General features: G+C 62.2%; 57 protein-coding genes (1 of these 57 cut by a window edge). 34 read left to right on the top strand and 23 right to left on the bottom strand.

Annotated features, from left to right (window positions below):
- The 3 genes from JFN91_RS18885 to radA form a co-directional block, all read right to left on the bottom strand.
- On the bottom strand, positions 1-1,238 hold the 5' portion of the coding sequence (locus tag JFN91_RS18885; RefSeq protein WP_328747588.1) for a two-component system sensor histidine kinase NtrB. Its footprint begins 880 nt before the window's first position; only the first 1,238 of its 2,118 coding nucleotides appear in the window; the start codon lies at positions 1,236-1,238; the stop codon falls past the left edge of the window.
- Positions 1,239-1,463: 225 nt separating this feature from the next.
- On the bottom strand, positions 1,464-1,820 hold the full coding sequence (gene dksA, locus JFN91_RS18880) for an RNA polymerase-binding protein DksA (protein ID WP_199390699.1): 357 nt from the start codon (positions 1,818-1,820) through the stop codon (positions 1,464-1,466).
- A 127-nt stretch (positions 1,821-1,947) separates the two neighbouring features.
- Positions 1,948-3,309, bottom strand: a complete 1,362-nt coding sequence (gene radA / locus JFN91_RS18875) for a DNA repair protein RadA (protein ID WP_199390698.1) — start codon at positions 3,307-3,309, stop codon at positions 1,948-1,950.
- A gap of 177 nt (positions 3,310-3,486) precedes the next feature.
- On the opposite strand from radA, the gene JFN91_RS18870 reads away from it, so the two are divergent.
- Positions 3,487-4,227: an HD-GYP domain-containing protein gene (locus tag JFN91_RS18870; protein WP_328747585.1), complete on the top strand. Its 741-nt coding sequence runs from the start codon at positions 3,487-3,489 to the stop codon at positions 4,225-4,227.
- Between the two features lie 4 nt (positions 4,228-4,231).
- On the opposite strand, the gene JFN91_RS18865 is transcribed toward JFN91_RS18870, so the two are convergent.
- Positions 4,232-4,825 carry a HEAT repeat domain-containing protein gene (locus JFN91_RS18865; RefSeq protein ID WP_236015245.1) on the bottom strand — a complete coding sequence of 198 codons (594 nt, stop codon included), beginning with the start codon at positions 4,823-4,825 and terminating at the stop codon, positions 4,232-4,234.
- 69 nt (positions 4,826-4,894) lie between these two features.
- On the opposite strand from JFN91_RS18865, the gene JFN91_RS18860 reads away from it, so the two are divergent.
- Complete coding sequence (locus JFN91_RS18860) at positions 4,895-5,206, top strand: hypothetical protein (RefSeq protein WP_199390697.1); 312 nt, start codon at positions 4,895-4,897, stop codon at positions 5,204-5,206.
- Positions 5,207-5,282: 76 nt separating this feature from the next.
- Positions 5,283-6,263: a beta-ketoacyl-ACP synthase III gene (locus JFN91_RS18855; RefSeq protein ID WP_199390696.1), complete on the top strand. Its 981-nt coding sequence runs from the start codon at positions 5,283-5,285 to the stop codon at positions 6,261-6,263.
- Between the two features lie 276 nt (positions 6,264-6,539).
- Here the strand turns inward: JFN91_RS18855 and JFN91_RS18850 are convergent, their stop codons facing one another.
- From JFN91_RS18850 to JFN91_RS18840, 4 genes are all read right to left on the bottom strand, one after another.
- A complete protein-coding gene (locus tag JFN91_RS18850; protein ID WP_199390695.1) occupies positions 6,540-7,589 on the bottom strand; it encodes a class I SAM-dependent methyltransferase in 1,050 nt (349 codons plus the stop codon).
- Between the two features lie 2 nt (positions 7,590-7,591).
- Positions 7,592-8,935 (bottom strand): MATE family efflux transporter, encoded by a 1,344-nt coding sequence (locus tag JFN91_RS18845; RefSeq protein ID WP_199390694.1) that lies wholly within the window; start codon positions 8,933-8,935, stop codon positions 7,592-7,594.
- 102 nt (positions 8,936-9,037) lie between these two features.
- Positions 9,038-9,292 carry a GSU3128 family (seleno)protein gene (locus JFN91_RS22320; protein ID WP_268898719.1) on the bottom strand — a complete coding sequence of 85 codons (255 nt, stop codon included), beginning with the start codon at positions 9,290-9,292 and terminating at the stop codon, positions 9,038-9,040.
- Positions 9,293-9,420: 128 nt separating this feature from the next.
- Positions 9,421-9,774, bottom strand: a complete 354-nt coding sequence (locus JFN91_RS18840) for a hypothetical protein (RefSeq protein WP_199390693.1) — start codon at positions 9,772-9,774, stop codon at positions 9,421-9,423.
- Positions 9,775-10,018: 244 nt separating this feature from the next.
- On the opposite strand from JFN91_RS18840, the gene JFN91_RS18835 reads away from it, so the two are divergent.
- On the top strand, positions 10,019-11,350 hold the full coding sequence (locus tag JFN91_RS18835) for an ATP-binding protein (RefSeq protein WP_199390692.1): 1,332 nt from the start codon (positions 10,019-10,021) through the stop codon (positions 11,348-11,350).
- Between the two features lie 83 nt (positions 11,351-11,433).
- Here the strand turns inward: JFN91_RS18835 and JFN91_RS18830 are convergent, their stop codons facing one another.
- Positions 11,434-11,877 (bottom strand): single-stranded DNA-binding protein, encoded by a 444-nt coding sequence (locus JFN91_RS18830; protein WP_199390691.1) that lies wholly within the window; start codon positions 11,875-11,877, stop codon positions 11,434-11,436.
- A gap of 117 nt (positions 11,878-11,994) precedes the next feature.
- Between JFN91_RS18830 and JFN91_RS18825 the strand changes: the two genes are divergently transcribed.
- From JFN91_RS18825 to JFN91_RS18780, 10 genes are all read left to right on the top strand, one after another.
- Entirely contained in the window at positions 11,995-12,690 is a 696-nt protein-coding gene (locus JFN91_RS18825; protein WP_199390690.1) for a lysophospholipid acyltransferase family protein, read from the top strand.
- A complete protein-coding gene (locus tag JFN91_RS18820; protein WP_199390689.1) occupies positions 12,691-12,873 on the top strand; it encodes a hypothetical protein in 183 nt (60 codons plus the stop codon).
- 28 nt (positions 12,874-12,901) lie between these two features.
- Positions 12,902-13,297 carry a hypothetical protein gene (locus JFN91_RS18815; protein ID WP_199390688.1) on the top strand — a complete coding sequence of 132 codons (396 nt, stop codon included), beginning with the start codon at positions 12,902-12,904 and terminating at the stop codon, positions 13,295-13,297.
- A 66-nt stretch (positions 13,298-13,363) separates the two neighbouring features.
- Positions 13,364-15,040 (top strand): ribonuclease J, encoded by a 1,677-nt coding sequence (locus JFN91_RS18810; RefSeq protein WP_199390687.1) that lies wholly within the window; start codon positions 13,364-13,366, stop codon positions 15,038-15,040.
- A 243-nt stretch (positions 15,041-15,283) separates the two neighbouring features.
- Entirely contained in the window at positions 15,284-17,611 is a 2,328-nt protein-coding gene (locus JFN91_RS18805) for a DNA translocase FtsK (protein WP_199390686.1), read from the top strand.
- Between the two features lie 75 nt (positions 17,612-17,686).
- Entirely contained in the window at positions 17,687-18,253 is a 567-nt protein-coding gene (locus JFN91_RS18800; RefSeq protein ID WP_199390685.1) for a glycine cleavage system protein R, read from the top strand.
- A 7-nt stretch (positions 18,254-18,260) separates the two neighbouring features.
- Positions 18,261-18,767 (top strand): peptide deformylase, encoded by a 507-nt coding sequence (def, locus tag JFN91_RS18795; protein WP_199390684.1) that lies wholly within the window; start codon positions 18,261-18,263, stop codon positions 18,765-18,767.
- 140 nt (positions 18,768-18,907) lie between these two features.
- Entirely contained in the window at positions 18,908-19,624 is a 717-nt protein-coding gene (locus tag JFN91_RS18790; RefSeq protein WP_199390683.1) for a cytochrome c biogenesis protein, read from the top strand.
- Positions 19,625-19,738: 114 nt separating this feature from the next.
- Positions 19,739-20,131, top strand: coding sequence for a GxxExxY protein (locus tag JFN91_RS18785; protein WP_199390682.1), 393 nt, complete (start codon positions 19,739-19,741; stop codon positions 20,129-20,131).
- Between the two features lie 96 nt (positions 20,132-20,227).
- A complete protein-coding gene (locus tag JFN91_RS18780; protein ID WP_199390681.1) occupies positions 20,228-20,905 on the top strand; it encodes a cytochrome c biogenesis protein ResB in 678 nt (225 codons plus the stop codon).
- A 35-nt stretch (positions 20,906-20,940) separates the two neighbouring features.
- On the opposite strand, the gene JFN91_RS18775 is transcribed toward JFN91_RS18780, so the two are convergent.
- Positions 20,941-21,522 carry a peptidylprolyl isomerase gene (locus tag JFN91_RS18775; protein WP_199390680.1) on the bottom strand — a complete coding sequence of 194 codons (582 nt, stop codon included), beginning with the start codon at positions 21,520-21,522 and terminating at the stop codon, positions 20,941-20,943.
- A 158-nt stretch (positions 21,523-21,680) separates the two neighbouring features.
- On the opposite strand from JFN91_RS18775, the gene JFN91_RS18770 reads away from it, so the two are divergent.
- The 3 genes from JFN91_RS18770 to JFN91_RS18760 all read left to right on the top strand — a co-directional run bounded on the left by JFN91_RS18770 (position 21,681) and on the right by JFN91_RS18760 (position 24,447).
- A complete protein-coding gene (locus JFN91_RS18770; protein WP_199390679.1) occupies positions 21,681-23,090 on the top strand; it encodes a phosphoglucomutase/phosphomannomutase family protein in 1,410 nt (469 codons plus the stop codon).
- Positions 23,091-23,188: 98 nt separating this feature from the next.
- Positions 23,189-23,680, top strand: a complete 492-nt coding sequence (locus tag JFN91_RS18765; RefSeq protein WP_183343930.1) for a roadblock/LC7 domain-containing protein — start codon at positions 23,189-23,191, stop codon at positions 23,678-23,680.
- 179 nt (positions 23,681-23,859) lie between these two features.
- The gene (locus JFN91_RS18760) at positions 23,860-24,447 is read left to right on the top strand and encodes a GTP-binding protein (RefSeq protein WP_199390678.1); all 588 of its coding nucleotides are present in this window, start codon (positions 23,860-23,862) and stop codon (positions 24,445-24,447) included.
- A gap of 216 nt (positions 24,448-24,663) precedes the next feature.
- Here the strand turns inward: JFN91_RS18760 and uvrC are convergent, their stop codons facing one another.
- The 4 genes from uvrC to JFN91_RS18740 all read right to left on the bottom strand — a co-directional run bounded on the left by uvrC (position 24,664) and on the right by JFN91_RS18740 (position 29,181).
- The gene (uvrC, locus tag JFN91_RS18755; RefSeq protein WP_199390677.1) at positions 24,664-26,499 is read right to left on the bottom strand and encodes an excinuclease ABC subunit UvrC; all 1,836 of its coding nucleotides are present in this window, start codon (positions 26,497-26,499) and stop codon (positions 24,664-24,666) included.
- 174 nt (positions 26,500-26,673) lie between these two features.
- Complete coding sequence (locus JFN91_RS22415; RefSeq protein ID WP_199390676.1) at positions 26,674-27,261, bottom strand: RNA recognition motif domain-containing protein; 588 nt, start codon at positions 27,259-27,261, stop codon at positions 26,674-26,676.
- A gap of 83 nt (positions 27,262-27,344) precedes the next feature.
- Positions 27,345-28,547, bottom strand: coding sequence for a c-type heme family protein (locus tag JFN91_RS18745; RefSeq protein WP_199390675.1), 1,203 nt, complete (start codon positions 28,545-28,547; stop codon positions 27,345-27,347).
- 385 nt (positions 28,548-28,932) lie between these two features.
- Positions 28,933-29,181: a cytochrome c3 family protein gene (locus JFN91_RS18740; protein WP_199390674.1), complete on the bottom strand. Its 249-nt coding sequence runs from the start codon at positions 29,179-29,181 to the stop codon at positions 28,933-28,935.
- 207 nt (positions 29,182-29,388) lie between these two features.
- Between JFN91_RS18740 and JFN91_RS18735 the strand changes: the two genes are divergently transcribed.
- The 13 genes from JFN91_RS18735 to JFN91_RS18675 all read left to right on the top strand — a co-directional run bounded on the left by JFN91_RS18735 (position 29,389) and on the right by JFN91_RS18675 (position 41,707).
- Positions 29,389-30,162 (top strand): ParA family protein, encoded by a 774-nt coding sequence (locus tag JFN91_RS18735; protein WP_199390673.1) that lies wholly within the window; start codon positions 29,389-29,391, stop codon positions 30,160-30,162.
- Positions 30,155-30,994: a ParB/RepB/Spo0J family partition protein gene (locus tag JFN91_RS18730; protein ID WP_183343917.1), complete on the top strand. Its 840-nt coding sequence runs from the start codon at positions 30,155-30,157 to the stop codon at positions 30,992-30,994. Before JFN91_RS18735 ends, JFN91_RS18730 begins: the two co-directional genes overlap by 8 nt.
- A 612-nt stretch (positions 30,995-31,606) precedes the next feature.
- Entirely contained in the window at positions 31,607-32,032 is a 426-nt protein-coding gene (locus JFN91_RS18725; RefSeq protein WP_199390672.1) for a F0F1 ATP synthase subunit B family protein, read from the top strand.
- Positions 32,033-32,039: 7 nt separating this feature from the next.
- Positions 32,040-32,645 (top strand): F0F1 ATP synthase subunit B family protein, encoded by a 606-nt coding sequence (locus JFN91_RS18720; protein WP_199390729.1) that lies wholly within the window; start codon positions 32,040-32,042, stop codon positions 32,643-32,645.
- Entirely contained in the window at positions 32,642-33,184 is a 543-nt protein-coding gene (gene atpH / locus JFN91_RS18715) for an ATP synthase F1 subunit delta (RefSeq protein WP_183343913.1), read from the top strand. Before JFN91_RS18720 ends, atpH begins: the two co-directional genes overlap by 4 nt.
- A 9-nt stretch (positions 33,185-33,193) precedes the next feature.
- Positions 33,194-34,702: a F0F1 ATP synthase subunit alpha gene (gene atpA, locus JFN91_RS18710; protein ID WP_183343911.1), complete on the top strand. Its 1,509-nt coding sequence runs from the start codon at positions 33,194-33,196 to the stop codon at positions 34,700-34,702.
- Positions 34,703-34,722: 20 nt separating this feature from the next.
- A complete protein-coding gene (gene atpG / locus JFN91_RS18705) occupies positions 34,723-35,586 on the top strand; it encodes an ATP synthase F1 subunit gamma (protein ID WP_183343908.1) in 864 nt (287 codons plus the stop codon).
- Positions 35,587-35,637: 51 nt separating this feature from the next.
- Entirely contained in the window at positions 35,638-37,050 is a 1,413-nt protein-coding gene (atpD, locus tag JFN91_RS18700; protein WP_199390671.1) for a F0F1 ATP synthase subunit beta, read from the top strand.
- A gap of 92 nt (positions 37,051-37,142) precedes the next feature.
- Positions 37,143-37,559 (top strand): F0F1 ATP synthase subunit epsilon, encoded by a 417-nt coding sequence (locus JFN91_RS18695; RefSeq protein WP_183343904.1) that lies wholly within the window; start codon positions 37,143-37,145, stop codon positions 37,557-37,559.
- A gap of 229 nt (positions 37,560-37,788) precedes the next feature.
- Positions 37,789-39,174: an MATE family efflux transporter gene (locus JFN91_RS18690; RefSeq protein ID WP_199390670.1), complete on the top strand. Its 1,386-nt coding sequence runs from the start codon at positions 37,789-37,791 to the stop codon at positions 39,172-39,174.
- A 135-nt stretch (positions 39,175-39,309) separates the two neighbouring features.
- Positions 39,310-40,332: a retropepsin-like aspartic protease family protein gene (locus JFN91_RS18685; protein ID WP_199390669.1), complete on the top strand. Its 1,023-nt coding sequence runs from the start codon at positions 39,310-39,312 to the stop codon at positions 40,330-40,332.
- Positions 40,333-40,424: 92 nt separating this feature from the next.
- Positions 40,425-41,423: a DMT family transporter gene (locus tag JFN91_RS18680; RefSeq protein ID WP_199390668.1), complete on the top strand. Its 999-nt coding sequence runs from the start codon at positions 40,425-40,427 to the stop codon at positions 41,421-41,423.
- The gene (locus JFN91_RS18675; RefSeq protein ID WP_199390667.1) at positions 41,420-41,707 is read left to right on the top strand and encodes a hypothetical protein; all 288 of its coding nucleotides are present in this window, start codon (positions 41,420-41,422) and stop codon (positions 41,705-41,707) included. Before JFN91_RS18680 ends, JFN91_RS18675 begins: the two co-directional genes overlap by 4 nt.
- Positions 41,708-41,725: 18 nt before the next feature.
- Here JFN91_RS18675 and JFN91_RS18670 read toward each other — a convergent pair whose 3' ends face one another.
- From JFN91_RS18670 to JFN91_RS18650, 5 genes are read right to left on the bottom strand one after another with little or no spacing between them, the layout of a single operon-like run.
- Positions 41,726-42,796, bottom strand: coding sequence for a protein-glutamate methylesterase/protein-glutamine glutaminase (locus JFN91_RS18670; RefSeq protein WP_199390666.1), 1,071 nt, complete (start codon positions 42,794-42,796; stop codon positions 41,726-41,728).
- Positions 42,793-43,704: an HDOD domain-containing protein gene (locus JFN91_RS18665; RefSeq protein WP_199390665.1), complete on the bottom strand. Its 912-nt coding sequence runs from the start codon at positions 43,702-43,704 to the stop codon at positions 42,793-42,795. The genes JFN91_RS18670 and JFN91_RS18665 overlap by 4 nt, the downstream gene beginning before the upstream one ends.
- Before the next feature lie 10 nt (positions 43,705-43,714).
- Positions 43,715-44,587 (bottom strand): CheR family methyltransferase, encoded by an 873-nt coding sequence (locus JFN91_RS18660; RefSeq protein WP_199390664.1) that lies wholly within the window; start codon positions 44,585-44,587, stop codon positions 43,715-43,717.
- 10 nt (positions 44,588-44,597) lie between these two features.
- Positions 44,598-46,433 carry a chemotaxis protein CheA gene (locus tag JFN91_RS18655; RefSeq protein ID WP_199390663.1) on the bottom strand — a complete coding sequence of 612 codons (1,836 nt, stop codon included), beginning with the start codon at positions 46,431-46,433 and terminating at the stop codon, positions 44,598-44,600.
- A 42-nt stretch (positions 46,434-46,475) separates the two neighbouring features.
- Entirely contained in the window at positions 46,476-46,973 is a 498-nt protein-coding gene (locus tag JFN91_RS18650; protein ID WP_199390662.1) for a chemotaxis protein CheW, read from the bottom strand.
- Positions 46,974-47,291: 318 nt separating this feature from the next.
- Here JFN91_RS18650 and JFN91_RS18645 point away from each other — a divergent pair, with 318 nt between their 5' ends.
- Positions 47,292-48,698, top strand: a complete 1,407-nt coding sequence (locus tag JFN91_RS18645; protein WP_199390661.1) for a sigma-54-dependent transcriptional regulator — start codon at positions 47,292-47,294, stop codon at positions 48,696-48,698.
- A gap of 11 nt (positions 48,699-48,709) precedes the next feature.
- A complete protein-coding gene (locus JFN91_RS18640; protein WP_199390660.1) occupies positions 48,710-49,501 on the top strand; it encodes a lytic transglycosylase domain-containing protein in 792 nt (263 codons plus the stop codon).
- Positions 49,502-49,736: 235 nt separating this feature from the next.
- On the opposite strand, the gene JFN91_RS18635 is transcribed toward JFN91_RS18640, so the two are convergent.
- The 3 genes from JFN91_RS18635 to JFN91_RS18625 form a co-directional block, all read right to left on the bottom strand.
- Entirely contained in the window at positions 49,737-50,234 is a 498-nt protein-coding gene (locus JFN91_RS18635; RefSeq protein ID WP_199390659.1) for a ferritin-like domain-containing protein, read from the bottom strand.
- A gap of 98 nt (positions 50,235-50,332) precedes the next feature.
- A complete protein-coding gene (locus JFN91_RS18630) occupies positions 50,333-51,118 on the bottom strand; it encodes a TatD family hydrolase (protein WP_199390658.1) in 786 nt (261 codons plus the stop codon).
- Between the two features lie 3 nt (positions 51,119-51,121).
- Positions 51,122-51,832: a PilZ domain-containing protein gene (locus tag JFN91_RS18625; protein ID WP_199390657.1), complete on the bottom strand. Its 711-nt coding sequence runs from the start codon at positions 51,830-51,832 to the stop codon at positions 51,122-51,124.
- A 131-nt stretch (positions 51,833-51,963) separates the two neighbouring features.
- Here JFN91_RS18625 and JFN91_RS18620 point away from each other — a divergent pair, with 131 nt between their 5' ends.
- A complete protein-coding gene (locus tag JFN91_RS18620) occupies positions 51,964-53,544 on the top strand; it encodes a peptide chain release factor 3 (RefSeq protein WP_407932187.1) in 1,581 nt (526 codons plus the stop codon).
- Positions 53,545-53,642: 98 nt separating this feature from the next.
- Positions 53,643-54,557 carry an EamA family transporter gene (locus JFN91_RS18615; RefSeq protein WP_199390655.1) on the top strand — a complete coding sequence of 305 codons (915 nt, stop codon included), beginning with the start codon at positions 53,643-53,645 and terminating at the stop codon, positions 54,555-54,557.
- Positions 54,558-54,672: 115 nt separating this feature from the next.
- On the opposite strand, the gene JFN91_RS18610 is transcribed toward JFN91_RS18615, so the two are convergent.
- Positions 54,673-55,389 (bottom strand): phosphatase, encoded by a 717-nt coding sequence (locus JFN91_RS18610; RefSeq protein ID WP_199390654.1) that lies wholly within the window; start codon positions 55,387-55,389, stop codon positions 54,673-54,675.
- Between the last annotated feature and the right edge of the window lie 334 nt (positions 55,390-55,723).

The raw sequence follows: 55,723 nt of genomic DNA, 5'->3' as shown, positions 1-55,723 counted from the left end.
GCGGCCAGTGCGGTGCGGGCTACTGCCGAGGCGTCGGAACCGATGCCCGTCTCTTCGGGGATGTAGATCAACCGCCTCTCGAGCACCGCCTGCGACGCAATGTTCAAGGTCGGGTCCAGTTCGAGCCTCTTTCCCTGCACCTGCCGGGAGAACTCGGACTCCCGCTGGGCCGCCATCTCGTCCTCGGTGATGTCCCAACGGCTGGAGAGGAGGTCGTCGCCTCCCCCCCCCGGCATGGACAGGACCGGGGCGTTCTCGGACGTGACCCCCAGCATCCCCACCAGTGACCCGGAGCGCTCGTTGGCCAGAAACAGCATGGCCCGATCGAAGAAGGGGGTGGGGCCTGAGGTCAGGGCGGTAAGGGTCAGGTGGATCAGCTTGTTCAGCTTGATGGTGGAGAGCATGGTGTTGCTCAGCCGGTACAGCAGGGAGAGTTCCTTCAGCTTCTTCTCGTTCTCGGTATCGAAGCTGGCGACCCGCTCCTCGCAGATGGCCTCGGTCAACGCACCGGCCACCAGGCGCGCCACGGTCCCGGCCAATTCCGCCTGGGCTGTGCTTACCAGGTCGGCGCCACCGAAAAGGGTGAGTGCCCCGAGTTCCTGCCCGTTGCAGGTGAGCGGGGTGCACAGGGCGTAGCGGCATGATCCCGGCAGGGCAAGCTTGTCGGTCCGGGTGGCGCCGGCGGCAAGGGTGCGCACCGAGAGTCTCTGCTCGAACTCGAGCAGCGCGGTGAGCTCTCTCCTCACGCTACTGTGGCACCCTTTGTACACCCGGCCCCGCGCGCGCCCCTTGGCTGCCAGCCGGATCACGGCACAGCCGGCGACCCCTGAACCGGTGCAGAGCTTGACGACCTGCGGCAGCAGCATCGCTGCCGGGGCGGGTGCCTCGATCAGCCGGCCCAGCGACGAGATCAGTGCCAGGTCGCGGCGGGCCTTGTGGGCTTCCTGCTCGGCCGCCAGGCCGGAGAGGGTGAGCGAGAAGATGGGGACCAACTGCCGGCAAAGCGCGACGCTTTCGGAGGGGAGTACGGGGTCGGGACAGGCCAGGGCCAGGACTGCGGTCAACCCGGTGCCGTCGAGAATGGGGATGGCGACAAACTGACCGGACTCGCCGCCGCCGCGCTCTTCCGGGTGCAGATCGACCGAGGTGCCGTAGACCTCGCGCAAGTCGGCGGCGGCGCGGCCGGCGCACCCTTGCCCATAAGGGATCAGGCAGCTGCGGCTCGCTCCTGAGAGCACCGAGCTGAAACATTCCGTGAGAGCGGGTTCTGTAGAATCGGGAAGAAACAGTGAGGCTGAGGCAATACCGGGGGCGCGGGTAGCCGCGCGGAGCAGGCCGCGGAGCCGGCCCTGGTGGGAGCGGCCGGATGACTGGGCAACACGTAACGCTTGCTCCAGGAGGTTATTTCCCTTCCGGGCAGCCATGCGCACTCCGAAGGACGACAACTCGTGGGATGGGGAGAACTAGCGGAACCGTTCTTTCTTTTCCTGCTCCATCTTGCAGTCGATGCAGAGGGTGGTCACCGGGCGGGCCTTGAGGCGCGCTTCGCTGATGTCCTCTTCGCACACCTCGCAGATGCCGAAGGTGCCTTGATCGATGCGGTTCAGCGCTTCCTGGATCTTGACGATCAGCTTGCGCTCGCGGTCCCGGATGCGCAATTCGAAGGTGCGGTCCGATTCCTGGGTGGCACGGTCGGTCGGGTCAGGAAAGTTGGTCGTGTCGGAGTTCATTTCCATGACGGTCCGGCCGGCCTCTTCCAAGAGCGATCGTTTCTCTTCCTGCAGGATACCTCTGAAGTACTCGAGCTTTTCGGTATTCATGACACCTACCCTTTCTAATCAATACGACATTAAAGAGGATTTTTCTAAATTAGTAAAGTGAAATTTTCCTCTTAACGAAAAGACGGCGAAAAACGTATTCTCCGCTGCCTGGGCTCCCAAAGCGGCTCTAGATGGCGTCGAGGGCCTCCGCGAGCGAGGTGACCCCGACCACTTTCATCCCGGCGATCTCCTTCTTGGGTGCGTTCCCCTTGGGGACGATGGCGCGGGTGAAACCGTGCTTCACCCCCTCCTTCAGCCTGGACTCGCCGTTGGAAACCGGGCGTATCTCGCCGGAGAGCCCCACCTCCCCGAATACCAGCAGGTCCTGGGGGAGCAGCGAATTTCTGAAGCTGGAGACGATGGCGAGCGCAACGGCCAAGTCGGCGCTGGTTTCCAGCACCCGGATCCCGCCCACCACGTTGACGAAGACGTCCTGGTCGGAGAGCACCAGCCCGCCGTGCTTGGTGATGACGGCGAGGATCATGGCGATGCGGTTCTGGTCCAGGCCGATGCCGAGCCGGCGCGGCGAGCCGTACTGGGCCGACACCACCAGCGACTGTATCTCCACGAGCAGCGGCCGGGTCCCTTCCCAGAGCACGCTGATGAGACTTCCCGGCGCCGCCGTCTCGGTGCGCGTCAGGAAGATCGCCGAGGGATTTTTTACCTCGCGCAGCCCCCGCTCGGTCATGGCGAAGACCCCGAGTTCGTTCACCGGTCCGAAGCGGTTCTTGGTGGTGCGCATCAGGCGGTAGCGGGCATCCTCGGTGGAGGAGAGCATCACCTGGGTGTCCACCATGTGCGACAGGGTCATGGGGCCGGCCAGGGACTGGTCCTTGGTGACGTGACCGACCATGATCAGCACCACCCCGGAGGTCTTGGCGTAGCAGGTGAAGGCCGCTGCCGACTCGCGCACCTGGGATACCCCGCCCGGCGCGGCGTCGATGCCTGCCGACTGCATCACCTGGATCGAGTCGATGACCACCACCTCGGGGCGTACGCTGTCGGCCGCCTCCAGGACCCGCTCCACGGAACTCTCCGCCAGCATCTTGACCCGGTCCAGCGGCAGTTGCAGCCTGCGGGCGCGCCCTGCTATCTGCTGCAGGGATTCCTCCCCCGAGACGTAGAGCACCTCCTTGCTGGCCGCGGCGTGACACATGGTCTGCAGCAGTATGGTGCTCTTTCCGGCGCCGGGGTCGCCGCCGATCAGGATTACGGAGCCGGGGACGAAACCTCCCCCCAGCACCCGGTCGAACTCTTCGCTGCCGCTGGAGAAGCGGGCTTCCTCGGTGCAACTCACCTCGCCCAGCAAGGTCACTGCCGAGGTGGCTCCGGCAAAACCGTCGCGCCGGCCGGCACGCGGCTCGGCGCCCAGGCGCACCTCCTTGATGGTGCTCCAGGCGTCGCAGGCGCTGCAGTGCCCCTGCCATTTGGGATAGGTCGCGCCACAGTCGGAGCAGACGTACCCGGTCTTCACCTTTACCTTTGCCATACCCCCCCAAGCCTCGCCGAGGGCGAGTGAAAAACTACGTAATCCTAAGCTTTTTGGTAAACAGTGTCAACACTGGCGCGCTTGCGGGCCCTGCCTTCCATTCAGTTTGACAACGATTCCCCGGCTAAGATAAAATCACTGCTTCCTTTTGACGGTTTGCCCGAACCAGGAGGCCCGGTGGCCACTGCTGACAACAAAAGAGCAAAGTCACTCTCTTCCAGTGAAATGAGCCGGTTGTCCACGCTCTGCAGCGACGCCGTCGGCGTGCTGCGGGAGATTTTTCAGGAGATCGGCAACGGCATGATCCCGGCTGCCGAGCCTCTCATGGACCGGGTGCGCGCCCTGGCGCGGGCCGCGCTCAAGGATCCGGCTTCCTTGCTGCAGTTGGATCCGACCCGCGACGATGACGGCTACACCTTCCGGCACAGCGTCAGTGTCGGCCTGCTGGCCCTGGCACTGGCGGCGTCGCTTGGGCATGAAGCCGAACAGGTGGCGCAGTGCGGCCTGGCTGGTTTTCTCCACGACATCGGCAAGACCAGGGTCGCTCTCTGTATCTTGGATAAGCCGGGGAAGCTGTCCGGTGATGAGGTGCTGGAGATGCAGAAGCACCCGGAGTACGGTGCCGAGATCGTGCGCGGGATGGCAGGAGTGCCGGCCAGCGTGGTCGAGGCGGTGCTCGCGCACCACGTGCGCTTCGACCGGACCGGTTACCCGGAATCGGCGCGCACCCTCTGCCTGGGGGTGCCGTGCGCCGTGGTCGCGGTGGCGGACTTTTACAATGCAACGACCACGCTGCGGACTTACCAGCGCCCGATGCTGCGGGACGAGGCGGTCGAGGCGCTCAGACGGGCGCGCGGCACCGTGCTGGACGGCCACATAGTGGAAGGGTTTCTTGAGCTTACCGACGGGGGAGCTTGAAGGATCAGGGGAGCTGCGCCAGGGCCGTGGCGGCGGCAGCGCGGGTCTTGTCGAAGGGCGAGGTAAGGAGTTTGATCACGGCATCGGAGGGGGAGCTTCCCCCGATGCGGCCCAGGGCGAGGGCGGCTTCGGCATCGAGGATGCCGTCGTTGGCTTGGAGGAACGGGGCGAGTTTGGGGGCCAGTGAGGGGTTGCGGTAGCGTGACACGGCCTCGATGGCCAGGGCCCGCACGGTGACGGCAGGATCCTGCAGCTTTTCCAGCAGCGTGGGGAGCGCGTCGGGGCGGGCCAGTTCTCCCAGGACCTTGACCGCCGCGCAGCGGATGTCCTCTTCGGGTCTCCCCGCGCAGTAGTAGAGGATCGGCAGCACCCTGTCGTCGCCGATCCGCCCCAGCGCGTAGATGGCGGCCACCTTGGTGGCGCGGTCGCCCCGCTTCAGGCGATCGAAGACCTCTTCGAGGCTCTCCGCAGCCTCCAGGGCCTCCAGGGCGGTCGAGGCCGCCAGACGCACCTCAGCGTCCGGATCCTTCAAAAGCGGAATGATGGCGTCGCGCCTTTTGATGCGTTCGGCTTGGTCCATAGCGATGATAACTAACAAAATTCGGCCCGTCGCACAACACAATTTAATCAATCGCCGCCCAGCAGTGGGCGTGACAAGGAGATATGGATGTCGAACAGGATCAAATGCATCGCACTTTCCGCCCTGGTGCTCCCCGGGCTGGGGCAACTGTACCGGGGGAGCCGTGTCAAGGGAGGCGTAATGCTCCTGCTCGACAACGTTTTCCTGCTGGGCGGGCTCTTTATCGGGCTTAGGAGCGCCGGGAAACTGATGGTGGCCGGCAAGCAGGGACTCACCCCGGAACAGGTGCTGGCAGCGATCCAGATGGATTCCCCTTACGTAAAATGGCTTTTGGGCGGATTCATGATCGTGTGGGCCTACGGCGTCGTTGATGCCGCGTTTTTCAAAGGAGATAATTGACAAACGCTATTTTATTGTGAGATAAGGGTAGCGTTTCCCGGCCGTCCAAGCGGGAAGCAAGGGAGGCGCTCTCTACATGATACGTGCGGAAATCCTGGGGACCGGCGGCTACGTGCCGGCGCGGGTCGTCCCCAATGCTCACTTCGACTACCTGGTGGATGACGCGGACCAGTGGATCCACTCCCGGACCGGCATCCGGGAACGGCGCTTTGCCGCAGCGGAGGAAGCGACCTCCGATCTCGCCACCAGCGCCGCCCTACTCGCCCTTGAAAATGCCGACGTCGACCCCCTCGAACTCGACTGCATCATCGTCGCCACTTCCACCCCCGACATGATCCTTCCCGCCACCGCCTGCATGGTGCAGAAGAACATCGGCGCCGCCAAGGCGTTCGCCTTCGACATGAACGCGGTCTGCAGCAGCTTCATCTATGGCATGGAAGTCGCGGACAACCTGATCCGCTCCGGAAAGTACCGCAAGGTGCTCCTGATCGGTGCCGATACCTATTCCAAGATCCTCGATATGGACGACAAGACCACCGCGCCGCTGTTCGGTGACGGTGCCGGGGCAGTGATCCTGGGGGCGGGGCTGTCGGGAAAGGGGATCCAGCATTCGGTGATGCAAAGCGACGGCAACGGCTGGGAGCTGATCCAAGTCCCTTCTTCCGGATCGAGGAAGCCGGTCAGCGCCGAGAGCATCGCGGCCAAGGAAAACACCTTCAGGATGGCGGGCAAAAGCGTGTTCTCCTTCGCCACCGACGTCATTCCGCGCATCATCACCGACCTTTCCGAGCGAGGTGGTGTCAAGCCTGAGGAGATCGACCACATCATCCCGCACCAGGCCAACGTGCGCATCATCGACTTCATCTCCAAGAAGACCGGGATACCGAAGGAGAAGTTTTTGCTCAACCTGGACCGTTACGGCAACACCGCCGCCGGATCCGTGGGGCTCGCCCTGGACGAGAACCGGAGAAACGGCGTGATCAAGCCGGGGGAACTGGTGCTGATGATGGGGTTCGGCGGCGGGCTTTCCTGGGGAGGCGTGCTGTTCAGGGCTTAGCAAAAGGTTAAGGCTGAGGTTAAGGTTGAGAAAAAGCTGAATTTGCAAAAGGGGACGGGCCTGTCGGCACCGTCCCCTTTTTTTGTCCTCCACACCACCTGTCCATCCCCTCTCACTCTGGGAGAGGGGGACGCTGCGGCGAAACCTCAATGCTGATCCTATTTGATCTCGTTCCCAAGGTCCACCTTGGGAACGCAAAGCTGGAGCTTTGCACACTATGGGGTTCCCAAGCTGGAGCTTGGGAACCAGGAAAATGTCGGGCTCCCTTTCCCTTTCTTAAGGCTTTATCGCAGCGATCCCCTCCGGAACCTCAATCGGTGTGAGACCCTCGGCGCGCAGGCTGGCGATGAGCGCCTCCCGCGGGACGCGCAGGCGCCAGCCGGCATGGAAGCGGTCGGCGGCCAGCAACAGCCCGCCGGGGGCGAGCCGAGCGGACAGCCCGGAAAAGGCGGCCGCCAGTTGCGCCGGCTCGTGTAGCATTGGCCCGCCCAGCAGTCCGTTGCAAAGCACCAAGTGGTACGGCTCCCGCTCCGGTACGTCGTCGACCCGGTCCAGGTAGAACTCCAGGGAGGGCGCGCCTTTCGCGCCTAAGAGCTGTTGGATCCGGTCACGGTACTCGCGCTCACGCTCGGGATCGTGCGGGAAGTGGAGATGGGCGGCGGCGAAAAGCTCGATCGGCTCCAGCGTCGAACCGTGCACCACGCTTTTAGCGCCAAGCCCCGCGTCCACTACGAGCTGCGCTACCTGGTAGGTTCCCTCGCCGCTACCGCAGGCGGCATCGAGGATCCGGATTGCGGTCGCGCATTGCTTCGCCTGCCCGCCAAGCCACACGGCCAGCCACCGGTACTGCTCGCGATAGCGGTCGAAACCGCCGCCGAAGTGTTGGGGCAGCATCAGGGCGAACAGGAACGCCGCGCGCGCGTCATCGTCCTCGGCAATCAGGCGCAGCACCGGAGCAGGATCGGCAGTCGTCAGCCGCGGCGAGAGTTTGTGGAGCAGGTCGAGCCAGCTTGCCGAACTGTATAGGTAGCTCCCGGGGAGAAGAGGATCGAAGCGGCAACCCCGGCGCAGGATCAGCTCGAACAGGGCGCGGGGGCGGGCCAGGGGGAAGAGGGCCTCGGTCAGCCCCCGCATTTCGTTGCTGAGAGCGAGGCCGGGCGCCCACAAGGGGAGGGGATAGCTGGCGGCGTAGCTGGCGAACTCCGCTGCGAGCCGCTCGATGCGTCGTTCCAGCGCGGCGTCAAGCAGCGCACCGGTGACCAGGAGCAGTGACAGCCGTTCACGGATCTCGCGCGCGTCGATGGTCGGGACGAAGGAAAGCTGCATGGTCAGATGATGACCTGGTGCAGGTCGCGACGCTGGTAGCGCCACCAGAAGGCGCCGGCCCGGAAGAACCAGTCGAGGAGGAAGACACTCCAGACGGCGTAAAGGGAGAGCTGCAGCGGCACCGCGGCGATGTAGGAGAGGAGCACCCGGATGCCCCACATGGACACCAGGGTAACCAGGAAGACGTAGTGGGTGTCACCGGTGCCGCGCAGGCTCCCGGCATAGACGAAGGAGAGGGCGAGCGGCACCTGGGCGAAGGCGACCAGCCGGAGGAAGACGCTCCCCTTTTCGATGACGTCCGGGTCGTGGGTGAACAGGGCGATCAGGTGGTGCGGCAGGAAGAAGAAGAGCAGGGCCATGCAGCCCATGACCAGCACCGCCAGCCGGAGCGCCTCGGTGTGGCTCATGTGGGCGCGTCGGAGTTTCCTGGCGCCTATGGACTGCCCCATCAGGGTCGCTGCCGCGATCCCCATCCCCGCGCCCGGCATGAAGGAGAGCGATTCGATGGAAAGGCCGATCTGGTGCGCGGCGTACGCGGCGGTGCCGAAACCGATGATGAACTTCGAGTAGAAGAGCTGGCCCGACTGCTGGGCGACGCGCTCCAGCGCCACCGGGTAGCCGATGTCGATCACCTTCTTCAACAGGGCCAGGTCGGGGCGGCCGATCTTCAGGTATCCCTTCCTGAGCGCCTGGATCAGCAGATAGCTGAAGCCGGCGGCTTCGGAGATGTTGATGGCGTAGGCGGCGCCGAGTACGCCGTAGCGCGGGAAGCCCAGGTAGCCGTAGATCAGGGGGTAGGCAATGGCGACGTGCAGGACGTTCACCAGCAGGATCCCCTCCATCGGGGTGCGGGTGTTGCCGGTCCCCTGCATGATGGCGGAGAGGATGTTGAGGCCGGCGGTGAAGCCGAAGTAGAGGAATACGAGGCGGATGTAGTCCGAGGCGTAGGCGAGCACATCGGGCTGCGCCCCCAGAAAAACGGCGATATTCCTCCCGAAGCCGATGCCGAGCAGGGTGGCCGCCACCGCGAGGACGGCGCAGAAAAGGAGCGAGGCGAAGGCGGTCCTGCGGGCTTCCAGTCGGCGTCCTGCGCCCCAGAGGTGGGCGATAACCACGTTGGCGCCGGTGGAGAAGCCCCAGAATACTGTCATGGTGACGAAGATGAGGAGCTGCCCCAGGCCGGTGGCGGCGATGGCCGCGGCGCCCAGCCCCCCCACCATGAAGATGTCCACGATGGAGACCAGGCGCTGGAACAGCGAGGAAAGGAGCACCGGCATGGACAATGCCGCCACGTTGCGCCGGATCGAGACCCGTTTGGTCGATTTGTTGAGAGTGAGACGTTTCAAGATGGGGAAAACCTTACGGCGAACAGGGATGAAGGGGATAAGAGGGATAGTGCGAGGCAACAACCCGCCGTATCCCCTGCATCCCCTTCATCCCTGTTGGCACTACAGCTCTTTTAAAATGTCTTCCTGGCTGCGTACGAAGTTCTTGGCCCGTCCCGACGGCGCGATGATGCCGTAGGCCAGGGCCTCGTTCAGTTCCGCTTCGGTGGCGCCTGCTTCCTTCGCGACCGCGAAGTGCTTCTTGAGTCAGTCGGGACAACCGACGGCCACGGCGCAGGCGACACGGATCAGTTCCCGGTACTTGACCTCGAGGACTTCCTCATACTCGAAATCCAGGATCTTCTTACGGATTTTCATGGTCCACCTCCTTGCAGGTGAGCTGTCTGACGAGCGTCTACATAACTAGCACAAACGCGCGCCTCTGGAAACCTTAACCTGCGGTGGGTGGCGGGGGAGGGGGTGGCGCCCCGAAGGGGCGCCGGTTGCTATTCGGTGATGGGATCGGGGTGCGGGGAGCCGGTCAGCTTCCTGACGGCGAGGGTCATGCCGCGCACCTTGGTCTCGAACTCGCCGTAGGCACGGGCAATCTCGCCTTCGGCGCTGGCCACGAGGGCATTAAGTTTCCGCTCGGCTGCCTCGAGTTCCCTGCGGTACAGGTCCAGCTGCTCATCGACGTCCATCAGCATGTTCTCCAGCTTCCAGCGCCGGTTGGCTGGGGTCAGCGAGTAGTCGTTGAGGATGGCGGTGATGTCATCCTCGGTGTCGCGCAAAAGCGCCTCCGCTTCCCTTCTCTTTTTGATCGCCTGCCGCGTCTTCTCCAATGAAATGATCTTGGCCATGCCTGTTCCTGCTCATGAATGTTGCGGTTTGTTCAGCAAACCATCACATCATATTTGATTTGCGCGGATCGTGTAAATACCTAAAAGAGAGAGGAAATTTTCATCTGTGCCGGCGCGCAGCCTGGCAGGAGGCGACAGAAGAGTCGAGCAGAATTCTCCTGGCGCAGGAGCGGTGTCGCTTGAAACCTGAGAAAATCCTGATACTTTTCCAGCTGTGCTGTGGGCCATTATCCCGGATGAGCAAATGACAGATTACAACTTCAGTGACATCTCGACCCACGTGGCCGATCCCACCCGACTTGCGGCGCTGCGCGCCGTGGCCCTGCTCGATACACCCGCCGAAGAAGCCTTCGATCGCCTGACCCGGCTGGCGACCCAGTTCGTCGATGCCCCGGTCTCGCTGGTCACCCTGGTGGACGCGGACCGGCAGTTCTTCAAGAGCTGCCTCGGCCTACCCGAGCCGTGGCAATCCCGGCGCGAAACGCCGCTCAGCCACTCCTTCTGCCAGTACAACCGGATCGCGAAGCAGCCGCTGCTCATCGAGGACGCCCGGCTACACCCGTTCTTCAAGGACAACCCCGCCATCAAGGACCTGCACGTGATCGCGTACCTGGGCATCCCGCTCGCCACCGTCGACGGCTACATACTCGGCTCGTTCTGTGTCATCGATTGCAAGCCCAGGAAGTGGACCCAGGCGCAGGTAGCGATGATCGAGGATCTGGCGGCTTCGGTCATGACCGAGATCCAGCTTCGCTCCGAGATCCGCACCAGGACAGTGGCCGAGAAGAGGATGCAGGAAAAACATGAGGAGTTGTGCCGGGCCCATCGGGATTTGAAGCGGGAAACCGAGGAGCGTCTGAGCACCGCAGAGCAGTTGCGGCAGATGGACCAGATGCTGATCCAGCAGGGGCGCTTGGCGGCCATGGGGGAAATGATCAGCAACATCGCCCACCAGTGGCGCCAGCCGCTCAACGTGCTTGCCCTGCTGGCCCAGGACCTCCCCATGACCTATCGCCTGGGTGAACTCGACGAGGGGTATCTCGACGACAAGGTGCGCAGGATGATGGAAGCCATCACCCAGATGTCGCGCACCATCGACAATTTCAGGAACTTCTTCAGCCCGGGGCAGGAGAAGATTCGCTTCCGGGTGCTGGATACGGTGCAAAAGACGGTCTCCCTGGTCGACACCAGCCTGCGCGAACTCAACATCGACATAGCCGTTTCCGCCCTTGCCGACCCAATGATCGACGGTTATCCCAGCGATTATTCCCAGGTTCTGCTGAACATACTGATCAACGCGAGGGACGTGTTCGTCGCCAGGAAGATAGAAGGCCCGACCATCCGGATTGAGGTTCGTGAAGAGGACGGACGCTCCGTGGTGACCCTTTTGGATAACGCGGGCGGAATACCGACGGAAATTGCCGACAAGATCTTCGATCCCTACTTCACCACCAAGGGGCCCCAGGCGACGGGGATCGGGCTCTACATGGCCAAGATGATCATAGAGAGGAACATGGGAGGCTCCCTGACCGCGGCGAACGTCGACGGCGGCGCGAGGTTTCGGGTGCAGGTCTGAGTCACAGCCGCCGCGACCACACGATAAAAAAAGCCGCAACCATCTCTGGTTGCGGCTTTTTTGTTTGTTCCTGTTTCGTTTGGTTAGAACGGGATCTCGTCGTCCGGGTTGAAGACCGGCTCCTCGTAACCGCCGCCCTGGTTGTAATCCTGCTGGGGACGACCGCCGCCACCCTGGCGCTGGCCGCCGCCTTCACCCTTGGCGGAGAGCATCTGCATCTTCTCGCCTACGATCTCGGTGGTGTAGCGGTCCTTGCCGTCCTTATCGGTCCACTTGCGGGTCTGCAGACGTCCTTCGATATATACGGTCTTCCCCTTGGAAAGGTACTCGCCGGCGATCTCGGCCAGACGCGCCCAGAGGGTGATGTTGTGCCATTCGGTCTTGTCTTCCCAGTTGCCGTCCTTGCCCTTGATGCGGTCGGTGGTGGCCAGGGAGAAGGAAGCTACGGCGGTACCGCCGGCGGTGTAGCGCACCTCGGGGTCCTTGCCCAGGTTGCCTATGAGCATCACCTTGTTGAGACTTGCCATGGGGGTTCTCCTTTGTTCGTGTCACGTTTTGAATTCCGGGAAGTGTATAGAAATCGGGGTCTCATGGCAAGCGATATTGTTTGACTCTCATCGGAAAAAAAAGTAACGTAACCGGTCATGCTGAGAGCTCGTATCTACCTTCTTTTCTTCGTTCCGTACACGTTGTTATGCAGCCTCGCCGCCGTCTTCGGTGGTCTTTTCGACGCCTCCGGCAGGGCGGGTCACGCCGTCGCCAGGGTCTGGGGCATCGGCTCGCTCTGGGCCGCCCAGATCAGACTGCAGGTGGAGGGGCTGGAACAGGTCCCGACCGAGGGGCCGGTCATCTACATGGGGAACCACCAGGGCAACTTCGACATCCTGGCCCTGAGCCGTGCCATCCCGCGCCTGTTCTCCTGGGTCGCCAAGGAGGAGCTGTTCCGGGTGCCGGTCTTCGGCGCGGCCATGCGTCGCGCGGGCTACATCCCGCTTGATCGCAGCGACGGCAGGAAGGCGCTCAGGAGCATGAACCAGGCCGCCCAGCGCATCGCCGCAGGCGCCAGCGTGGTGATCTTCCCGGAAGGAACCCGCACCAAGGACGGCGCGCTGCTCCCCTTCAAACGTGGGGCCTTCATGCTGGCGGCCCGTGCCGGCGTTCCCATCGTCCCGTTCACCATTAACGGCAGCCGCGCGATCAACCCGCGCAACCGCATCGAGTTGCGTCCGGGGACCATCAGGATCACCTTTGGCGCGCCCATCGACGTCGCGGGGGTCCCGGAGGCGGAACTCCTGGAGCGGGTCCGTGCAGCGATAGCAGCAAACCTGGAGGTTAGTTAGATGGTCATGGTTTACCTGGCGCTGGCCCTTGGCGGGGTCGGTCTGATCGCGTGGGGGCTTCCCGCCGCGCACCGGCTGCGCTCGCCGCTCAACGTGGTTGCGGCCGCGACAGTCCTCCTGGGTGTGGTGCTCGCCCTGCTGGGCACGCTGCTCGTCGTCGCTCCCAATTTCTTCCAGGGGTAACTCTGAAGGCACAGGAAACAGAAAAAGCATGGAAAAGGTCAAAACCATAGCGGTAAATGTCGCAGCGATCGCACTGATTTCCGTCGCCCTGTTTTGGGGCAATGCGCTGTACCGGCAGTACGTGCAGTTCGAAAAAGGTGAAAAGGCGACCGCCTCCGGCGACTACCCTGCGGCGGTGGCCGGTTACGAGGCCGCCATCCACATGTACACCCCGGGCAGCTCCATCGTCCCCCGCAGCGCACAGAAACTGTGGGACCTCGGGCAGATGGCGGAAGCGAACCACGATACGGCGCGTGCGTTGATCGCCTACCGCGCCCTGAGAAGCTCGTTCTACGCCGTGGCCGGCATCTACTCCCCCGGACAGGAGTGGATCCAGCGCTGCGACGCCCGTATTGCAGCACTGGTGGCGCAGCAGGGACGGTAGCGCCACCGAAAATCAAAGGGGGACAGGCACCTGCGGAGCCAGTCCCCGCAACCGCAAAGGATTATCTTGGAAGAAAGCAGCATCGAAAATACCGGGCTGAAGTTCGTGGCCCTGGGCGGATTGGGCGAGATCGGCCTCAACATGGCCGCCTTCGAGTACGGCGACGACATCGTCATCGTCGACTGCGGCCTGATGTTCCCGGAGCCGTACATGCTGGGCATCGACGTGGTCATCCCCGACATCGGCTACCTCGTGGAACGCGCCGACCGGATCCGCGCCATCCTGCTCACCCACGGACACGAGGATCACATCGGCGCGCTCCCCTACGTGCTGCGCGACATCAATCCCCCCATCTACGGCACCGCCCTCACCCTGGGCTTCGTCAAGGAAAAGCTGAAGGAGTTCGAACTCGACCAGAAGGTCGACCTGCGCGTGGTGAAACCGAGGGACGTGGTGGAACTGGGCGACTTCATCGTCGAGTTCATCCGCGTCGCCCACTCCACGGTGGACGGCTGCGCCCTGGCCCTCACCTGCCCCGAGGGTGTGGTGATCCACACCGGCGACTTCAAGCTCGACCAGACCCCGGTGGACGGCGAGCTCACCGACCTCCCCACCTTCGCCCGCTATGGCCAGGCGGGGGTGCTGGCGCTCTTCGCCGACTCCACCAACATTGAGCGCGAAGGGTACACCCTTTCTGAACGGGTGGTAGGCGAGGCGTTCGACGAGATCTTCCCCAACTGTCCCGGCAGGGTCATCGTCGCCGCCTTCTCCAGCAACATACATCGCGTCCAGCAGGTGGTGCATGCGGCGCAGAAGAGCGGCAGGAAGGTGCTCCTGAACGGCCGCTCCATGATCGCCAACGTGCAGATCGCCCGCGAGCTCGGCTACCTCACCATACCCGATGATCTCCTCATGGATCTGAAGGAGCTCCCCAGGCTCCCCAAGGAGCAGGTCTGCATGATCACCACCGGGAGCCAGGGTGAGCCGAGAAGCTCGCTGATCCGCATCGCCATGGACGACCACAAGCAGATCAAGCTCGAGCGCGGCGATACCGTCATCCTCTCGTCCCGGTTCATCCCGGGCAACGAGAAGACCATCTCCGACCTGATGAACCACCTGTACCGGCGCGGCGCCGAGGTGATTCACGAAAAGGTCTCCGAGGTGCACGTCTCCGGTCACGCCAGCCAGGAAGAGCTGAAGCTTTTGCACAACCTGGTCCAGCCCCGCTTCTTCGTCCCGGTGCACGGCGAGTACCGCCACCTGGTGAAGCACGCCCAGCTGGCCCAAAGGGTCGGCACCCCGGAGGAGCGCTGCATCCTCGCCGTCAACGGCGACGTGGTGCTCTTCTCCGGCGACGAGGCGGTCATCGTGGACCATGTCAACACCGGCCGGGTCTTCGTGGACGGCAAAGGGGTCGGCGACGTCGGCAACGTGGTTCTGAAGGATCGGAAGCACCTGTCCGAGGACGGCATGGTGGTGGTCATCGTCGGCATCAACCAGGTGAGCGGCGAGATCATCTATGGCCCCGACATCGTGACGCGCGGGTTCATCTTCGAGGACGAGAGCCAGCAGTACCTGGACGAAGCGAAGAAGGTGGTGCTTGACACGCTGGCTCTGGTGAGCACCGAGGCGATGACCGACTGGAACGAGGTGAAGCTGGAGGTGCGCCGGGTGCTGCGCCGCTTCTTCAACAAGACCATCGAGCGCCGGCCGGTGATACTGCCGCTGGTTTTGGAGATGTAACCCGAGATTTCACCTCGACTGTAGGGGCGAATAATTATTAGCCCGTTTCTTCTCGTTCCCAAGCTCCTGCTTGGGAATGCAAAGCAACGGGAAGCTTCGCTTCCCAAACCAAAGCTGGAGCTTTCGGCCGCAGCCCGTTCCCAAGCAGGAGCTTGGGAACGAGGGAAAATCTCTAAGGCTTCCGGGAGCCCCCCTCCCCAACCCTCCCCCTCCGGGGGCGGGAGCACAGAACACGGACAAGGCATGACGACTGAAGAGAAGATCGAAAAAAAGGAAAAGGTGACCAAGGAAGTGAAGGGGATGGCCTTCGGCGTGGCCGGGATCTTCCTGTTCATCGCACTCGCCTCCTTCCACGGCGAGGACCTCTCCTTCAACAGCGTCTCCACCTTCGCCCAGACCAAGAACCTGGGCGGGCGCTTCGGCGCGCAGCTGGCCGACCTGTTCCTGCAGCTCTTCGGCCTGGCCGCCTACATCTTTCCCTGCACCCTGTTCTACCTGACCTACCGCGCCTTCAGCTCTGACGAGATCCGGTGGCGCCGCTACAAGCTGGTCGGCTTCGGCCTGCTGGTGCTCTCCATCTCGGGGATATTCGCCTTCAACCTGCAGTTCACCGAGTTCCTCGGGCAGCGCGTCCCGACTGGCGGCTTCGTAGGCTACCAGAGCGCGGAACTCCTGAAGCGCGCTTTCGGCAAGATCGGCGCGCTCCTGATCCTGCTCCCGATGCTGGCCGCGAGCGCCATGCTCCTGTCCCGCTTCTCCTTCGTCCTGTTCGCCAACTGGTGGCTGACCGCGCTCAAGGAAAGCTGGGAGAAGAGCAAGCAGCGCCGCGCCCTGCAGCGCGAACTCGCCTCGGAGAAGGGGGAGAAGGAAGAGAAACCCCGGCAGCACGCGGCCCCGGTGATCAAGCCGGCCGTGGTGCCGCCGCCGGTCCCCGCGCCGGTGGCCAAGAAGGAAAAGAAAAAGGACGACAAGAAGACCGCCCCGGTCCAGGAGGCCTTCGACTTCATCAAGGCCGAAGGGGACTTCAAGACCCCGCCGCTGTCCCTGCTCGACCCGATTCCCGAGGGCGCCAAGCGCCAGGACAAAGAAACGCTGACCATGAACGCGCGGCTCATGGAGAAAAAGCTCAAGGACTTCGGCGTGGAAGGGGAGGTGGTGGAAATCTGCCCCGGCCCGGTCATCACCATGTACGAGTTCTCCCCGGGGCCCGGCATCAAGGTAAGCCGCATCGCCGGTCTGCAGGACGACCTGACCATGGCGCTGCAGGCGCACTCGATCCGCATCGTGGCGCCGATTCCGGGCAAAGGTGTGGTGGGCATCGAACTCCCCAACCGCGACCGCGAGATGGTCTCCTTGCGTGAGATCTTCGCCACGGAGCAGTTCCACCGCGGCAAGATGAAACTCCCGATGGCGCTGGGCAAGGACATCGCCGGCAACCCGCTGGTGACCGACCTGGCCAAGATGCCGCACCTGCTGGTCGCCGGCGCCACCGGTTCCGGTAAGTCGGTCGCCATCAACACCATGATCCTGTCGCTCCTGTACACCTCGACGCCCACCGACGTCAGGGTGATCATGGTCGACCCGAAGATGCTGGAACTCTCGGTCTACGAGGGGATCCCGCACCTCTTGCTCCCGGTCGTCACCAACCCCAAGAAGGCGGCGCTCGCGCTCAAGTGGGCGGTCGAGGAGATGGGGCGGCGCTACCGGCTCATGTCGGACAAGGGGGTTAGGAACATCGACTCCTACAACCGTGAGCTGGAGCGGGAAGAAAAGGAAAAGGCCGAGAACCTGGCCCGCGAGACCGTGGTGGTCGACGAGATCATCGAGGATGTTGAGGAGATCGAGGATCCGGATGACATGGAGGCGCGCGAGGCGGCCATCCAGGCCTTCCTCGCCAAGGAAGAGCAACTGGAGCACGGCCACCTTCCCTACATCGTAGTCATCGTCGACGAGCTTGCCGACCTGATGATGGTGGCCGGTCGCGAGATCGAGGAATCGATTGCCCGCCTGGCCCAGATGGCGCGTGCAGCGGGCATCCACCTGATCCTCGCCACCCAGCGCCCGTCGGTCGACGTCATCACCGGTCTGATCAAGGCGAACTTCCCGGCCAGGATCTCTTTCCAGGTCTCCTCGAAGATCGACTCCCGCACCATCCTGGACGGCAACGGCGCGGAATCGCTGCTGGGCATGGGCGACATGCTCTTCCTGCCGCCGGGAACCTCGAAGATGCTGCGCGCCCACGGCGCCTTCGTCTCCGACTCCGAGGTGCAGCGCGTGGTCGAGTTCCTGAAGAAGCAGGGGAAACCGGTCTACGAGAAGTCCATCCTGGAGATGAAGGCTTCCGATGAGAAGGGAGGCGGCGACGAGGAGGAAGAGGTGGACGAGCGCTACGACGACGCCCTGGCCCTGGTCGCCGAGGCGAAGATGGCCTCCATCTCCATGATCCAGCGTCGCCTGAGGATCGGCTACAACCGTGCCGCCCGCATCATCGAGAAGATGGAGCAGGAAGGGGTCATCGGCCCCTCCGACGGCACCAGCAAGCCAAGAGAAGTTTTTATCAACAAGATTTAGTCGTTAAGGGGACTGGCTCCGCAGGTGCCTGTCCCCCTTACTTCCCATTACCACGGACCTTTAGAAGGAGGCCCAATGAACCTTTGTCGCAAGCCTAACCTGGCTCATTTCGCCGTCACCATCATCGGCAAGGACCGCACCGGCATCGTTGCGGACACCTCCGAGGTGCTCTACAAGCTCGGCTGCAACGTCGAGGACTCGAGCTGCACCATGCTCGGTGGCGAGTTCGCCATGATCCTGATCGTCTCCCACGAGAAGCCCTTCTCCAAGAAGAAGCTGGAAGACGAGTTTACCGCCAAGACTGCCGGCACCGGGCTTTCCGCCTTCGTCCGGACCCTGAAGGACGACGAGGTCTGCTACCAGGGGCCGGAAGGGGAACTGTGCCTGATCTCGGTGTACGGTTCCGACAAGCCGGGCATCGTCTACCGCGTCACCCGCGAACTCGCCGACCGTGGCGTCAGCATCGCCGACCTCAACACCAAGCTGATCGGCAAGCCGAGCGAGCCGGTGTACGTGCTGGTGCTAGAGGCCGCGCTGCCCCAGGGACTTTCGGTGGAGGATGTCACCGCCCTGCTGGAAAAACTGAAAAAGGAGCTGAGTGTGGAGATTTCGGTGCGACTCATTACGCCGGTCTCCCTCTGATTTCTATATGGCAGTCAAACCGATAGTCGTCTATCCCGACCCGATATTGAAGCAGGTTTGCGCCCCGGTGCAGGCCATCGACGATGAGATAAAAGAGCTGATCGAAGACCTGGTGGACACCATGCACGCCGGCCCCGGTTCCGTCGGTGTTGCCGCGCCCCAGATCGGCGTCTCCCGGCGCGTCTGCGTCATCGACGTCTCGAAGAACCGTCACGGCAAGGAGAACAACCATGGCCTCTTGCTGATGATCAACCCGGAGATCCTTGCCAAGAGTGGCGGCGCCGTGATGCGCGAGGGTTGCATGAGCGTGCCGGACTACACCGGCGACGTCGAGCGTGCCACCGAGCTCACCCTGCGTTTCACCGAGCCTGACGGCAACGTGCGCGAGTTCGATGCATCCGGCTTCGAGGCCGTGGCCATCCAGCACGAGATGGACCACCTGGACGGTTTCCTGTTCCTGGACCGCATCGCCTCGCTCAAGACCGGCCTGTTCAGGCGCAAGAGTTACAAATAGTTTCCACCACGGATCACACTCCTCCCCCCGGAGGGGGGAGGTTGTGAGGGGGGGAAGCTTAAAAGAGACGCTGCGCGCCCCCTCCCTGACCCTCCCCCTCCGGGGGAGGGAACGTTAACAGCCAAAGCTCCTGGATCGTCATGAAACCTCTTCTCATCACTTCCGCGCTGCTTTACGTCGCCTCCATCCGCCGGCCGATTTTCGTGGCGGCACTCGGCTGCAGCCTGGCCTATCTCGCCTCGCGCGGCATGGGGCTGGGACGGCTCCCCCTGATCGGCCCCCAGGACACCCTGGCCTTCTTCTCGGGCTCGCTCGGTCTCATGGGGCTCCCCTTCATCTACAGCCGCCAGACCCGGGGCATCCGCTGGTTCTGCTGGGGGTGCGGCGCGCTCGCCGGCCTCTTCGCCGCCCTGGCGCTTCCCTTCCCGACCATCAACATGCCGCTGCCGCCCATCCTCGACACCTACTGGTTCGAGCTGCACGTGGCGCTGGCCTTCTTCGCCTACGGCCTCTTCGGCATCGCGGCGCTCTTGGGTGTGGCCTTCCTGCAGGGCGGGGGGAAGCCGGCGCTCGATCTGCAGTACCGCGCGGCGCTGGTCGGCTACAGCTTCTTCTCGCTCTCCATGGTCTCCGGGGGCATCTGGGGCTACTACGCCTGGGGCACCTACTGGCTCTGGACGGCGAAGGAACTCTGGACCTCCATCCTGTGGATCTTCTACTCGCTCTACCTGCACCTGCGCCTCAAGGGCCAGGCCTGGGAGCGCGGCTTCGCCTGGCTCGGCATCGTCGGCTTCCTGGTGACGCTCTTCACCTACCTGGGCGTCAGCATGCTCATGCGGAGCTCGCACAGCTTCTAGAGGCAAAGTCAACGGCGTCGCACACGGATTATACGGAGTGGACTGATTAGAGCGGATTAAAATCGGATCCCGTACGGTAGAATCTTTTCAATTTCTCGGGCATGGGAGGTTGAAATGATTCATGAAGAGACAACGGACAGGATACTGAAGGGGTTTTTCAAGGTTTATAACACTTTGGGTTTTGGATTTCTGGAGAAGGTGTACGAAAACGCTCTGGTAATCGAGCTGGCTAAGTTGGGGCTTGAGGTTAACCAGCAACCGAAAATTCCAGTCTATTACGACGGCTTGCTCGTAGGAGAGTATTTCGCCGATGTCGTTGTCCAAGACGTTGTCATCCTCGAGTTAAAAGCTGCAGAAGCATTACGTGACGAGCATTACGCTCAACTGACGAATTATCTTAAAGCGTCGGATAAGGAACTGGGGTTGCTCCTGAACTTCGGTAAAAAACCGCAGTTCAAGAGAATAATTTTCTCGAATGATGTAAAGCAGGCTTTGCGCAAAGGCTAATTCTAATGCGGTGTTCATCTATAAGATTTATCCGCAGTTATTGCCTTGGTTTCCGCGAAATCCGTGTGCGATGCATTTGATTTATGGAGCGTAAAAGTGCTGAAAGCCATCTACTCTCGACTAACCTCCCTCAACCTTGGCCTCTGGCTCATGACCGGGGTCATGGTCACCCTTGCCCTGGGCTCCTTCTCCAGCGCCAGCTCGGAGCAGGGCGGGCTCAACGACATGCCGCTCCTCTTCTGGCTGCAGCGCGCGCCTCTGGGTTACTCCTGGTGGCTCTGGCTCTGCGTCGCCTGTATCGTGGTCCTCTTCGTCAATGCGCTCGTCTGCTCCATCGACGCCCTGCGCCGCAAAGGGCGCAGCGTGGCGCCGCACCTGATGCACGCGGGCTTCCTGCTCATCGTCCTGGCGCACCTGCTTTCCGCCTACGGCGGCTTCAAACAGCAGATGCAGTTGCCGCAGGGCGACTCCTTCGGCTTCCCGGACGGCGAGCGGGTCGTGGTGGAGAAAATCACGGGGCAGGTGGGTCCCATGGGGATGATGAGCGGCTACCGCGCTGAACTCAGGCTTTCGGACGGCCTGCACGCGGTACAGCCCAACCAGCCGCTCTTCCACAAGGGATACGGCATCTACGTCAAGGACGTGGCGCTCAGCCCGGTGCCGGTGGCGCTCTTCGAGGTGCACAAGGAGCCCGGTGCGTTGACCGCGTTCATAGGGGCGTTGATTTTTACGGTAGGGAACCTGATGCTGCTGGCGCAGCGCAAGGGGAGATAAAAGGAAAGGGGCACCTCGCGGCGCCCCTTTTTGCATTACTTGAGGACTTTGACGCTCTTGATGATCATCGGCGTCTGCGGTACGTCCGGCATGCCGTTGGCACCTTTGCCGGTCTTGGTGGCCGCGATCTTGTCGACCACGTCCATCCCCTCCAGCACCTTGCCGAAGACGGCGTAGCCGTAGCCCATCTGGCCACCGCCCGGCCTGTGGTTCAGGAAGTCGTTGTTCACGGTGTTGATGAAGAACTGCGCGGTGGCGGAGTCGACCACCATGGTGCGGGCCATGGCGATGGTGCCGCGCTCGTTTTTCAGCCCGTTGGCAGCTTCGTTCTTGATCGGGGCCTTGGTCGCCTTCGGATTGAGGTCCTGGCCGAAGCCGCCACCCTGGATCATGAAGTTGGGGATGACGCGGTGGAAGATGGTCCCGTTGTAGAAACCGCTGTTGGCATAGTCGAGGAAGTTTTTGACCGAGATGGGCGCTTTCTCCTGGTTCAGCTCGACCTTGATGTTGCCCTGGTTGGTCTCGATCAGCACCACCGGGTTCTTCGTCTCGGCAGCGATGGCGCCGCCCGCCAGGAAGAGCCCCAGGATCAGAGCGCAGATGAATCTTTTCAACATGTTTTCGTACCTCCTCTGGGATTGGTAATCGTTGCCTTCTTATAAGCCAATCCCCGGCTGCGGTCAACCACTTCGGCGCTTTTCCGGCAAGTAAGGGTTGACAGATCAAGCGCCGCCGTGGAAAATGCCCCATCATTAACGTTTATGGAGGATTGCTCTTGCAGATACAATTCGGCACCGATGGGTGGCGCGGCGTCATCGCCGACACCTTCACCTTTGAAAACCTTTCCCTGGTGGCGCAGGCCACCATGGATTATCTGCACAAGCAGGGTCTTGCGGGAAAAGGACTGGTGATCGGCTACGACCGCCGCTTCCTTTCCAAGGAGTTCGCCGAGCGCGTCGCCGCCATTGCGGCGGGCAACGGCATCAAGACCTGGCTCTCCCACGACTACGCAGCCACCCCAGCAGTCTCCTGGGCCGTCCACGAAAAAAAGGCCGGTGCCGGGGTCATGATCACGGCCAGCCACAACCCCCCGCGTTACAACGGCTTCAAGGTCAAAGAATCCTTCGGCGGTTCCGCACGTCCTTCCACCACCAAGGTGCTGGAGCAGATGGTGGCCGAGAACCAGGCCGCGTCGCGCCCGGTGCAGGCGCTGGCGCTCTCCGAGGCGCAGGCGAGCGGGCAGGTCGAACTGTTCGATGCCACCGCACCGTACCTGGCCCAGCTGGGGCGCTACGTCGACCTGGAACTGATCCGCTCCGCCTCCATCAAGGCAGTGGTCGACCCGATGTTCGGCGCCGGCTCCGGCCTGTTGCCGCTGCTGGTCCCGGGCATCGAGGAGATCCACGGTGCCGAGAATCCATCCTTCGGCGGGCATCCTCCCGAGCCCATCGCCGAGCACCTGGGCGAGTTGTCCGCGCTGGTTCAGGCCGGCAACTTCCAGGTAGGCCTGGCCCTGGATGGCGATGCCGACCGCATCGGCGCAGTCGACGAGACCGGCGAATTCTTCTCCTCGCACCGCATCTTCACCGTGCTGCTGCGCCACCTCTACGAGAGGAAAGGGGTGCGCGGCGCCGTGGTCAAGACGGTCTCCACCACCCAGATGATCGACCTGCTCGCCGCGAAGTACGGCCTGGAACTGTTCGAGACCCAGATCGGTTTCAAGCACATCTGCGAGATGATGCTGGAAAAGGACGTCCTGATGGGCGGGGAGGAATCCGGCGGTCTCGGCGTCAAGGGGCACATCCCGGAGCGCGACGGCATCCTGATGGCGCTCCTGCTCCTGGAGGCGATGGCCATGAGCGGCAAGGGACTGCGGGCGCTCCTGGAGGAGACCATGGACGAGATCGGCCACTTCCACTACTCCCGCATCGACCTTCCCATCGATCCGCAGGCGAAGCGGCAGCTCCTGGAGCGGATGCAGGAGGGGGGCATCACCAGCATCGCCGGCTTCACGGTCGCGCGACACAATTTCAGCGATGGTTTCAAGTTCATCTTCGAGGACGGAGCCTGGCTTTTGATACGTCCGTCGGGGACCGAACCGGTGCTCAGACTGTACAGCGAGGCGGGGGATCCGGAGAAGGTTGCCCTGCTTCTGAAGGCGGCGCGTGGCATAGCAAGCGTGTAAGGAGCGGTTATCGCTCAGGCAATTACCTTGAAATGGCGTAACGCTTCTGTTATAGAATAAGCTTCGCTGCAAAAGTACCCCCCACCAAGGAGACATTCATGTCGAATCCTCAGTTGATTATGTACGATGAGGAATTCAAACAGATAAACGTCGCGCTCGAGAAGCTGCTGCGCGAGGCCAATGCGAAGGTGATCTTCCTGGTGGACAAGAACGGCCAGCTGATCACCGGTTGCGGAGAGACCGAGCGCTTCGACACCACTTCGCTCGCCTCGCTCACCGCCGGCAACATCGCTGCCACTGGCGGCCTGGCCAAGCTGATCGGGGAAAAGGAGTTCTCCATCCTGTTCCACGAGGGTGAGAAGGACAACCTGCATATCTCCATCGTCGCCGGCCGAGTCATCCTGGTAGTACTCTTCGATACCCGCTCTTCGCTGGGGCTGGTTCGTCTGCGGGTCAAGAAAGCATCCGAGGAACTCACCGCCATCTTCAACCGTCTGCTCCAGAAGAACGAGGAGAAGGAGAAGAGCGGCGACAGCGAGTTCCCCTTCGCGGAAATCACCGACGACGATATCGACAACCTGTTCAGCTAATTGGCTCTCCCCCCCTCCCTAGACGGGAGGGGGACGGGGGGTGGGTGAAGCTGCCCTCGGCATCTAATGTGGCACCTTCCCCCCCACCCTAGCCCTCCCCCGCAAGGGGGAAGGGGACGAAGCAACTGGTCAGATGCGGATAGACAATGCAATGCATCAATAACAAGAGGTAATGTAGGATGTCCTTCATCAACTACGCTTCCCGTGAAATAAACTGCAAGATCGTCTACTACGGCCCGGGTCTGTGCGGCAAGACAACCAATCTCCAGTACGTCTACCAAAAAACCGCCGCCGACGCGAAAGGGAAGATGATCAGCCTCGCGACCGAGACCGAGCGCACCCTGTTCTTCGACTTCCTGCCGCTGGCCCTGGGCGAGATCCGCGGTTTCAAGACGCGCTTCCACCTGTACACCGTCCCCGGACAGGTCTTCTACGACGCTTCCCGTAAGCTGATCCTGAAGGGCGTGGACGGCGTCGTCTTCGTGGCCGACTCCCAGGAAGAGCGCATGGACGCCAACATCGAGAGCGTTGAGAACCTGCGCATCAACCTGATCGAGCAGGGGTACGACCTGGACAAGATTCCCTACGTGGTCCAGTACAACAAGCGCGATCTCCCCAACGTGGTCAGCGTCGAGGAACTGCGTCGCGAGCTGAACCCGACCAACGTTCCCGATTTCGAAGCCTGCGCCACCACCGGCGAAGGGGTCTTCGAGACCCTCAAGGCGATCGCCAAGCTGATCCTGTTCGACCTGAAGAAAGGGAAATAGCAGAAGCCGCCAGGGCGGCGGTGACAAGATAAAGAGAAGGGGGCGCCGGATAAACCGGCGCCCCCTTTGTTTTTGGTGGTCTCCCCTCGCCCTTTGGGAGAGGGGCGGGGATGAGGGCGGTCGCACAGGCAGGACCTTATCTTCGTGGCATCTCCCTCACCCGGCCTTCGGCCACCCTCTCCCGGAGGGAGAGGGGACTCTGCTCTCTAAACGGGCTCAAGTGCCTTTCTCCTCCTGGTGCAAATGTTCCCACAACGCCTTCGCCGCGGCCTCGGTCATCCCCGGTGCGCCCTTCAGTTCCTCCAGCGTCGCACCCTGCACCCCCCTCAAACTCCCGAAGTGCTTCAACAGCGCCTTCTTCCTCTTCAAGCCGATCCCCGGCACCTGGTCCAGTGAAGATCCGGTCAGGACCTTGCTGCGCACGGCTTTGTGGTAGGTGACGGCGAAGCGGTGCGCCTCGTCCCTGATGCGCGCCAGGAGCAATAGCGGCGCCGAACTCTGCCGGAGCGTGATCGGGTTCTTGCGCCCGGGGCGGAACACCCGCTCGTCACTCTTCGAGATCTCCTCGCTTTCCATGTCCCTGAAGGTGCGACTCTTGGCCAGGCCCGCAGCCTCGACCCCGGTCACACCCAGCTCGTCCAGTACCGCGTTCAGCACTCCCAGCTGCCCGAGGCCGCCATCGACCACGATCAGGTCAGGCTGCTCCTCGGTGGTCTCCGCCTTGAAGCGGCGCGACAGCACCTCGCGCATCATGGCGAAGTCGTCGGACTGAAGCACCCCCTTGATCCGGTAGCGCCGGTACAGGTTCTTGTCGGCCTTGCCGTCGATGAAGACGACCCGGCTCCCCACTGCCATCTCCCCCTGGATGTTGGAGATGTCGTAACACTCGATCCTTCTCGGCGTGCGGGAGAGGTGCAGCTTCTCGGCAAGCTCCGTCAACAGTGTCGCCGACGAGCTTTCCTTGGCCAGCCGCTCCTGCGCCGCCGTCTCCGCGTTTTTCTGGGCCAGCTTCACCATCTCCAGCTTGGGGCCGCGCTGCGGGGCGGCGATGATCACCTTCTTGCCCGCCTTCTCCGACAGGAGCTCTTCGAGCGGCCCCGGTTCCGGGATGGGAAACGGGATCAGCACCTGGGGGGGGAGCGGTGCGTCCAGGTCGTAGTACTCGTTCAGGAACGAGGCCAGCCCCTCCTCGGTCTCCAGCTCCCAATCGAAGAGGAAGGTCCGGCCGCCGGTCACCGTGCCGCCACGGATGTGCAAAAGGGCGATCTGCATCTGGTCCCCTTCGCGATGCAGGCCGAAGACGTCGCTGTCGCCACCTTGGGCCACCATCTTCTGGCGTTCCACCGTCACCTCGATGGCGCGCACCAGGTCGCGGTAGCGCGCCGCGTCCTCGTAGCGCATCTCCTGGCTGGCCTGGTTCATCTTCGCTTTGTACAGGCGGGCGATCTCGGTGTTCTTTCCTTCCAGGAACAGGGCCGCACCCTCGGCAAGAACGGCGTAATCCTCCTTGCTGATCAGGCCGCAGCAGGGGGCGGAGCATTGCTTGATCTGGTGGTAGAGGCAGGGGCGTTTGCGCGCCATGCAGGTCGCCAGCGGGTAGTGACGCAGCGGGAACATCTTGTAGAGCTGCTTCAGCACCTCCTTGGCCGCTGTGGCCGAGGAGTAGGGGCCGAAGTAGCGCGCGCCGTCAGAGGGAATCTTTCTTACCAGCGACAGGCGCGGGAACTCTTCTTTCATGTCCATGCGCAGAGAAAAGTAGGTCTTGTCGTCGCGCAGGTTGATGTTGTACTTCGGGCGGTGCTGCTTGATCAGCGTGTTTTCGAGGATCAGCGCTTCCTTTTCGGTGTCGGTGACCAGGTAGTCGACCGACTCGACCAGTTGCACCATGAAGCGGATATGGACGCGGGAATCGCGGGTGTCGCCGACGTAGGCGCGCACGCGGTTTCTCAGGTTGCGCGCCTTGCCGACGTAAATGACGGTGCCGTCCGAGGTCTTCATGAGGTAGACGCCGGGGGAGGTGGGGAAGTTCTTGATCATCTCCTGGGTTATCATGAGGCGTAGTATAGACGGTTGCTGGTTAGAAGGGAAGGTGGGACGTGCTAACGGTGGGCTTTCAGCTTCTCCCCCCGGAGGGGGGAGGTTGGGAGGGGGGGAGGGGCGGCTTAGGCTTTCCCCCTCCCCAGCCCTCCCCCTCCGGGGGAGGGAGAGGTTGATGGGTGAGATGGGTTAGCGCTTTCCGGTTCTGCTGCCGGACTTCGCGCCGGGCTTCGCGCCGTCGGGACGCGAGGCAGGCTTGGCTCCAGCGGGTTTCGCTGCCCCTGCCGGTCGGGCCGCTCCGGATTTGGCTGTTCCGGACTTGGCTGCTGTCGGTCTGGCCCCGGCAGGCTTGGCCGCGGGTTTGGCCCCGGCGGATTTAGTTGCAGGTTTAGCCGCCGGTTTTGCTGCAGGCTGTGCTGCCGCTGCCGCCGCGGCTGCCTTCTTCGCCGCGGCCTTTTTCTCCGCGGCCTCAATCTGCCACCTGGGGACACCCTTGGCGCCGCCACCGCCCGCCTTCATCTTCTGCGGGTTGGCGTAGGATACGGTGATGTGCTTGTCGATCAACCAGGCGCCGTCCAGGGAGTCGATGGCATCCCGCGCCTCAGCCTCGGTGGACATCCTGACGTAGCCGCACCCCTTGAACTGGCCGGTCTCCGGGTCCCGGATCAGGTGCATCGAGGTGACCGTGCCGGAAACGGCGAACAGCTTCTGCAACTCGTATTCGGTGACATCGTAGGACAGACTGCCTACGTAAAGTTCTTTACCTGCTTTTGCCATGGAATCTAACTCTCCTTGATTTTGTCGGCACACTCTAGCACAACACGCGACGGCACGGCAAAACTTTCTCTCTCTCCGCTGCTTTAGCCGCCGTTACGCTCCCGGAGGATGGCGGTGTAGAGCGGCTCCCGGTCTGCCTTGGAAGCTGAAACGACCATTTCGACGGTGACCGGTTTTCCTGTCGCGCTGATCACCCGCTGCCGCGTGGTCTCCTCCTTGAACTCGCCCGGCTGTTCGATCCGCTGCCGCAGTTTATCCCCCTGTTCCAGGAAATCGAAGATCGATTCGCCGAGCAGCATCTGTCGGTTGCGGCCGAAGAGGTCCTCCGCCTTCTCGTTGACGATGACCATCTTGCCGTCCTTGAGGAAGGTCACCACCGCCGAGGCGGCGACCTCGATGAAGCGGCGGTAGCGCTCGTCGGCCTCGCGCGACTGGACCGTGCGGTGGGAGAGTTCCTCCATCATCTCGTTGAAGGCCCCGATGAGCATGCCGATCTCGTCGCGGCTTCTTTGGGGGAGTTTTTCCTGGTAGTTGCCGGTGCGGGTGACATCGATGATCCGGTCCGAGAGGGCTTTCACCGGCTGGATGATCTGCCGGCTCATGATGATCCCCATCACGACGGTAACGATGAGGAACACCAGCCCGCGGGCCAGCAGGTCGAGTTTGAAGTTGGCCCCCAGTTGGGCGTACAGGTCCTTGACCGGGATGCTCACCGATACCGCGCCGATGACCTCGCCGACCTGGTAGTTGTAGGAGTAGTGCCCGGGGGGGAAGCGCTTCTTGACGAAGTCCGGCGCGCTTTGGTAGCTGCCGTGGCACCCCAGGCAGGAAGGGGTGGCCCGCATCGGCTGCAGGTAACGGAAGAAGCTGGTATCACCGCTTTGCACGATGTCGTAGCTTTCCGTGGTCGGGTTCTTGATGAATTTTTGCAGTTGAGCCGTCTCGTATGCATCCGGGCGGTTTTCCGGGTTGCGGTAGCGCAGCGACACCTGGCGCACGTAGAACTTGCTGTTCTGAGTGACGCGCTTGGCCACCTGGGTCGCCACTACCTGCGGCACCAGGCTGTAGTTCGTTTCCGGCTCGTTCTTCACCACCGACGACATGTACTCGCGGGTCTCGATGAGCTGCGTGGCGAAGCTGCGGGCGTTGTCCACCGCGAACCGGAGCACGAAGGCCTTCTGGCGATGATACAGGAACAGGCCGGAAGCGAGCAGGAGGGCGATCAGGAGTAGGGACATCAGGCCGAAGAACTTGGTGCGGATCGAGAAATCTGCCGGGCGGGTCATGCATCCTCCTGGAATTCATAGCACTGAAGGGGAAATTATAGCGGAGGAGGCAGAAGGTGCAAGGGAATCGGAGACTTATGCGGAGGGACAAAAAAACCTCTCTTTCTGGGAGAGGGGAGGGTGAGGGCGTCCCTGGTTCCCAAGCTCCAGCTTGGGAACCCCATATGACGCAAAGCTCCAGCTATAGTATCCGAGGGAAGCTGGAGCTTCTGAAAGGCTTTGCGTTCCCAAGGTGGACCTTGGGAACGAGATCAAAGACAAAAAAACCCTCTCCCTCTGGGAGAGGGGAGGGTGAGGGCGATGCGCGATGCGTCGTCGTGTCAGCCGGGAAAGAGGTGGCCGTTGCAGGTGTGCCCAACGTCGAACGTTGAACGTTGAACGTCCGTTATTTTTTATGGCACTCGAAGCAGATCTCTTCCGTCTCGCGCCGCTTGATCTGGGCGGCCTTGTCTTTGGGGATACCTTTGCCCATCAGCTTCTCGCCCATCTTGTGGCAGTCGAAGCAGTTCCTTCCTTTCAGCGCCTTGTGCATCTTCACCATCGCGGGGTTCTTGCTATGACAGACGTTGCACTCGAAGCCATAGGCGGCGGGGGCGACAAGCAGCAGCGACAGGACCAAAAGCGTTTTCTTCATGCGGGGACTCCTTCCATGATATCGGGCTACAGGCTTAATCAGCGCCGCCAGCATAAACCCCGACCGGTCCAGGCGCCTTGACCAAAGTCAAGGAACGCGTCGCGCCCTTCTCTGAGAAAACACTTTTCATAGCTCCGGCAGTATGGTAATTTTCCCTGCTTTGCATTTTCGGTAACACTCGGATCATTCACAAATCGAGAAGAAACTATGGCTAAGATCATCTGTGTGGCGAATCAAAAGGGTGGGGTGGGCAAGACCACGACGGCCGTGAACCTGTCGGCCTCGCTGGCCGTGGCCGAGCGCCGCGTGCTCCTGGTGGACATGGATCCGCAGGGGAACGCAGGAAGCGGCGTGGGCGCCGACAAGGACGTCCTCGAGGAAAGCATCTACGACGCCCTCATCGACGACGCGCCGGCATCGCGCATCGTCTTGAAGACGGAACTCCCCTACCTGCACCTCTTGCCGGCAACCTCCGACCTGGCCGGCGCCGAGCTGGAACTGGTCAGCGTCACCGACCGCGAGCGGAAGCTGAAGAAGATCCTGACCTCGCTCTCCGACTCCTACGACTACATCTTCATCGACTGCCCCCCTTCGCTGAACCTCCTCACCATCAACGCGATGACCGCGGCGCATTCCGTACTGATTCCGCTGCAGTGCGAGTTCTACGCCATGGAAGGGCTTTCGCAGATCCTCAAGACCATCAACCTGATCCAGCAGGGGCTGAACAAGTCGCTCTCCATCGAGGGGATCCTGCTCACCATGTTCGACGCCAGGAACAACCTGTCGCGCCAGGTCGGCGAGGAGATGCGCGCCCACTTCCCCAAGGAGACCCTGCAGACCGTGATCCCGAGGAACGTGAGGCTGTCCGAGGCACCGTCGCACGGCAAGCCCATCTGCCTGTACGACATCACCTCCAAGGGGGCGACCAGCTACATGGATCTGGCCAAGGAACTCATCGCGCGCGAGGTGTCGCATGGTTAAAAAAATGGGTCTGGGCAAGGGGATGGGGGCGCTGCTCCCGGTCGTGGAGGATCACGGCAAGAAGTACTTCTCCTGCCCCATCGAAGACATAAAGCCCAACAAGGAACAGCCCCGGAAGACTTTCGTCAACGAGAAGCTCGAGGAGCTGGCCGCCTCCATCCGCGAGAAGGGGATCATCCAGCCCCTGGTGGTGGTCAAGAAGGCGGGTCACTACGAGCTGATCGCCGGCGAGCGCCGCTGGCGCGCCGCCCAGAAGGCGGGCCTCCGGGAAGTGCCGGTGGTCATCCAGGACGTCTCGGAGGAGACCGCCCTGGAGATGGCGCTCATCGAGAACATCCAGCGCGAGGACCTGAACGCGGTCGAAGAGGCCGAGGCGTACCACGCGCTTTTGGAGCGGTTCTCCCTGTCCCAGGAGGAGCTGGCCAAGCGCGTCGGCAAGGAGCGCTCCACCATCGCCAACGCGCTGCGTCTTTTGCGCCTTCCGGCGGAGATCAAGCGCGACGTGGCCGAGGACCGCATTTCCATGGGGCACGCCCGCGCCCTGTTGACCCTCGAGGACGTCGAGGAGCAGAAGGCGGTGCGCGACGAGATCGTCAAGGGGCACCTGTCGGTGCGCGAGACCGAGGCGCTGGTAAAGCGCAGGAAGGCCGGTCCGCCCAAGAAGGCCGCCAAACCGTCGCTCGATCCGGACCAGAAGGACCTCGTGGACCGCATGCAGCGCCACTTCGCCGCCAAGGTCGCCCTCAAGCGTTCCGGGCGCGGCGGCAAGCTGGAGATCAGCTTCGGCGACATGAAGGAGCTGACCCGCATCGTGGAGCTGTTGAACCTCTAGGCGCGCGCACGCTTGCGTTCCGCTTTTCCCAGCTCCATCCCAACTTCCCCCTTTCGCAAAGGGGGATTGAGGGGGATTTAACGCTGTGGCAACCGAGGCTGCTGTGGCCGCCTCGGCTAAATCCCCCCTGACCCCCCTTTTACAAGGGGGGAAACCTTGGTTCGCATGCAGCGCTTTGTGGCAGCATGTTCCATGGCGGCACCATACTCCCTTTCACAGGGACAGGGCGGATGCATGATCTTTTTCGCACCTTGGGTGACGCTTCTTCCTTTTTCCTCAGCACCACCTGCCGCACCTGTTTCAGATCCACCCCCGCAAGGGGAAGCAAATCGAACATCGTTCCAAATGTCATACACGATGCTGTCTACAAAACCCGCGCTAACACTCGGTTCGCGGTGTTGTGACAGTCCCGGGATGCCCCGACTGGCACAGCTTTGAGACCGCAAAACACCGAAGTTAGGCCTTGTGTAAGTGTATACAATTCTTCGCTCAAACGGATAAATCGCTTGACACAAAAAGCATTTATGTGATAGCAATCACCTGTTTTGCGCGGACCCATTCACAGTCTGAAGGCGTATACGCCTTTAAAAATGTTCGAATAGAGGTGGTTTGGTGATCAATTTAGACATCGCATTTGTATTCCAGCTGGTGAACTTCCTGGTGCTGGTACTGCTCCTGAACGTCTTCCTCTACAAGCCGATCAGGAAACAGCTCGCCGACCGCGCCGCCCAGATCAACGGGGCGAAGCAGAAAAGCGCCGAAGTCGACAGGGAAGTGCAGGAGAAGCTGGCCAGCTACGAGGCACGCATGCGCGAAATCCGCGCCGGTGCTGCCGACGAGCGTGGTGCCCTGAAGAAGGAGGCCCAGCAGCAGGAGGCCGCCATCCTCGACAAGGCGCGTGCCGAAGCTACCGAGTCCCTTTCCGCCATCAAGGCCAAGGTGGCCCAGGAGGCCGAAGAGGCACGTCGCATGCTGACCGCAAGCGCCGAGACCCTGTCCTCCGAAATCTGCGAAAAAGTTCTCGGGAGGAGTCTCTAGCATGCATATGAACAAGAAGCTCATCGTTTCCCTGCTCACGGTCGGCGCGATCATCGCCCTGGCTTCCCTCGGTTTCGCCGAGGAGGCCGCCGAGCACGCAGGCGCCGCACACGAAGGGGGCCACCAGGCCGCACAGATGAAGGACTTCATGTGGCGCTGCATCGACTTCGCCGCACTGGTCGCCATCGCTGTCTGGGCTCTCAAGAAGGCCGACGTGAAAGGCACCCTGGCCGCTCGTCGCGCCGGCATCGAGAAGACCCTGCAGGAAGCGGTCGCCGCCAAGGAAGCCGCCGAGAAGAAATTCGCCGAGTACTCCCAGCGCCTGGACCAGGCCAACCAGGAGATCGAGGTGATTTCCGCCAACATGAAGCGTGAGGGTGAGCTCGAGAAAGAGCGCATCATCGCCGAAGCCAAGGACGCCGCAGCCCGCATCAAGGCTCAGGCCGAGGCCGCAGCGGCCCAGGAAGTCCTCAAGGCGAAAGACGAGCTCCGCGCCGAGGCAGCACGCCTCGCGGTCGAGCTGGCCGAGCAGAAGATCAAGCAGAACATTGCAAAAGGCGACCAGGACAAGCTGGTGGGCGACTATATCTCCAAGGTGGTGACTCTACATTGAGTACTAACGCTATTGCCAAACGTTACGCCAAGGCACTCGTGCAGATTGGCTCGGAAGCAGGGAGCGTGGAAGGGTTCAACGGCGAACTGTCCCGCTTCAGCACTGTCCTGACCGACAGCCGCGAGCTTTCGGCGATCTTCGCCAACCCTGCCTACGGCATCGAAGAGAAGAAAGAGATCCTCAAGGACCTGGTGGCGAAACTCTCCATCTCCCCGATGATCTCCAACCTGATGATGCTCCTCCTCGAGCGCGGCCGCCTCTCGGTGCTGCCGCAGATCGCGGAGAACTACGGCGTCTTCGCCGACGAGCTCTCCGGCGTGATCAGGCCGACCCTCTCCTCCGGGCTGCCGCTGGACGCGGCCCAGGTCGAGGAGATCAAGGGCGCCCTGGCCAAGTCGACCGGTAAAAAGGTTGAACTCAAGGTTGTGGTTGATCCGTCGCTCATCGGCGGTGTGGTAACGCAGATCGGCGACAAGGTATTCGACGGCTCGGTAAGGACTCAGTTAGCTAACATTCAGGATATATTACAGAAGGGGTGAGACGGTTCTATGGAAATCAAAGCGGAAGAAATCAGCGAGATTATCAGGAAGCAGATCAAGGAGTACGGCAAGGAAGTGGCGGTAGCCGAAACCGGCACCATCATCTCCATCGGTGACGGTATTGCCCGTATCCACGGTCTTGACAAGGCGATGGCAGGCGAGCTCCTCGAGTTCCCGCACGGCATCACCGGCATGTGCCTCAACCTTGAGGAAGACAACGTCGGCGCCGCGATCCTCGGTGAGTTCTCCGAGATCAAGGAAGGCGACAGCGTCAAGCGTACCGGCAGGATCGTTGAGGTCCCGGTAGGCCAGGCTCTGGTCGGCCGCGTGGTCAACGCTATCGGCCAGCCGATCGACGGCCTCGGCCCGATCAACACCGACACCTTCGGTAAGGTGGAAGTGAAGGCCCCCGGTATCGTCAAGCGTAAGTCGGTTCACCAGCCGATGCAGACCGGCCTCAAGGCGATCGACTCCATGGTTCCGATCGGGCGTGGCCAGCGCGAGCTGATCATCGGCGACCGTCAGACCGGCAAGACCGCCGTCGCGATCGACACCATCATCAACCAGAAGGGTGGCGACGTCGTCTGCATCTACGTCGCAATCGGCCAGAAGCGTTCCACGGTCGCCCAGGTTGTTTCCAAGCTCAAAGAGCACGGCGCCATGGACTACACCATCGTCGTCGCCGCTACCGCTTCCGAGCCGGCACCGCTGCAGTTCATCGCACCGTACACCGGCGTCACCATGGGCGAGTTCTTCCGCGACGCCGGCAAGCACGCCCTGATCATCTACGATGACCTCTCCAAGCAGGCCGTCGCTTACCGCCAGCTCTCCCTGCTGCTCCGTCGTCCGCCGGGGCGCGAAGCTTACCCGGGCGACGTATTCTACCTCCACAGCCGTCTCCTCGAGCGTGCGTGCAAGGTATCCGACGAGTGCGGCGCAGGCTCCCTGACCGCTCTGCCGGTCATCGAGACCCAGGCAGGTGACGTTTCGGCCTACATCCCGACCAACGTTATCTCCATCACCGACGGCCAGATCTACCTGGAGAGCGACCTGTTCTACTCCGGCGTACGCCCGGCCATCAACGTCGGTCTGTCCGTATCCCGCGTCGGCGGTTCCGCACAGCTGAAGTCCATGAAGCAGGTTGCCGGTACCCTCCGTCTGGCTCTCGCTCAGTACCGCGAGATGGCAGCGTTCGCACAGTTCGGCTCCGACCTCGACAAGGCCACCCAGATGCAGCTCGCTCGTGGTGCCCGCCTGGTCGAGATCCTCAAGCAGCCGCAGTACAAGCCGCTCTCCAACGAGAAGCAGGTTCTGGTCATCTTCGCCGCCAACAACGGCTACGTCGACGACTACCCGGTCAACTCGCTGGGCAAGTACGAGCAGGAACTCTACGCATTCTTCGACGCCAGGAAAGCGGACGTCCTCGCCACCCTGCGCGACAAGAAGGCTATCGACGACGACCTGAAAGCTCAGATCATCGCCGGCCTCGAAGAGTTCAAGAAGGAATTTACTGCCTAAACCAAGGACGGACTTAGCGAATGGCAAACCTTAAGAGCATCAAGAAACGGATCGTATCCGTAAAAAATACCCGGCAGATCACCAAGGCCATGAAGATGGTCTCGGCCGCCAAGCTGCGTCGCGCCCAGGAGAACGTGGTCGCGGCGCGCCCCTACGCGGGTAAGCTCGCGGAGGTGCTTGAGCGTCTCGCCAAGACCCAGGAGTCGGATGCCAATCCGCTCATGGTCAAGCGTGACGGCGGTCGTGCCCTCCTCGTGGTGGTGACCTCGGACCGCGGCCTGTGCGGCGGCTTCAACGCCAACCTCTCCAAGGCCGCCGACCGCTTCATGAAGGAGCGCAAGGGCGACTTCTCGGAAATGACCCTGATGACCATCGGCCGCAAGGGTTACGAGTTCCTGAGGAACCGTCACACGGTCCGCAAACATCACGGCAACATCTTCTCCACCCTCTCCTACCAGACCGCGGCGCTCGTTGCCGCCGAGCTGATCGAGGGGTACCTGGCGGAAGAATACGACGAAGTCTTCATCATCTACAACGCCTTCCGCTCCGTCATGAGCCAGGACATCACCCTGGAGCAGCTCCTGCCGATCGCGCCGAAGGCCGGTGCGGAAGAGGAAATCGGGACCGAGTACATCTACGAGCCCTCCAAGGGCGCGCTTCTCGATGAACTGCTCCCCAAGCACATCGAGGTCCAGGTCTTCAAGGCCCTCCTCGAGTCGGTTGCCTCCGAGCACGGCGCCAGGATGACGGCTATGGATGCGGCTTCCAAGAACGCCACCGAGATGATCGCCAAGCTGACCCTGATCTACAACAGGGCACGCCAGGCGGCCATTACCACCGAGCTGATGGAAATCATCTCCGGTGCTGAATCGATCAAGGGTTAACACTTATAAAAATATGTGGCCCTCTCGGCCGCAAAAGGAAGAGGTTTAAACATGAGTCAGAACTTCGGAAAAATTTCGCAGGTCATCGGCGCAGTTATCGACGTCGAATTCGAGCCGGGCAAGCTCCCCCCGATCTACCAGGCTCTCAGGGTAACCAACCCCGCGATCGACGACCAGGAGTTCAACCTGGTTCTCGAAGTCGCACAGCACCTGGGCGAGAACGCCGTCAGGACCATCGCAATGGACGGTACCGACGGTCTGGTTCGTGGCCAGCAGGTCCTCGACACCGGCAAGCAGATCTCCGTTCCGGTCGGTCGCAAGACCCTGGGCCGCATCCTCAACGTCATCGGCGAGCCGGTGGACGAGATGGGTCCGGTAGGCAACGAGAAAGAGTACGGCATCCACCGCGAAGCCCCGCTCTTCGTGAACCAGTCCACCAAGGTCGAAGCGTTCACCACCGGCATCAAGGTCGTCGACCTGCTCGCACCGTACGCCAGGGGCGGTAAGATCGGCCTCTTCGGCGGCGCAGGCGTCGGCAAGACCGTTCTCATCATGGAGCTCATCAACAACATCGCCAAGCAGCACGGCGGCTTCTCCGTCTTCGCCGGCGTCGGCGAGCGTACCCGTGAAGGGAACGACCTCTGGATGGAAATGAAGGAGTCCGGCGTTCTCGACAAGGCCGCACTCGTGTACGGCCAGATGAACGAGCCTCCGGGGGCGCGTGCCCGGGTTGCTCTTTCCGCGCTCTCCATCGCAGAGTACTTCCGTGACGAGGAAGGCCAGGACGTGCTCCTCTTCGTTGACAACATCTTCCGCTTTACCCAGGCAGGTTCCGAGGTGTCCGCACTTCTGGGCCGTATCCCGAGCGCCGTCGGTTACCAGCCGACCCTGGCTACCGAGATGGGTGAGCTGCAGGAGCGCATCACCTCGACCACCAAGGGTTCCATCACCTCGGTTCAGGCGATCTACGTACCGGCCGACGACCTTACCGACCCGGCTCCGGCAACCGCCTTCGCCCACCTCGACGCGACCACGGTTCTTTCCCGTCAGATCGCCGAGCTCGGCATCTACCCGGCGGTGGACCCGCTCGACTCCACCTCCAGGATCCTCGACCCGCAGGTCATCGGCGATGAGCACTACGGTGTCGCCCGTCAGGTTCAGTACGTACTCCAGAAGTACAAGGATCTCCAGGACATCATCGCGATCCTCGGTATGGACGAGCTTTCCGAAGAGGACAAGCTGGTCGTTGCCCGCGCCCGTAAGATCCAGAAGTTCCTCTCCCAGCCGTTCCACGTGGCAGAGGCCTTCACCGGCTCCCCGGGCAAGTACGTCGAGCTGAAAGACACCATCAAGGGCTTCCAGGAGATCATCGCCGGCAAGCACGACGACCTCCCGGAGCAGGCCTTCTACATGGTCGGCACCATCGAGGAAGCCATCGAGAAAGCTCAGAAGCTCGCGGTTTAATTAATCTGGTACGGCTAAAGGCTTAAGGAAGGGGACTGGCTCCGCCAGGTGCCAGTCCCCCTCTCCACGCACCTTAGCCTCAAGAGGTTTATATGGCTGAAAAACTGAAGGTTGAACTGGTAACGCCGTACAAGAAGGTCATGTCCGAAGAAGTGGACGAGATCACCGCCACCGGTGCACTCGGCGAATTCGGCGTCCTTCCGGGCCATGCCCCCTTCCTCACCTCGCTGAAGATCGGCGAGCTGGCCTACAAGAAGGACGGCGTGCTGCACCACCTGGCGCTCAACTGGGGCTACTTCGAAGTGGAGAACGACCAGGTCACCGTACTGGTCGAGACCGCCGAGAGGGCCGACGAGATCGACCTGGAGCGTGCCAAGGCAGCCCTTGGGCGTGCCGAGACCGAGCTCAAGTCGCTCACCCCGGAAGACAAGAACTTCCGCATCTACCAGGCCGCTCTCGAGCGCGCCCTGATCAGGGTGCAGGTCGCCGGCAAGGCAGGCGGTCGCTAAGCGTCCGACACAGAAACAAATGAGAAGAGCGGCCTTGCCGCTCTTTTTTTTTGCCCGGAGGGCGTGTAAGCTTGAGGCCTTGAGACAGCCAACCGGCCCCCCTCCCAGCCTCCCCCCTCCGGGGGGAGTAGCTCGCATCCCATTCCGGTGACCCAGTGGTCCCCTCCCCAGGAGGGGGAGGGATAGGGAGGGGCAAGCGTGCCAGCGAAGGCCGCGAATTGAGGACTCCATGAACCACGGTCACGACCTGCTGAACCAACCCATCCCGGGCCTGATCCGCAAGATCGCCCTGCCGACCAGCGTGGGCTACTTTTTCAACACCATGTTCAACGTGGTGGACACCTTCTATGGCGGCAGAATCTCCACGGATGCCCTGGCGGCGCTCTCCCTTTCGTTCCCGGTCTTCTTCCTGATCATCGCTATCGGTGCCGGCATCTCCACCGGCGCCACCTCGCTTATCGGGCACGCCCTCGGCGCCGGAGACCGCGATGGGGCGCGCCACCTCGCCGGTCAGACCCTCTCCTTCGGGCTGCTGCACGGGCTCCTGCTGACGGCATTAGGGCTTACCGCCGCCCCCTTTCTCTTTGGCCTTTTGGGCGCCCACGGCACGGTGCTGGAACTGGCCCTGCAGTACATGGACTGCATCTTCACCGGCAGCGTTTTCTTCCTGGTCAACTACGTCCTGAACGCCATCCTCAACGCGACCGGCGACAGCCGCAGCTTCCGGAACTACCTGGTGCTCGGCTTCTTCCTGAACCTTGCCTTCGACCCCTGGTTCATGTTCGGCGGCCTTGGCATTCCCGCCATGGGGCTGCCAGGCATCGCGTGGGCCACGGTCTTTGTCCAGGCCATCGGTAACTGCTACATGCTGATGCGGGTCAGTCAGTCCGGTATGCTCAGGCATTTCCGTTTCCGCGAGTTGGTCCCCGACCGGCACGCCTACTTTCAGCTTGCCAAGCTGGGCTTCCCCTCCAGCCTCAACATGATGACCGTCGCCATCGGCATCTTCGTCATCACCCGCTTCGTGGCCCGCTTCGGCAGCGATGCGGTCGCCGCCTACGGCATCGGCACCCGCATCGAGCAGATCGCCCTGCTGCCGGTAATGGGGATGAACGTGGCTACCCTGGCGCTGGTGGCGCAAAACGCGGGCGCGCGCCAGATGGAGCGCGTGGTGCAGACCATACGCACCTCGCTGCGGGCGGGCATGATCCTGATGAGCTTCGGCACCGCCGCCGTCTTCCTGGCCGCCCGGCCGCTGATGTCGTTCTTCACCAAGGACCCCGTGGTGGTCGAGATCGGCGTCCACTATCTGCACATCGAGGCATTTGTCTTCACCGCCTACGTCATCCTCTACACCAGCGTCTCAGTGCTGCAGGGGCTGAAGCGACCCGTTCTCCCGCTGGTGATCGGCCTCGCGCGGCAGATCCTGTTCCCGATCCCGGTGTTCTACCTCCTGGCCGACCTGCTCGGCTGGGGGCTCACCGGCATCTGGTGCGGCATACTGCTGATCACCTGGGGCGCGGCCGGCGTCATTCTGCTCTATGTCCTGCGTCTCGCCACCACCATGGACGGTGCCGCAGTGGCGGTGCCGGAAGCGGGGGAGCAAGGGCACTGACCTTCAATCCATGAAGACGCCGCTATTTTTCCCCAGGCTGCCTGTGCAGACGTGGTGCCCATAGTACGCTAGAATTTCCTGTCGTCGCCGGACAGCTGCCATGCATCGCGACTCGTGCTGCCGTGGGGGATCGATATGGATCTCGAGCATCTGTGCAGGGGAATAAAGGAAAGGGTCGCGCTTGAGCTGCGGGAGAGCACCGATGCCTCTACCAGGCACGAGCTGCTGATCGCAGCACTCAGCGACGTGGAGCGCATCGTCTTCCCGGCTCTTGGGCGGGCGGAAGGGGTGCAGGGCTATGGCCGTCTGCAGGATATGGTCATGGACCTGGTCAGTTCCATCGCCATCCCCCTGATCAAGGAAGGGGACGGACGTGCCGGGGCCGCAGTCGCCAAGCTTGCCGACGTCTGCCCGGATGCCCTGATCGGCAGGAAGCTGGCCGGTTATGCCAGGGAGCTGGCCTTGCGCCAGCCTCGGAGTACCGGACAGGCATCGCCGACACGAACCGCTGCAGGGCTGGCCGGATTTTTAGCGGTGGCAGGCCTGATGTTCTACCTGCTTTGGCCCTATGGTTCCAGCGAGCAGGCACAGCTTGCCCAGGCGCAGCAGATCGCGGAAGAGGCCGAGCCCAAGGGGCAACTGCAGCCCCAGGGCGCCGTGCCGGCACCGGCGGATCCAGATGGGGAGGGGGAACAGGGGGGGAGGGGGGGACAGCTCTCGCAGCGCCAGGAGCGGCCGGCACCGATCCTGGCCGCGGCTCCTGCGGGCGATGTCGTCACCAAGGTGCGCGTGGTGGACAACCAGGTGCTGGTCCCGGTGACCGTGAAGCATGGCGGCCAGGCGGTCAGGCTGGAACTGATCCTCGACACTGGCGCCACCAGGACCGCACTGCACGAAAGTGTTGCCAACAGGCTCCCCATTGATTTACGCTCTGCCGCGAATGCGCAGGCGGAACTGGCCGACGGCCGGGTGGTGCGTTCCAAAATCGTCCGCGTCGATGCCGTGACCGTCGGCCCCTGTGCCCGGGGCCCGATGGAGGTCGAACTGATCTCCTACAGCGGCAGCTCCGGGATGCACGACGGCCTGCTCGGGATGGATTTCCTGCGCAAGTACCGCTACCAGATCGACATGGAACATGAAGTGATCCGCTGGTTCTGAAGGACCGCGGTTGGAGGGGAAGTGAGCAGGGAAAGAAGTTTGGGTAGAGGTGCAGCGCTGCGTCGCGTAGGCCTCGGCGAGGTGCTTGCAGCATGAGTGGCAATCTGAAATCGGTATATCTGAAGCTGGTGCTGACCACCTTTTTCTGGGGCGGCACCTTCGTCGCGGCGCGTCTGGCGGTAAAAGAGGCGCCTCCTTTCTTTTCGGCCAGCAGCCGCTTCTCCATAGCTGGAATCTGCCTGGTCGCGCTCACCGCCTGGTACGCAGCCAAAGAGGGGAAACCCTTCCCGGTGCCCAAAAGTGTGCGGGAGTTCGCTCTCCTCTTCAGCCTGGGCGTTACCGGCATCTTCTGCTACAACGCTGTCTTCTTCACCGGCCTCAAGCTGACCACTGCCACCAGCGGTGCGCTCATCGTCGCCATCAATCCCCTCATCACGGCGGTACTGTCGGCGCTTTGGCTCAGGGAGCGGGTCACGCTGACGCAGGGCCTCGGCCTGCTGGTCTCGCTCCTTGGTGTCTCCGTCGTCATCTCCAAAGGCTCATGGGCGGTCCTCGCCGGCTTTGCGTTCAACAAGGGAGACCTGATCATGCTGGGAGCGCCGCTCTGCTGGGCGCTCTACTCCATCCTGGGCAAGAAGGCGCTGTCCCGGTTCACGCCGCTGGCCGCCACCGCCTACGCCGCCCTGTTCGGGACCATGCTCCTGGTCCCGGCGGCGCTGGTGGAGCACGCCGTCATCGGCGGGCCCATGCCTTCCTTCACCCTGGTTGGATGGCTCGCCATTCTGCAACTGGCACTGCTCGGAACGGTGGTGGGATTCGTCTGGTGGTACCAGGGCGTTGGGCGGATCGGTGCGTCGCGGGCCGCCGTCTTCGTCAACCTGGTGCCGTTCTTCGGGGCGCTGCAGGCCGCGCTCTTTCTCGGGGAAAGGGTGGTGCTGCCGCAGCTTGTGGGCGGCATGCTGGTGGTCGCCGGGGTCTACCTGGGGAGCCGGGTCAACGTGAGGCCGGACGGGAAGAATCCACAGCCGTTGCCGGCCGAGGGTGTGGGAAATACCTCGGCAGGCGCCGGGAAAGGCGAGGCGAGAGCATGAAAAGAACGTTGAGAACCCTGGAGCTCATCTGGCGCACGGTTCTGCCACCCCGTGGCGGCGCGCCGCAGCCGACACAGCCGGGCGAGGTGAGGCCCTGCGAGCCTGAAGATATAGGCAGGGGAATGGGACTCTACCTGGACAGCAAGGGTGAGGTGCGGCTGTTCGTGCCGCAGTGCCGGCCGCTGGCGGCGTCCGTGGTCTTGTTCAGATTGAAACGTCAGGGGTTCTCGCGCTGCAGTGTGGAGGAGAGTGAAGGGGGACTCCTGATCCGCGCGCAACGCTGACGGACCAGGAGCCGGTCGTTAACCTATCTTGCCGATCTCGAAACCGATCTGCTCCAGCGGGAGCACCACGTCGGCCACCTTGCCGTCGATGCAGGCCCGGGGCATGCCGTAGATGGTGGAGGTCGCCTCATTCTGCACCAGGGTCAGCCCGCCTTTTTCCTTCAGGTGCTTCATCCCCTTGAACCCGTCGTTTCCCATCCCGGTCAGGATCACGCCCAGCATGGCGCCGTTACTGGCGTCGGCCATGGAAGTGATCATCTGGTCCACCGAAGGGATGTAGATGTACTGCGGGAACTCGCTGGTGGGCGAAGTCCGCACCACCATGTTGTTCCCCTGCTTGACCAGGCTGGTGTGCATCCCTCCGGGAGCGATCAGCACCTGGCCTCCCTTGACGATGTCGCCGTCAACCGCCTCCCTGATCGACAACGAACACTTGGCGTTGAGCCTTTCCGCGTAGGGCCCGGTGAAGGCCTTGGGCATGTGGATGGCCACGACGATGCCGTGCGGGAAATTTACCGGGATGCGGGAGATGACCTCCTGGAGCGCGACCGGCCCACCGGTGGAGGCGCCGATGCCGACGCAGCCGACGCGGCGGTTGGCGAACTGCGACGGGCGCACCTGTACCGGCGGCGCCACGCGCTGTACCAGGCCGATGCCGGCACGCCTGGGGATGGCAGAGACGGAGGCCTCGCGTACCTTCTCGAGGAGCGCCTTCTGGAACATGGCCTGGGCGTCCTTGCAGTCGCTGACGTTTTTGGGGACGTAGTCGATGGCACCGGATTCCAGAGCCTCGAAGGTGGCCCGCGCCCCTTCGCAGGTCAGGGTGGAAACCATGAGCACCCGGGTGGGCTGCTTGGCCATGATCTGCTTCAGCGCGGCGATGCCGTCCATGCGCGGCATCTCCACGTCCATGGTGATCAGGTCCGGCTTCAGGGCCAGGGCCTTTTCCACCCCTTCCATACCGTCGGCCGCGATACCGACGATCTCCACGCCCGGGGCCTTGGTGAGGATGCCGCGAATCGCCATTCTCATGAAGGAGGAGTCGTCGACGATCAGTACCTTCAATTTGCTCGAAGTTGCAGGGATCATGACGTTTCTTTGGCTCCTATGCCTTGGAAGATCGATTTGACCATGTCCTGGATCTCGGGGACGCGGTCGTCCAGCTCGTAGCAGAAGCGCTCGACGTCGAGGTCGGCGAGGTTGGGCGCGTACGACTTCAGAATGGCCCATGCCTTCTCTTCGGCCAGGTTGAAGGAAACCCAGGAGTTGCCGCCGTAGTCGAGCTGGCGCACCGAGCAGAACAGGTCGGCCAGGTTGACGATGGCGCACAGGGTCGGGTCGAGGACGGCCTGCTCCGGGGCGTGGTGCAGCCCGATCACCTCGCAGTAATCGGCGGGGAAGTTCCATTTCTTGGCGATGCACAGGCCGATCTCGCTGTGCGAGGTCCCCAGGTACTCCGCCTCTTTTTCCACCAGCCGGAAGGGCTGACCCTTCACCGACTCGAGCAGGGCGCGGAATGCATCCTGGCGGTAGTAGGAGAGGAACACCTCGCCGATGTCGTGCACGATGCCGACCAGGTAGGCCTTCTCGGTATCCGGGTAGCGCACCCGCTGGGCGATGATCTTGGAAACCACGCCGACGCCGAAGGAGTGCTCCCAGAAGCTCCTGACGTCGAAGATGCCGTCACGTCCCTCGAACACGTCGACGAAGGAGCAGGTGAAGGCCAGCTCGCGGATGTGGCGGAAGCCCAGGTAGATCAGGGCCCGTTTCACGGACTTTATCTCGTTCGCCGGCTTGTACAGCGGCGAGTTGACCATCTTGATGACCCGGGCCGCCAGAACCTGGTCGGCCAGGATCATGTCGGCGACCTCGTCCAGCTCGACGCCGGGACGGTCCAGAAGCTCGATCACCCGGGTGGCCACGTGCGGGATGGTGGGGAGGTCCACGAAGCTCTCGACCATCTCCTGGGCAGTCTGCATCATGGCTGCTTTTTCCATTGCATCATCCTCACTTGTTGTAGGTGAACCCGCCCGGGAAGTGTACGGTCTTGAATTTGTCGTTCACCCCGTGCAGCGACTCGGACTGCCCCACGAAGAAGTAGCCATACGGCTGCAGGTTGTTGTAGAAGTGCTGCACTACCTTGCTTTTCGAGGTGGTGTCGAAGTAGATGAGCACGTTGGCGCAGAAGATGAAATCGAAGCTCTTCATGAAGAGCATCTTGTTGTCGTCGTAGAGGTTCAACTGGTTGAAGGTGGCCAGCTTCTTGACCTCGGGGGAGAGCACGAACCGACCCGGGCTTTCCTCCTTGAAATACTTCTTCAGGTAGTAGTCCGGCGTGTTGCGCACCGAGTAGCTGTTGTAGACCCCCTCGCGCGCCTGGGCCAGCACGGTCTCGTTGATGTCGGTCCCCACGATCTCGATGATCCAGTCCTTCAAGAGCGTGGCCCGCTTCTCGAGGAGGATCATGGCCATGGTGTAGGCCTCCTCACCGGACGAGGACCCGGCGCTCCAGATGCGCAGCTTCTTGAACCCGATCTTCCCCTTGGTGCCGATGATCTCCGGGAGGAACTTGTTCTCCAGCGCGTTCAACTGGGGCATGTTCCTGAAGAAGCAGGTCTCGTTGGTGGTGATCTCGTCCAGGAGCTTGGTGAGCTCGTTTCTGCCGGTGGCCGGGCTGCGCACGAACTGGTAGTAGTCCGCATGGGTCTTGCAACCGGTCCCTTCCATCCTGCGCGCCAGCCTGCTCTCCAGGAAGTACTTCTTGCTGCTGTGGAAGTAGATGCCGCAGACGTTGTATATGTAGTCCCGAAGCTGCTCGAAATCCTTGTCGGAAATCTTCGGGGCGCTTTTAGCGTCAAATGGTTTCATGTCTAATGCCATTATCGTCCCCTCAGGCTGCCCCACCGACCAGTCCGATCGGATCCACAATTAACGCGACCCTGCCGTCTCCCATGATGGTCGAGCCACCGATTCCCGGGAGATTGGACAGGAACTTGCCCAGCGACTTGATGGCAACCTCCTGTTGCCCCAACAGCCTGGTGACGATCAGGCCGATCCTCTTTTCAGCGACCCCCACGATGACCACGTAGCAGGTGTCCCGGTCGGTGTAGACCTCGTGGCACCCGAAGGTCTGCTGCAGCCTCAGCAGCGGGAGCACCGAGTCCCTGAGCTTCAGCACCTCCTGACCGCCGATCATGTGGAATTCCTTCTTGCTGACTCGCATGGTCTCGATGACCGAGGCGAGCGGGATCGAGTAGACCTCCTTCTCGACCTCGACCAGGAGCGACTGGATTATGGCCAGCGTGAGCGGCAGTTTCAGGATGAATTCGCTGCCGTGCCCCACCTCGTTCTTGATCTCGATGATGCCGTTCAGCTTCCGGATGTTGGTGCGCACCACGTCCATGCCGACGCCGCGCCCGGAGAGGTCGGTGGTCTGCTCCTTGGTGGAGAAGCCCGGGAGGAAGATCAGGTCGAGGATTTCGCGGGTTCCCATGGCGGCGACCTGCTCGTCGGTCACCAGCCCCTTGTCGAGAGCCTTCTTGGCGATCTTGTCCGGGTCGATGCCTCGACCGTTGTCCTTGATGCTGATGACGATCTGGTTCCCCTCGTGGGCGGCGGAGAGGACCACTGTGCCGGTGCGGTCCTTGCCGGCGGCCAGACGCTGCTCCGGGGTCTCCAGGCCGTGGTCCAGCGCGTTCCTGATCAGGTGGATCAACGGATCGCCGATCTCGTCCACGACGGAGCGGTCCAGTTCGGTCTCCTCGCCGTAGATGACCAGGTCGACTTCCTTGCCCAGGTCGCGCGCCAGGTTGCGCACGATGCGCGGGAACTTCTTGAAGACCTTCTCCACCGGGAGCATGCGCATCTTGAGGACCTGCATCTGCAGTTCCGAGGTGACGAAATTGAGCCGTTTGGAGAGCTTGCCGAAGTCGTCGCCGAACTCGGCGGGGTTGAGCCCGGTCTGGTAGTCGCTGTGCAGCTGGATCATGCGGTTGCGCTCCAGCACCAGTTCGCCCACCTGGTTCATCAGGTCGTCCAGGCGCTTCACGTCCACCCTGACCGTGGAGTTGTCGGCGAGATCCTCGCCGCCACCCTTGGCAGGCGCCTTCTGGGGCTCCTTGACCGGTTGGGGCTTGGGCTGCGGCGCGGGCGCCACCTGCTGGGAGGGAGCCGGCTCGGCCTTGGCCTCCGCCTTGGGCTCCTGCGCTGCCGCCGGCTCGGCCTGTGCTTCGGCGGCCGGTTCGGGCTCGGCCGCCGGAGCCTGCGTGTCGGCAGGGGCCGCCTTCTCCTCCTTGGGGGCGAATACGGGGGCGAGCACGGTCGCTTCCACCGCGTTCTCGGAGAGGAAGGGGATCAGCTTGGCTATGGTCCCCTCCAGGTCCCTCTCGATGATGTCGCCACCCTTGATGTCGGCCACCAGGGTCTTCACGAGGTCGACCGCCTCCAGGATCACGTCCATGATCTCGGAGGTGAGCGTCAGTTCCAGCTTCCTCAGCCGGTTCAGGACGTCCTCGGTCTTGTGCGTGACCTTGACGAGCATGTCGAACCCAAGGAAGCTGGACGCCCCCTTGACCGTGTGGATGGACCGGAAGATCCGGTTCATGAGGTCGGCGTCTTCCGGGCTCTTCTCGAGAGAGATCAGGTCGTCGTCAAGTTTTTCCAGGAGCTCGGTGGTCTCGGCTAGAAAGCCGTCCAATAGCTCCTGATCTTCGCAGTCTATGGCCATGTTGTGCTCCGGAAAGGGGGAGCGTTTCCCCCTGTTGGTGCCTTACGCTACGTTGCTGAACAGTCTTCTTTCGTCGGCGGTGAACATCTTCTCCAGGTCGAGCAGCACCAGCAGGCGCTCCGCCTGGTTGATGACGCCGGCCATGCACTCCTGTTCGATGCCGCTGGAGACGACCGGGGGAGGCGGCTGGATCTCCTTCTCGGAGATGCGGATCACCTCGGAGACCTCGTCCACGATGAATCCCATCAGCTCGCCCACCACTTCCATCACCATGATGCGGGTGCGCTTGTCGTACTCGGTGTCCATCAGGTCGAACTTCTTGCGCAGGTTGATGATCGGAATGACCTTGCCGCGCAGGTTGATGACCCCCTCGACGTAGTGGGGGGTGTTGGGCACCCGGGTGATGTTGAGCATCCGGATGATCTCGCGCACCATCAGGACGTTGATGCCGTACTCTTCTTTTTCGAGGTTGAAGCTTACCAGCTGGATCAGCTCCCCTCCGAACTCTTCGCTCTTTACCTTGGTGAGTGCGGTCTCCATGGACCCTCCCTCTACGGTGTAATCGGGGCCGACAGATGGTGCCAGCCCTACTGAACCCTAATCGGCCGGGTATGACAAAGGTTGAATATTTTTTTCCTCTAACGCAAGATCGCTGCCAGCGGCGCCGAAGCCCGCCCAGGGCGGCCGGAGCCCCCGATTTGACAGGTCTTTCCGGGTGCCGGGCAAAAAATTGACAGGCTTCATATTTAGCCCAAGTCATTTAATTGACATTGCAGCAAGAACTCGCTATAGTTTCGGACGTTGACCGTTTTTGTATCGGCTTAAATCTCAGCAACTTTAACCGAAATCGGGGAAACGATGGAAACGCCGAAAATACTGATCGCAGATGATGACAAGAAGACGCGGGACTTTGTGGCCGCCTTCCTGAGCTACAAAGGGTACCAGGTCTACCAGGCCTTCGACGGGCAGGACGCCCTGCAGAAGATCGAGATGCACGACGTGCAGATGGTCATCACCGATATCATGATGCCGCGGGTGAACGGTCTGGAGTTCATCCGGCAGCTCAAGTCGCTCCGCCCGGAGATAGTCACCATAGCCTACAGCGCCTTCGCCAACAACGAGATGACAGCCAATCTCCTCAAGGCGGGGGCGTTCTTCTATCTGGAAAAGCCTTTCAACCTCGAAGAGCTGGAAACCCACGTCAAGCGCGGCCTGGAGCACCAGGCGCTGCAGAGCAAGAGTTTCCGGTCCAAGCCTTGCATAAAGAACAGGGCGCTCTTGAACAACATCATCGGGGAAAGCGAAAAGATGCTTTCGCTTTTCGAGATGATCGAGAAGGTGGCCACCTCCGATTCCACCGTGCTGATCCAGGGCGAGTCCGGGACCGGCAAGGAACTGGTGGCGCGCGCCATTCACGATCTCTCCAACCGCTCCGACAAGAACTTCGTGGCCCTTAACTGCGCCGCCATTCCCGACGAGCTTTTGGAGAGCGAACTGTTCGGCCACGTCAAGGGCTCCTTCACCGGTGCCGTCGCCACCCGCGTGGGCCGCTTCGAGATGGCCGACAAGGGGACCCTGTTCCTGGATGAGATCGGGGACATGAAGGCGAACCTGCAGGTGAAGCTGCTGCGCGTGCTGCAGAGCCGGGAGCTGGAGCCGGTGGGCTCCACCCGCTCTAAGAAGGTCGACGTCAGGATCATCGCCGCGACCAACCAGAACCTGGACGGGATGGTGGCGTCGAAGGAGTTCCGCGAGGACCTCTACTACCGGCTCTCCGTGATCCCGATCATGCTTCCGCCGCTGCGCGAGCGCGGCGCGGACATCCCGCTTTTGTTGAACAGCTTCCTGGAGAAGTTCAACCGGAGCAAGCAGCGCAAGGTTCAGGGTTTTGACAAGCAGGTCCTGGAGACCCTGGGGAGCTACGACTGGCCCGGCAACGTGCGCGAGTTGGAGAACCTGGTCGAGCGCCTGGTCATCATCAAGGGGGCGGGCGTGATCAACATCCACGACCTTCCCGAGAAGTACCGCGGCGGCCGCAGCATGCCGGTCGTGCACGGCGAGCACATGATCAACCTGCCCGACGACGGCTTCTGCCTGAACAGCGCGGTCGAGGAATTCGAGAACCGGCTGATCATGCAGGCCCTGGAGAAGAGCGGCGGCAACAAGAAAGAGGCCGCCGAGCTTCTGAACCTGAAGCGCACCACGCTGATCGAGAAGTTGAAGAAGAAGAAACTGGTTTACGGGGAGACTCCGATTTCCCCGTAAGAGGGGACAATATGTCGATCAATCCGATAACCACGGCTCCGGGGGGGGTAGAAGGGGCCAAGAAGCCCGCAGCCGCTTCCGGTGTGCCTGCAGTACCGTTTCAGGAGATGCTGGACAGAGGCGGAGCGCGCATCCAGGTGACGCCGCAGGCTGCAGCCGAGGCGCTCAGGCTGAAGATGCTGAGTTCCGCCCTGGCCCTGGGCGGTGATGCAGCCGCGCCGGCCCCGTCCACCTCGAGCCCCAACGTCAACGTGCAGGGTTTGTTGAACCGGTTTCTCGAGCAGCTTCCCTCCGGCGGCAGTGCGGTGGCCGAGACCCGCGAAGCTGCAGCCGACCAGGGACCCGAGGCCGCCTTCCAGGCCCAGCAGTCGCATTTCCAGGCCGGCCAGTTGCCCGTGGTTCCGGGAGTCGCCGACGACGGCAGTACCGATGCCATTATCCAGCGGGCCAGCCAGCGTTACGGCGTGGACAGCGGGTTGATCCGGGCCGTCATCAAGGCCGAGAGCAATTTCAACCCCCGTGCCGTCAGTTCCGCCGGGGCTCAGGGGTTGATGCAGTTGATGCCCGCCACCGCGCGTGGGCTAGGCGTCACCGATTCCTTTGATCCCGAGCAGAACATCATGGCCGGCACCAGGTTTTTGAAGGACATGCTGCGCCGCTACAACGGCAACGTCGACGAGGCCTTGGCCGCCTACAACTGGGGTCCCGGCAACGTCGACCGTCACGGGACCGACACCCTCCCCCGTGAGACCCGCAGCTACCTGGCCAAGGTCAAGAGTTACTACGCCCAGTACCTGGCATAGAGGCAGGTTGAGGTTGAGCAACAGGCAAAAGCAAAAGCCTCCGCACCAAAAGGTGCGGAGGCTTTTTACATTGTGGTGTCGCCGTTCATGCAGCGTCCACCGCGTCCACTTTTTTGTCCACCGGGTCCACCGGGTCCACAGAAAGCCGCTCCCTCGGCCGGTGCCCTTGCCTAGCGCTCCCTCGGCCGGTGCCCCTGCCCAATGGACCGGCGCCCTTCGGGCGCCTTCTCTTCCCTTATTCCCTCACATAGATGTTCTGATCCGAGCTGTGCACCATGGTCATGACGCGCATGTACTCGTCCTCGATCATGTCGTAGTGCCCCTGGGTCTCCCTGATCACCGTCTCGAACACGCGGCGCACCAGCGGGTCCACCACGTCCTTCACCAGTATGGTGTAGAAGTCGATACAGGCCTTCTCCTCCTTCAGGGCGATCTCCAGCGCCTTCTGCTCGTGGCTCTCGGCTGCGATGGCCTGCTCCAGCGCGAGATGGGTGGCCGACTGCTTGTCCGGCGGCGAAGCCAGGTAGCTGTCGACGTCCCCCAGGTCACCGCCGCGGTAGTGGTCGAAAAAGGCCCGCAGATGACCCGCCTCCTCGTTGGCCAGCAGGTCGAACACCTTCTTCGATCTCTCATCCTTGCTCACCGACCCCGCCCGACGGTAGAAGTCCATGCTCTCCTTCTCGGTCTTGATGGCCAGTTTGAGTGCTTCCTGCAGTGTGTACTCCTTGAACATGGCTGCACCTCCGTAACGGTTTCAATGGGAATTGCCTGGCAAAGAGTATATCGAAGCCGGAAAGGAGGTCAAATGACTGAAATAGCAATGAAAACAGTCTAATGCAGCGGGCGGGGAACTGGGGGCAGGTCGAGTTTGAAGAGTCGGATGGCATTGTCGTAGCTGCGGCGGGCGAGCTCGTCGAGCGGGATCCCCCTGATTTCGGCTACCCGTCGCGCCGTGGTCAGCAGGTGAGCCGGAACGTTGACGCTGCCCCTGAAGGGCTCCGGTGCGATATCGGGTGCGTCGGTCTCCAGCAGCAGCCACTCCAGCGGGACTGCCCGGGCCACCTCGACCGGCCGGCGCGCATTGGCGTAGGTGACCGTTCCGGAGAGCGAGATGTGCAGCCCGAGCTTTAGGCAGATCTCTGCCGTCTCGACGCTCCCCGAAAAAGAGTGCATCACCCCTCCGATATGCCCGACCTCGTTGTCCCGGAGTATGGCGAGCAGGTCATCGAAAGCCTTCCTGCAATGGAGCAGCACCGGCAGTCCCGTCTCCCGCGCTACTTGCAACTGTGCCGCGAAGGCCTGCCGCTGCAGTTCCCGGGAAGGGGAAGGGAGCAGGTAGTCGAGCCCGATCTCGCCTATGGCGCAGGCTGTTGCCGCGTAACTTTTCAAGGCGGAGATCGTCGAGGGGGTGACCAGGTCGGCGTGCATGGGATGTACGCCGTAAGCGGGGAGGATGCGGGTGTCTGTGGAGAGAGAATGAATCTGCTGCCAGCCGGAGGGATGCACCCCGGGGACCAGGAAGGAGGTGATGCCGGCCGCCTCGGCTTCCCGGAGCAGCGTGTCCAGGTGGGGCAAAAGCTGCGGGTCATCCAGGTGACAGTGGCTGTCAAAAAGCATGGGCTAGCTGATTACGCCCGGGTGGTCCTTCAGTTCCTTGATGATCTCCACCTGGCGCTGGAAGATGTACTGCGAAATGCTCAGCTCCGCGGCGCGGGAGGGCTCGATTTCAAACACCAGCCGGAATCCGCCCTCGAGGGTGAAGACCTTCAGCAGCGACGCCGCGACCGTGATGGATCCGGAGGGGAGACTGATTACGAGTTCACCCTGCTGGCTTACCGGCAGGCCCGGGTCCCGCGCGACGTTGATGGACATGCCGGTGAGGGACATGTCGTGCAGGCGACCGTGTACCGCGTCCAGTTCCGGCGCGGCGAAGGAGGCATCGATGGTGGAGCCGAGCTGGACCCGTACCGACATGCGCCGGTCGGCACGCACCAGGGCGTAGCTCAGGTTGGACAGCACCACCCGCGATTTCTCCACGTTGACGTAGGTCACCGTCGCCGCCACATCACGACGGAAGTGGCTGCTTTTCAGGACCGTCAGCTTTTCATGGGCGATCACCACGGCCTGGATCTGGTTCACCTGCAGCTCGGCGTCGTGTTCCTCCACGGTGAGCACTTCAGCGCCGTAGCTGACCGGGACCTCGCGGTAGAAATTGAGCAGTCTGAGGTCGTTCTTCAGCGTCCCTGCCTTTATTGCAGCCAGGGTCGCGATGATCTCGGTCTGGTCCTGTGTTTCGCCGACAACTTGGAGGCGCTGATAGATGTCGTTCATGGACGGCCCACCGGAAAAAAATTATTGCCCTTTAGGGGGTTGCTGTGCAATTATACTTCGTTATCAGATCCGGCGAAGATACCCTCTTCGCCTTTCTTTTGTCCAGATAATTTTAACGGGAGTTCCAGTTGATGCGGTTCAACGAACAGGAAATAGAGAAGCGTCGCACCTTCGCCATCATCAGCCATCCTGACGCAGGTAAGACTACCATAACCGAGAAGCTGCTGCTCTTCGGCGGCGCCATTCAGCAGGCGGGCGAGGTGCGCGCCCGGAAGTCGGCGCGGCACGCCACCAGCGACTGGATGGAGATGGAGAAGCAGCGTGGCATCTCGGTCACCTCCTCCGTCATGAAGTTCACGTACCGTGATTTCGAGATCAACCTCCTCGATACCCCGGGTCATAATGACTTTTCGGAAGATACCTACAGAACCTTAACTGCAGTTGACTCTGTTTTGATGGTTATCGACTCGGTGAAGGGTGTTGAGAGCCAGACCAAGAAGCTCCTCGAGGTCTGCCGGCTGCGTCACACGCCGATCATGACCTTCATCAACAAGCTGGACCGCGAGGGGCGTGAGCCGCTCGACCTTCTGGACGACATCGAGAGCACCCTCAACATCCAGTGTGCCCCGATGACCTGGCCTATCGGCATGGGCAAGCGTTTCCGCGGCACCTACCACCTCTACACCAAGGAGATCACCTTCTACGATCCCGAGGCCGATCGCGGGGTAGGGCAGGTTGTCACCGTCAAAGGGCTGGACGATCCCCTCTTGGACGAACTCCTGGGGAGCCAGGTCGAGGAACTGCGCAACGACGTCGAACTCCTGGAAGGGGCGGCACATCCCTTCGACGCCGAGGCCTATCTTGCCGGCAAGCAGACCCCGGTCTTTTTCGGTTCCGCCATCAACACCTTCGGTGTGCAGCAGCTGCTGGACTCCTTCGTGGAGAACGCCCCGTCGCCGCTGCCGCGCGAGACCACCAGCCGCACCGTTGATCCTTACGAGGAGCCCTTCACCGGCTTCACCTTTAAGATCCAGGCGAACATGGACCCCGCGCACCGCGACCGGATCGCCTTCTTCCGCATCTGCTCCGGCAAGTTCGTGCGCGGCATGAAGGTGAAGCACCTGAGGCTCGGCCGCGAGATGCAGATCTCCAACGCCACCATCTTCATGGCCCAGGACCGCACCAACGTCGACGAGGCCTACGCCGGCGACATCATCGGCATCCACAATCACGGCACCATCAAGATCGGCGACACCTTTACCCAGGGCGAAGATCTTAAATATACCGGCATCCCCAATTTTGCTCCCGAGCACTTCCGCAAGGTGCGCATCCTCAACCCGCTCAAGTCGAAATCGCTGGAGAAGGGCCTGGTGCAACTGGCCGAGGAAGGGACTACCCAGGTCTTCCGCCCGCTGATGGGGGCCGACTGGATCGTCGGTGCGGTCGGCATGCTGCAGTTCGACGTGGTCATGCACCGCCTGGAGCACGAGTACGGCGTCAAGGCCGCCTACGAGCCTGTCTCCTACGTCACCGCCCGCTGGGTTACCGGCGACAGAAAGAAGCTGGACGAGTTCCAGAAGAAAGAAGCGATGAGTCTCTACCTGGACGGCGAAGGCAACCTGGCCTACCTGGCCGGGAGCCAGTGGCGCCTTGACAACACCATGGACAACTGGAAGGACTTAAGCTTCCACGCCACCCGCGAGCACAGCTAAGACAGGCGTTGAATCGCGCTTCACCAGTCAGACCGGTCCGACCAGTCCCACCAGTCCGACACGTCAGAGTCCGACTGGTTCTACGGGAAAGCCCGACCATGACCACTGCATCCGAATCCACCGCCGCCGCCCCGGCAACCAAAAATGCCGCTGGCGGCGCCCTGCTGGTACTTGCCGCCGCCACCCTTTGGGGATCCTCCGGGACCGCCCAGGCCCTCTCCCCTGCCGGCGTCAGCCCCATGAGCGTCGGCGCCTTTCGTCTCATCGTAGGCGGCGCGGCCCTCATGGTCCTTGCCCTCCTGAGGGGTGGCCTTGGCAAAGGGCGCTGGCCTTTCTGGGGCACCCTGGCGGCGGGCGGTTTCGTTGCCATCTACCAACTTACCTTTTTCACCGCGGTGCATCGAACCGGTGTAGCCGTCGGCACGCTGGTTGCCATCGGCAGTTCCCCCGTCATTGCCGGCGTCCTAGGGTTCATCGTCCGGGGTGAACGCCCGGGACGTGCCTGGGGCATCGCCACCGTGCTTGCCCTCGCCGGCTGCAGCCTGCTGGTGACCGGCGGCGGAGGTGTCGCCATCGATGTTGTGGGCGTCCTGCTCGCTCTCGGCGCGGGTACTTCCTATGCCTGCTACACCATGGCCATCAAGGTGCTCCTTCCCGGCCGGACCTCCGAGGCCGTCATGGCCGTCGTCTTCTGCCTGGGCGCGTTCCTGCTCCTGCCGGTCCTGTTCCTGACCGATATCACCTGGGTGGCCACGCCGCGCGGCACCATGGTCGTGCTGTACCTCGGCGTCGTCATTACCGCGCTCTCCTATTGGCTTTTCGCCATGGGACTGCGCAGCGTGCCGGTCGCCTCGGCGGTCACCCTTTCCCTTGCCGAGCCGCTGGTCGCCGCCTTATTGGGGATCCTGTTCCTGCGGGAGCATTTGACACCCACCGCCATGGCCGGTATTCCGCTTCTCTTCGCCGGCCTTGCTGTCCTCGCCTACTCCATGTCCGGCAAGCGCGCCGTATAAATAATTAAAGGGGCGCCGTAACCGGCGCCCCTTTCATTTTCAGCAATGTGCTGATCAGGAAGAGTGAGGTGGTTTCCCAGTCCTCCCATCATTCCCATACTTCCCATCTATAGCCCTACTCGCAAGCGCCGATAAACTCCAACAACCTCTCCCACGAAGCATTCACCACCTGCCCTTCCGCGATACCCGCCTCCGCCGCCAATTGCAGCGCCTGGTCGAATACCCCCACGCCCTGGCAGATATGCGCGTCGCTCCCGATCATCACCCGCGCGCCGATCCTGGCGCACAGGCGTGCGATCTCGGCGCAGTTCTCGTTGCTCCCCTTGCGGCTCACCGCGGCCAGCGAGGAATTGTTCAGCTCCAGTGCGGTATCGGTAGCCAGCGCACCCATGACCACCTCTTCGTAGTGGAGCGGGAAGATGGGGTTCCCGGGATGGGAGATGCATTTAACCAGCGGGTTCTCCATCACGGTGAGCAGCGTCTTCGTGTTGCGGTCCCGGTCCTGGCCGCATATGCCGCAGTCCTCGTGGAAGCCAGCCATGACGTAATCCAGTGTCTCAAGGACGTCCTGTTCCAGGTCTAACCTGCCGGTGTGATCGAGGATATTGGCCTCGATGCCGCGGAAGATCCTGACCCCGGCGATGGTGGGAGGAACGAAGCGCATGGCGCAGAAGTGGTAGCGATGCGGCCCGCCCGGGAGTCCCGGGCCGTGGTCGGTGATGCCTAGTCCTCGCAGTCCCGCCTGTGCGGCCGCATTGGCCAGTTCGTTGATGGTGGAGTAAGCGTGCCCCGAAGCGAGGGTGTGAGTGTGCATGTCGGCTATGATTTTCATAGCCCGGACTATTTCATAGCGGAAACTAAATGTCAACAGGGGGCCGCCGTGCCGCAGTACCAGGGGGGCATACCCTCACCCCTGCCCCTCTCCCAAAGGGCGAGGGGCAGCGGCAGATAAGCCACGAAGCGCTACCAAGTGTTGCAGGTGAACTAACGTTTACCCATGGCAAAGGTTCACCCGCCAATTGCGGGAAGCCAGGTTTCCGTCGCCCCGAAGCGCTGCACTGGGCCTGACGTTCCCCCCTTGTTAAAGGGTGTATAGACCGGAGTCAAGGGTGACAGTCGTTCGGAGACATGGGTGACACTTTTTTATCGCCGATCCGGATCTCCCG

It is taken from the genome of Geomonas anaerohicana (assembly GCF_016458305.1).
Classification (GTDB): Bacteria; Desulfobacterota; Desulfuromonadia; order Geobacterales; family Geobacteraceae; genus Geomonas; species Geomonas anaerohicana.
Note: the sequence above shows the minus strand (reverse complement) of the source record. Positions and strands in the feature narration are given on the sequence as shown.

What these genes read in the sequence shown, in the direction of transcription:
- dksA (WP_199390699.1), bottom strand. Translation starts at nt 1,820, where the DNA reads ATGAATACCGAAAAGCTCGAGTACTTCAGAGGTATCCTGCAGGAAGAG.
- radA (WP_199390698.1), bottom strand. Translation starts at nt 3,309, where the DNA reads ATGGCAAAGGTAAAGGTGAAGACCGGGTACGTCTGCTCCGACTGTGGC.
- JFN91_RS18860 (WP_199390697.1), top strand. Translation starts at nt 4,895, where the DNA reads ATGTCGAACAGGATCAAATGCATCGCACTTTCCGCCCTGGTGCTCCCC.
- JFN91_RS18855 (WP_199390696.1), top strand. Translation starts at nt 5,283, where the DNA reads ATGATACGTGCGGAAATCCTGGGGACCGGCGGCTACGTGCCGGCGCGG.
- JFN91_RS18850 (WP_199390695.1), bottom strand. Translation starts at nt 7,589, where the DNA reads ATGCAGCTTTCCTTCGTCCCGACCATCGACGCGCGCGAGATCCGTGAA.
- JFN91_RS18840 (WP_199390693.1), bottom strand. Translation starts at nt 9,774, where the DNA reads ATGGCCAAGATCATTTCATTGGAGAAGACGCGGCAGGCGATCAAAAAG.
- JFN91_RS18835 (WP_199390692.1), top strand. Translation starts at nt 10,019, where the DNA reads ATGACAGATTACAACTTCAGTGACATCTCGACCCACGTGGCCGATCCC.
- JFN91_RS18830 (WP_199390691.1), bottom strand. Translation starts at nt 11,877, where the DNA reads ATGGCAAGTCTCAACAAGGTGATGCTCATAGGCAACCTGGGCAAGGAC.
- JFN91_RS18825 (WP_199390690.1), top strand. Translation starts at nt 11,995, where the DNA reads ATGCTGAGAGCTCGTATCTACCTTCTTTTCTTCGTTCCGTACACGTTG.
- JFN91_RS18820 (WP_199390689.1), top strand. Translation starts at nt 12,691, where the DNA reads ATGGTCATGGTTTACCTGGCGCTGGCCCTTGGCGGGGTCGGTCTGATC.
- JFN91_RS18815 (WP_199390688.1), top strand. Translation starts at nt 12,902, where the DNA reads ATGGAAAAGGTCAAAACCATAGCGGTAAATGTCGCAGCGATCGCACTG.
- JFN91_RS18805 (WP_199390686.1), top strand. Translation starts at nt 15,284, where the DNA reads ATGACGACTGAAGAGAAGATCGAAAAAAAGGAAAAGGTGACCAAGGAA.
- JFN91_RS18800 (WP_199390685.1), top strand. Translation starts at nt 17,687, where the DNA reads ATGAACCTTTGTCGCAAGCCTAACCTGGCTCATTTCGCCGTCACCATC.
- def (WP_199390684.1), top strand. Translation starts at nt 18,261, where the DNA reads ATGGCAGTCAAACCGATAGTCGTCTATCCCGACCCGATATTGAAGCAG.
- JFN91_RS18790 (WP_199390683.1), top strand. Translation starts at nt 18,908, where the DNA reads ATGAAACCTCTTCTCATCACTTCCGCGCTGCTTTACGTCGCCTCCATC.
- JFN91_RS18785 (WP_199390682.1), top strand. Translation starts at nt 19,739, where the DNA reads ATGATTCATGAAGAGACAACGGACAGGATACTGAAGGGGTTTTTCAAG.
- JFN91_RS18775 (WP_199390680.1), bottom strand. Translation starts at nt 21,522, where the DNA reads ATGTTGAAAAGATTCATCTGCGCTCTGATCCTGGGGCTCTTCCTGGCG.
- JFN91_RS18765 (WP_183343930.1), top strand. Translation starts at nt 23,189, where the DNA reads ATGTCGAATCCTCAGTTGATTATGTACGATGAGGAATTCAAACAGATA.
- JFN91_RS18760 (WP_199390678.1), top strand. Translation starts at nt 23,860, where the DNA reads ATGTCCTTCATCAACTACGCTTCCCGTGAAATAAACTGCAAGATCGTC.
- uvrC (WP_199390677.1), bottom strand. Translation starts at nt 26,499, where the DNA reads ATGATAACCCAGGAGATGATCAAGAACTTCCCCACCTCCCCCGGCGTC.
- JFN91_RS22415 (WP_199390676.1), bottom strand. Translation starts at nt 27,261, where the DNA reads ATGGCAAAAGCAGGTAAAGAACTTTACGTAGGCAGTCTGTCCTACGAT.
- JFN91_RS18745 (WP_199390675.1), bottom strand. Translation starts at nt 28,547, where the DNA reads ATGACCCGCCCGGCAGATTTCTCGATCCGCACCAAGTTCTTCGGCCTG.
- JFN91_RS18740 (WP_199390674.1), bottom strand. Translation starts at nt 29,181, where the DNA reads ATGAAGAAAACGCTTTTGGTCCTGTCGCTGCTGCTTGTCGCCCCCGCC.
- JFN91_RS18735 (WP_199390673.1), top strand. Translation starts at nt 29,389, where the DNA reads ATGGCTAAGATCATCTGTGTGGCGAATCAAAAGGGTGGGGTGGGCAAG.
- JFN91_RS18730 (WP_183343917.1), top strand. Translation starts at nt 30,155, where the DNA reads ATGGTTAAAAAAATGGGTCTGGGCAAGGGGATGGGGGCGCTGCTCCCG.
- JFN91_RS18720 (WP_199390729.1), top strand. Translation starts at nt 32,040, where the DNA reads ATGAACAAGAAGCTCATCGTTTCCCTGCTCACGGTCGGCGCGATCATC.
- atpA (WP_183343911.1), top strand. Translation starts at nt 33,194, where the DNA reads ATGGAAATCAAAGCGGAAGAAATCAGCGAGATTATCAGGAAGCAGATC.
- atpG (WP_183343908.1), top strand. Translation starts at nt 34,723, where the DNA reads ATGGCAAACCTTAAGAGCATCAAGAAACGGATCGTATCCGTAAAAAAT.
- atpD (WP_199390671.1), top strand. Translation starts at nt 35,638, where the DNA reads ATGAGTCAGAACTTCGGAAAAATTTCGCAGGTCATCGGCGCAGTTATC.
- JFN91_RS18695 (WP_183343904.1), top strand. Translation starts at nt 37,143, where the DNA reads ATGGCTGAAAAACTGAAGGTTGAACTGGTAACGCCGTACAAGAAGGTC.
- JFN91_RS18690 (WP_199390670.1), top strand. Translation starts at nt 37,789, where the DNA reads ATGAACCACGGTCACGACCTGCTGAACCAACCCATCCCGGGCCTGATC.
- JFN91_RS18685 (WP_199390669.1), top strand. Translation starts at nt 39,310, where the DNA reads ATGGATCTCGAGCATCTGTGCAGGGGAATAAAGGAAAGGGTCGCGCTT.
- JFN91_RS18680 (WP_199390668.1), top strand. Translation starts at nt 40,425, where the DNA reads ATGAGTGGCAATCTGAAATCGGTATATCTGAAGCTGGTGCTGACCACC.
- JFN91_RS18675 (WP_199390667.1), top strand. Translation starts at nt 41,420, where the DNA reads ATGAAAAGAACGTTGAGAACCCTGGAGCTCATCTGGCGCACGGTTCTG.
- JFN91_RS18670 (WP_199390666.1), bottom strand. Translation starts at nt 42,796, where the DNA reads ATGATCCCTGCAACTTCGAGCAAATTGAAGGTACTGATCGTCGACGAC.
- JFN91_RS18665 (WP_199390665.1), bottom strand. Translation starts at nt 43,704, where the DNA reads ATGGAAAAAGCAGCCATGATGCAGACTGCCCAGGAGATGGTCGAGAGC.
- JFN91_RS18660 (WP_199390664.1), bottom strand. Translation starts at nt 44,587, where the DNA reads ATGGCATTAGACATGAAACCATTTGACGCTAAAAGCGCCCCGAAGATT.
- JFN91_RS18655 (WP_199390663.1), bottom strand. Translation starts at nt 46,433, where the DNA reads ATGGCCATAGACTGCGAAGATCAGGAGCTATTGGACGGCTTTCTAGCC.
- JFN91_RS18650 (WP_199390662.1), bottom strand. Translation starts at nt 46,973, where the DNA reads ATGGAGACCGCACTCACCAAGGTAAAGAGCGAAGAGTTCGGAGGGGAG.
- JFN91_RS18645 (WP_199390661.1), top strand. Translation starts at nt 47,292, where the DNA reads ATGGAAACGCCGAAAATACTGATCGCAGATGATGACAAGAAGACGCGG.
- JFN91_RS18640 (WP_199390660.1), top strand. Translation starts at nt 48,710, where the DNA reads ATGTCGATCAATCCGATAACCACGGCTCCGGGGGGGGTAGAAGGGGCC.
- JFN91_RS18635 (WP_199390659.1), bottom strand. Translation starts at nt 50,234, where the DNA reads ATGTTCAAGGAGTACACACTGCAGGAAGCACTCAAACTGGCCATCAAG.
- JFN91_RS18630 (WP_199390658.1), bottom strand. Translation starts at nt 51,118, where the DNA reads ATGCTTTTTGACAGCCACTGTCACCTGGATGACCCGCAGCTTTTGCCC.
- JFN91_RS18625 (WP_199390657.1), bottom strand. Translation starts at nt 51,832, where the DNA reads ATGAACGACATCTATCAGCGCCTCCAAGTTGTCGGCGAAACACAGGAC.
- JFN91_RS18620 (WP_407932187.1), top strand. Translation starts at nt 51,964, where the DNA reads ATGCGGTTCAACGAACAGGAAATAGAGAAGCGTCGCACCTTCGCCATC.
- JFN91_RS18615 (WP_199390655.1), top strand. Translation starts at nt 53,643, where the DNA reads ATGACCACTGCATCCGAATCCACCGCCGCCGCCCCGGCAACCAAAAAT.
- JFN91_RS18610 (WP_199390654.1), bottom strand. Translation starts at nt 55,389, where the DNA reads ATGAAAATCATAGCCGACATGCACACTCACACCCTCGCTTCGGGGCAC.